Source organism: Flavobacterium sp. MEB061, assembly GCF_000834715.1.
GTDB lineage: Bacteria > Bacteroidota > Bacteroidia > Flavobacteriales > Flavobacteriaceae > Flavobacterium > Flavobacterium pectinovorum.
In genome coordinates, this window is the sequence record NZ_JXQR01000027.1 from 1 (window position 1) to 57,671 (window position 57,671).

A 57,671-nucleotide genomic window follows, 5' to 3' on the forward strand; every position below is an offset into this window, starting at 1 on the left:
TTTTTTTTTTCAAAGGTAGGATAAAAATAGATAGAGTTATCTATTTTTTTTTGCAGAAGCTGTAAATGTGCATTGAGCAGGATGCGAACAAGCTGTTGGAGAGGATAGTATCGCTGGATTAAAGAAGCGGATTAATCCCGGGATTCTATAAAAAAAGTTATTAATAACGGTTTTTTTATAGGCATCAATCCCGGTACATTAAAATTTTCGCTGAGAAGGTTTATGATTGCCCGGTGCACCACCCGTTTCATCCCTGGTGCTTTCGTCTTCTTTAAGCTCCTCACTTCCAAGCTGCCCAATTTCGAATTCCCTCTTGACTGGATTATCCTTTTCGGGCTCTATGGTCTCAAAGGTTGCATCTTCATCCTCATTGTTCTTTTTAGTATCAATATCAGTTTCAAACCCCTGGGAAGGGTCATTTTCTATAAGATCCTTTTCTATGTCCTTCTCGGTTATGTCTTTTGAATCGCTTTCCGATTCCCGGTCAAGGTTCTCCGAGTCATAAGGGTTGCCCTTTGGACCTGTGCTTTTTGGGACTTTGTTTGGGTTTTGAGAATTACGGTCGTCCTGATCGTAATTTTTCGTTGTATCTGAATTTTTCATTTTATTTTTTTAATTAAATTATTGCTGTGGTTTTTTTAAAGGAGAGTCGCGGGGCAGGTTGGGCGGTATTGGCGTGCTTTCTAGCTTGTCCATTGGCCTACTTGCTCTTTTTTCCTTTTCCTTTGTGCTTTGTCAAATTTAAAAAGGATAGTGATACTTTTTTTACAGAATAATGGTTTGCATTTATAAAATAGCGATCAGGTGATCAGGCAGGTAGGATTAATCGGGTATTAGGTACTGTTTTAATGTAATGACAATCTAAGTAATATTCAATCCAGAGTATATCTCCGACTTTGATTTTGGTATAATCTTTTTCCGTAATTGAAATGGTTTTATTTTTCCCTTCCAAATCAGAATAAATGCTTAGTTCACAAGAATAGGTGTCACTGTCATCGCCTTTAATTGTGATAGTTTCTTTATCGAGAATTTCTAAATTTCCCGTTACCTTTCTTTGTGAAAACAAATTTTTCTTTTATCGTTGCTTTAATTCCTTTTAATGTCACATAAGTCCAAAATCCAAAACATATTATTACCATGAAGAAAGCAAATATTTTGTCGGTCATATATAGTGGTAACGACAGATATCGCTTTATGGAAGATTTTGGCTTTTAATTTCGTAATATTAATGGGGTGAAGACTATTATGGAAATGTTCATTTCATAGTTTTCCATCTGCAGGAATAATTGTGTTTATTTGCAGGAGTGGGGTGATAAATAAGCTATCCTCCGTAGGACTGCCTCGTGATTACTCCGTTAAATTGTGTTGATCGAAAACAAATTTTAATTCATCATTTTGTTTTCCTTTTATAATTAACCAGGATGTAAAATAAAAATCCAATCAACCAAGCACCTATAACAACACTAAAAAAAATCCAAATGATTGACGGATGAAGATAATTTGGCTTGTAAAATAGTCGCTCTAAGGTCATGAATTTTTCCTTCAAAGCCTTCCTGTCATAATTATTTCTGATTTCATTCAGTATCTCACTGTGGTGATTTTTAAAATACACAATGTCTTTAGCGAGATCTTTAGGAACTATATGGGTCTCAATCTTATACTTTTTAAGCAAAGTATCCAGCTTCTGAAAATTAGATACTAGCGAATCGTGTCTGTAATTATAAATTAATTTATACCGCTTTACCTCATTATTATACTTCTGCCTTTGTAATGTAGTGCCTTTAACAGGTAGGAACAAGGTATTATTCATTAAAAATATACAAATATTTTCATCATAATCCGGATTCACTTCCATGCCTTTAAAGATAATCTGTGTGCTATCTTTTATAATATTCTTCTTGATTATCCTACTCAAAAATTCCTCTTTACCAAAATCAACACTATCGAGAATCATGCTCGTTACAGAAGCAACTTTATTTAAATCTGTTGTCAGCATTTTCAAAGTATCAATGCTGTAGTATTTATGTTCTACATGATAATAATCATCTGATATCAATGTACTATCCACAACTTCCATAACCGGGTAGGGTTTCGGGTATAAAATATTCACAGGATTGAATAATTTCTCCGAACTGTAGGAAGTGTAGTTACATAAAAATGGATTTAAAACATTTAACAACGTTTTTTCCTCGTTAAATTTCGCTTCAGATAATTCCGATTTCAGTTTTGCATTCAAACCAAAGCTATAACTTATAAAAAAAGAAAAGCTAAAAAAAGAAATCAGCAGCAACACACCACCAATTTTTGACAACGTCCCCAAAGCATAATTTTGTCTCGAATGATTTTTAAGCAAAAATATAAGGAAGAAAAGCAGAAATAGTCCACTTATAAAAAAGTGAGAAATAGATACGTCATCGTAGAACTTAAACCTATAAAACTCGGTATAGATGTAAATATTTGCAATTCCTTCAAACTTAAAATAGCCATATAAAAAATAGCCTAAATGAATCAATGATAAAATCACAAAAGACCTTATGAAAAACTGCTTTAAATTTTTATCCATGTTTTGTTTTTAAAGATTACTTTCAAATATAGACAATCCATCGTAGATAAGTTTGCGCCTATGCTCTTTATTAATTAATTATAGTCATTCATGATTTACATAGTATAAAATCTATGTTTATTGAAGAACTTTATATTTTGTTTATTATAAGTTTTATCCTATTTTTATTTGCCGATTTTTTCACATAAACAATCTTGATATTTATTGCTAGTAGCTCCAAAGGTGCTACACCAAAAACAATCTCATTGCCCCGAAATTTTGAAGTGAATTATGGTATTAAAACGGCGCGGCCTGTGCAAAAGAAGTGTCCTGAACGCATCAGGGCTGTAGCTAATCACTTGAGAAAAGAGTGAGATGTTTTTCTAAAAAAGTAATAATACTCACCCTACAAAAGGCAGGATTTCGTTGTAAGGCTTTCTCATAATAATACCATACAGCGTAGCTGCAGATTCGAACCTAAACTTCCTAAGCATTCATTTTGCTGAAATTCTATTTTTCTAAATTACGATGTGCCATGATTTTGCCACAAAACTTAGACTGGTGAAATATCACTAAAAACCGCCGTAGTTTTTTGTGGCAGAAAAGGTATCAACTCCAAATAGCTTGTGCCACGATTCTGCCACAAAACTTGGACTGATGAAATATCTTTAAAAAACGTCTTAACTTTTTGTGGCAGAAAAGGTATCCACTCCAAATATTTTGCGCCATGATTCTGCCACAAAACACAAAATGGAGAAAATATACTTAAATATTGCCTTAACTTTTTGTGGCAAAAAAGGTTTTCAACCCATAAATTTTTAATTATAATGTGCAATATAATTATCAATGTTTTGACTAAGCAAATAAATATCACACTAAATTAATTTCCTCTCTTGACGAATGTATTTATTAACTTCTTGACATTTCATCATGTCCTTAGGTTTAATAATTAATTTGTGTCGCTTCTTAAAATTTACTCCAATTTGTAAATGCTCAAATACTCATTAGGTCCTCAATACTGCATAATTGTGAAATATATTTTTATTATAAATTAATCATTTTATTTTCAAGAAGCGTTATTTAATAGCTAATTTTTTAAATATAGTTCTAATTATTAAGATTTATTTTAAATTTTAGCAGGACAGTACAGGATAGTGAGAAAATACTTTATTGTTAAATTTAACAAGTTAAGTTTTGGTAATTAAATCAAAAAATTAATTGGATTTTGTTATATCAATATTTTAGTATCTAATAATATCTATTAATTAAGGTTCTTATTTTTTTTAAGCTAACTACGTTCTCTGCATTTATTATTCACCTTCTAAATATACATACTTTAATATGTTTGAATTCATTTGTAAAAATTTTCGCAATCTAGGGTTTTTAAAGTTGGTTTTGACATCAGTTTTTTTACAGGCACAAGAAATGAAAAAAGACCTGATATTGAAAAAATATATCTTCACACAGATCGCTCATGTTATTTTGTTGGCGAAGATTTATGGTATAAAGCCTATAATGTAAATGCATCAAGTAATATACTTAATTGTGGATATAAAAAATAAAAACCTACTAGACTCAACCTCTAAAAATGAGGAAAAAGTTTCCTTTCTAAAAAATTTAGATTACACCAATACTATAGAAACAGCTATATCAATTAATTGGATTTTTCTTTTAATTGTCATTGCTTCAGGTCTTGTTAATAGTGAATATTTTTATAATCCTATTACTATCGCTTATTATGGATTGTATGTTTTCACATTCCTTTTTGCAGTGATTTATACTTGTTGTAACTTAACTAATAATAGTATCACATTTAAAACACCAGTTCTTTTATTTGGGTTATGGTGTTTCTATATTCTCGCTCATTATTTTACCAATACAGCTACACTCGCTATTAGCATTTACAGTATTGCTCTTTATTTTTTGCTTCTTAAAGCAAGCTCACTGTTTAGTAATCCAGGTTTTAATTTCAAACTTTTTTTTATTGGAATTGTAGGGATTACCACTTTAGAATCTCTATACTGCCTTTTTCAATTTTTTGGTTTATTGAAAAGCCATAACATGCTTTTTGCAGTTACAGGCAGTTGGAATAATCCGAATGTTACCGCTATATTTTTAGCACTTACAGTACCTGTGTTCTTGTTTTTATTTAAAAGTAAATACAAAAAGATAGTGTTGATTGGCTTCATTCTATTACTAATTACATTGTTATTACTTAAATGTAGAGCGGCTTTTATAGGGACTGTACTGTCTGTAATGGTTTTCTATGGTTTTGAATATCGAATAATCGACTGGATCAAAAACAAGAAAAACAGAACTTCTGCCAAAGCCTTATTGATTATAGGTTTATTGATTATCATTCCTGTAACTTCTCATTTGTATAACGCTAAAAAAGCTTCGGCTGACGGAAGAAAATTCATTTGGAAAGTGTCTGCTATTATGGCAACTGAAAAACCAATAACGGGTTATGGCTATGGCTATTTTGAAAAAGAATATAATTTATATCAGGCTAACTATATCCAAAAAGGAAAAGCTACACATGAGGAATTAGAGAATGCCGGTCCTGTAATAATGCCACATAATGAACTGCTTCATAATGCAGTTGAAGGAGGGAGTATTGGATTAGTACTAATTGTTCTGTTTTTTGGCTCACTTCTAATTACTGTAAAAGAGAAAAATAGAACATATCGGAATGAACTTATTCTTCAGGGCAATGTTGAAATTATTTCAAAAACAGAAAATAGTCATTTCAATTTAAGTTATGCCGGAATTGTAGCTTTTATAGGGATGTCTATGGTTAATTCTACCATTCAAATCGTTCCGGTAATGTGTATGATGATCATTTATGCATCTATTATTTGCAGTACACTAAAACCATTACAGCTTCCTGTAAAATTTTCTTTTATTGAAAAAAGTAAAGCTATTTCAGTAGTGTATAAAAGTTTAATTATTTCTAGCAGTTTTTATTTATTATACCTCCTTTTTGGAATTGCTGTAGCTGATAGACAAAACAAAAAAGCAAAACTTCTAAAAGAGGCTGGACATTTTGAACAAGCCTTGAAAATTATGCCTGATTTAAAACTGCACTTAAAAGAAAATAGTGATTATTGGAAAAACTATGGTCTTCTATATTTTAAAACACAAAATTTTCAGCAAGCTATGACTTGCTTCAAAAGAGCACAAACCTTAAGCTCTTTGCCAGAAGTATATCTGGGGGCTGGCAAAAGCTATGAAAAGCTACAACAATACCCACAAGCCATTCAAGAGTACGAAACACTTATTGCTTTATACCCTTCCAAATTCTCCTATCGAATGATGTTATTGGAAGCCTATTTGAAAAATAAAAATAATGTTACAGCGATTGCATTAGCCCAGGAAATAATACAAATCAAACCGAAAACACCTTCTGAAAAAGTTAATCAGTATAAAAAAATGTGTCGGGTTTTATTGAAAAAGTTAACAATCCAAGAAACAAGTAGAAAACAGTTCAATAGTAATGACAACATCAAATTCAAATCTTTTAATTAAAATGCGACACTATCTTAAAAATCTCTTCTTCATAATTCCTTTTTTAGCACAAGCACAATATCCTGTTCCTGTTGAAACAGTATTGAAAAAAGCAGGAAGCAATAGAATGGAATTAGAAAAAGCCATCGAATACTGCAAGAAAAGTAAAGATTCTTTAAAAGTTAAAGCCATTTATTTTTTGATTGCCAATATGGACATACATTCATCATCCGATTATTATTGGGAAGATGCTACTGGCAAAAAAATAGACTATAATGAATTGGACTATCCTGATTTTACGCAGGCGAAAACAGCTTTTGAAACTCTTAAAGAACAAAATTCGCGATTACACCCAACAGCGGTACTCTATCAAGACATCGAAACCATAAAAGGGGACTATTTGATAGAAAATCTTGAAAAAGCTTTTGTAGCCTGGCGGACTTCTGCAATAAAGAATATTTCATTTGATGATTTCTGCGAATATATCCTCCCGTATCGGATAAGTGAAGAACCTATACAGCAGTGGCGCACAACATACAACGAAAAATTCAAGTGGATTAAAGAGCAGATCCCTTCCAAAGGGTTCAAAACCGTTTTGTATTCGGTAAAAGACAATTATGAAACATGGTTTACCAACTGGGGAGAACCTCGCAAAGAACCACTGCCAAAACTTGGGAGTATGCAACTATTATTTAGAAAACTAGGTTCGTGTGCAGATATTGCCAATTTAGGAGTATTTACTATGCGTTCACAAGGAGTTCCAGCTACAGTAAATGTTATTCCTTTCTGGGCTACAGCTACAGGAGGACATTTTATGAATACCTTCTTTGATGATGCAATGCACCCTGTTAACTGTGATTTTGGACCTAAAGATTACATTACAAATATAATAAGAGAGCCAGCTAAAGTCCTGCGTTTGACCTATTCAAGGCAACCTGAAACATTAGCTAGTTTGGAAGATAAAAACAAAATTCCTAAAGGTATATTACAACAACAAAACTACATTGATGTAACCCCCGATTACTGGAAATCTACCGATGTAAAATGCTCATTATATCCAACAAGTAATACCGCTAAAGTTGTGTATGCCACGACATTTAACGGACTTGCCTGGAAGCCCTTTTGGTGGGGTAAAATCGAAAAAGGGCAAGCTTCTTTTAAAGCAATATGCAAAGAAACGGTTTTGATTCCGCAATATTATACGAATGGAAAATTGATTCCTGCTGGTGCTCCAGTTATCGTTGGCGATGAAGGATCTCAAGAATTACTTCCTAATCTGGCACAAACCCGGGATATAAGCATCGTCGAAGCCGATAAATACCTCAAATTTAAAATGGGCGTAACCTACAAACTATTCTATTGGAGTAACGGCTGGAAACTTGTCGACAGCCGAGAAGTAACAACTACTACAACATCAATGCTTTTTACCAAAGTTCCTAAAAATGCTTTGCTGCTTTTCTTGGCAAGTGATACCAAGGGACTCGAACGCCCCTTTGTAATGGATGACAGTGGAGTGAGGACGTATTATTAAAAAAATAGCAATGAAACAAATACTGATTACAATTTAAAATATACAAACATGAAAAAATTAGTCCTACTACTCTGCCTACCTTTTATAAGTCAGGCTCAACTGAGTTCAAACTTGAGCAAAAAATTTCCCGCACACATTATTTATGCAATCGGAGATGTTGCCTCAAAAGTAAAACTAACGGAAGACCAACAAATAAAAATAGGTCTAAAACTATTCACTAGTGATAGTTTGGCCAACATTAGTTTGAAAAAAGGGGAGGCTATTGAAAAACTAAAATCCTATTATACGGTTGATACTAATTTCTTAAAATCCATTTTATCCGCAACAGAACTGGACAGTTATGGCTATGAAATAAATAAAGACAATAGGTTTTTGGCCGCTTTGAATTTTGCGTCTGAATTGAAACTAGATCCTACTCAAATCAGCAAAATAAGGCATCAAAACGACTCCATTACTTCGACTAAGCAAATATCTTCGAAAGAAACTATTCGGATTTACAACCAAAAACTTAACAATATTTTGGCTAAAGACCAATATGTATCACTGTTGAAAATAATCTATAAAGAGAAATCGATAGAAGATGCCAATAAAGACTGGGTAAAAATAAAACAACTCCAACTCATAGCTGATGAGAATGACATAACCGACTACAATAAGATTATTAGTTATCATATAGCCAAAAATAGCTATTTAGATGAAAAAGCAGAAAGATATGACAAACCAACAAGGGAGCGTTTGATAAACAAAATTAGTGTTATGCAGCCATCAATTTTAATACATTCTTACATACTATCTGATGAAAGTTATTTAGACAATACTTACTCCTCGATTATAAAGTATGAAAAAGCGCTCCAACTCACAAAAACACAAACAGATACTGTCTTGAAAAAATATTCACAACTCGAAAAGATAAAATTAGAAAACAAAGAGAACGAATTAAGCCTTAATACACCTGTAACAGTACCGTCAGAATATGAGAGCATTGCCGAAATATTAACCCCCAACCAAGTAGATATTTGGCTAATACATAAAAACCAAAAAGCAGCTACTAAAAAAGCAATCGAAAGCTGGAACAAACTCAACAAAGAAGGACTTACTCAAAATCCAGACAAAGAAAACGATATTAAAACATTTATAAATTACCACTTAAGCTACCAAATTGCTATGGAGAAAATTAAAATATACAATACACAAGAATCCATTTTGTCAAAACGTGCTATTGATGAGAAAAAACCCGAATTATTGAAACAGCTTGATGCGTTAAATAGAAATAAAAATAAAAATGCAACTCTCAAAAATGCGCTTACGTGGTAATTTTTCCATTAACTCGCAAAAAAAAAATCAATTAACTACCAAATACAAATAAAATGAAAAAAACTACAAAAAAAGGAGTATTCTTATTGCTGCTTCTAGGCAGCATGTTGGGTCATTCGCAAGAGTCCCCAGATACGAATACAGAGTTATTTAAGGCCCGACTGCAACTTGTAAAAGGCAGTAAAACTTACAATCCCGAGGCAGGACTTACTACCTACAAGCAACTAGCGCAACAAGGCAATGCCGCAGCCATGAATGGACTCGGTTTATTGTACAGCAAAGGAATAGGAGTTGAAGTAAACGAAAAAGAAAGCATTCTTTGGTTCGAAAAAGCAGGTGAAAATGGCTATGCTAAAGCTTGGTACAATTTAGGGTTGTTATACAAGGAAGGTGTTGGCACTAATGTAAACCTTGAAAAAGCAGTAGCTTGTTTTGAGAAAGCAGCAAAAGGAGGTTATGACCGTGCCTGGAACACTTGGGGAGGTATGGTAATGCATGGCAAAGGTGCGCTACAAGATTATCCTTTGGCTATTAGTATTTTCCAGCAAGGAGCAGACAAAGGCAACGGATATTGCTTGTACTCTTTAGGTTATTTGCATTACAAAGGGTTCGGCTTCACGCAGGATTATGCCAAAGCCATGCAACTGTTTGAAACAGCCTCTCAAAAAGGAAGTAGTGCTGCTATGTATATGTTAGGCTTGTGTTACCGCAACGGTTATGGAACAGCTATAGATACCGAGAAAGCTAAATACTGGCTTAACAAATCAGCTGCATTGGGCTTTAAAAAATCTGAAATAGAATTGGCTGAACCAGAAGCAGAAAACGCTAACCCCAACCAAGTGAAAACGGTTTCAAAAGCCATTCCGGAAGTAATAAACATTACCGAAACAAATGCCCCCGAAACTTTCCAAAAGGTAAAACAAACTCCTATTACCAATAACATTTCAGGCAATTACACAGGACACTTATTGCGCTACGACTTTAGCGGACAAAATATCATTAGCAAAACAGCCATACAAGTCGAACTGAAACAAAATGAGAAAGAACTTATAGGCGAATGGCGTGAAACCGCAGGAGATACAGTAGCTTTCTCTGCTAAAATAGAGGATGATGCTATTGTCTTTCAGGACTCTAAAATAGAACGTTTTGATCATTATCATAAGGACAAACCATCCACTTATGAATTTAAAAAAGCACAATTACAAATCATAGAATCAGAAGAATCCTTGTTTGTCGTGGGAAACTTACAACTGTATAACACTAACATTAGAGAAAATGAAAAACCTATGTATATTATCATGGAGAAAAAACAAGAAAAAACTAGCGAAGTGTCAGAAGTAATTTCTTCGGTTGTTATATACCCCAACCCAGTTGTAACGGATCTTAACCTCAGTTTCAACCTCAGCAAAGACATTGACGTAACTTTGAGCATCTACTACATTACCGGTAGAGAACTCTACAGGGAGCAATGGACTAGTTTAACAGCGGGACAACAAACCAAAACCCTGGCACTAAACGCACCTCCAGGCTACTACATCTTGCGTCTAACCTATGGCTCCGAAGTAAAAACAACTCTTTTAATCAAAAAATAAGAACCGATGAAAAAATATTATATATTAGCCTTTACGTTCTTATGCTTATTAACGGGGCAGAATAGTTATTCGCAGGATTGGGCTGACTTCGATGATTTTTTACAAGAAGTTAATGATGCTGGAGGAGAAGTTAACTACCATACAACTATTGAAAGCTTCATAGGTTATTTAAACAACGACTCGAATCCATATAACGATTTAGAAATGTACACTTACGTAGATTCAGATCTTGTAGGGACAAACGTTACAGACTGGAGAACTGGAACAGTAGGGCCTTATGTATCAACAACGACTATTTTACAGGTATCTCCACCAATAGATTATCCTGAGTTATATAATATGTATGGACAAAACTCTGGTGATGAGTTTGCAAATTCTTGTAATTATTTTCCCGACTCTTGTGGTACCGTGGGCGGGTCAGGTGAAACAATAACCCCGGGAGTACTGCTTGATGATATAAACGCAACTTATTCTGAATACACTATAAACATTACTTCTTATAATTTTGAACCCGGTAAAAATAATATTTTTAACGAAAATGGAAGACCTTTACGTTCAGGAGATACGGGAAATTCAGTACTGATAGAGATTAACGGTGTTTTGTACAAACCCTCGCAATTAGCTAGAACACAAGGCTCAATTGCTGCTCTGAATAAAATAGCTGCTTTTTATGCCCAATCAAAAGGGTATTCAGGTGTGGTAACAACAATAAATCTCCTAGGAGATAAGGGAGGAGATGATGTGGCTTTTTATGGAAATGGAGTTTTGACCATTAGAAGTGCGGCTTTTGCTGCTGGAAAATTTGATAATGTACATGATTTTAAATCGGTCATAACCCACGAAGTTTTGCATTGGAAAGACCCCAGAAATGATGCGCCTAACTATACGTCTATGGATCATGCAAATATTTATTTAAAAGAAGCATCAGATCCTGAATTCAATAAAACTTCGATTAACTATAAACTTAATAATGCAAACCAATATATGGTTAGAGTTTTAAATGCTGCAAGAGCAAATGTGGTAGGCATGAATAACGCTGGTGTAATTGCTGCAATTAATAAATACAACAATGAAAATGTGGGAGGTATACAGATATATGATTTCCTTTTTTCATCGGCTGGATTTGACAAATTAACATTTTCAACAAGAATAAACGGTATACCGTATGATAATAAATATGAATATGAAGAACTTAACAGCCCTAGAGATTAAAAAATATGTAGTATTGATGATTTTTTGTTTGACATCATGTCATAATAAACAAAATGAAATTACCAAAATACTAACCAACGATAGTATTCAGTATTGGAATGTATCTGAACCTAAAGACAATCGACCAATTTATTACAATTCATATAGCTTTTCAAAGACAGGCATTTATGAAACATATAACATAAACATTGATGGTATTCGTAAAATAAGAGCTGTTGATACTATTCCAGATAAATATGGTATTTATAACAAATGGCATTTTATTAATGATAGTGTTATTAATATGGGAGGATTTGAAATGAAAATTGTTAATTATTCTCGAGACTCAGTCGTTTTAAAAGCTAAGAATGGTGATCGTTTTTCACTTTATCGTGTAATTGGACCTTTTAGAGTTGATCCTAAAAGTATAAAAAAACGAGATTCATTAATTACTGTATTTGCACAAGCAAGATTAATAGATAAAGGAGCCATATCTGTAACCGATACAATTAAATAGTGCGTTTATCACGTATGAATAGTCTTTCGTAATTTTCTATATACTTAACTAAAACCCTGTCGGCATGTATAAATGCTAACAGGGTTTTAACAATAAATCAATCGCTCGAAACTGATAAACATCCTCGTAACGGATAGCACAGAATTGCATTTGTGCTCATTACGAAAAACTAAGATAAACATTTTAAAAAAAGCTACATCCGTTAAAATGGTAAAGCTTTTACTTTAAACAAACATGATGAAAAATTTACGGTTTTTGTATATTTAATTGTGTGTGGCTTTGGTTACTCTACACAAACGTAAGAGATTCTTACTTGATGCTAGTCAATAATATGTATTAAAACTATAAGGGGAGTTAAGTCATAAAGAGATAATAATGAATATAAAAACAGATAAAATATTAAAGTAAATATGATAACAAGAATTCGCTTAATTATACCAGGTTTATTGCTTGTAACAGTGGTGCAAGCACAAAGCGTTGTTCAATCTAACGATACACGTATATCTCTCGATTCAATAGATATAAATGTAGAGTCAAAAGAAAGTTCACTTGTAGATAAAAATGCTGTGAAGACAGAAATGAGCAAAGTATTTTATGAAAATGCCAAACGTGCTGGCCTTTCGCAAGAGAAGACAAATGAACTGCTAAAAATAATGCAAGAGCGCAATGAAAGTTTAAAATACTTGGATATATGGAAGGAACAATATGATGATAGCTACACTTTAGAAGATAGAGGTACCCTATATAATTTCAAGGCTAATGCATATCGAAATCTATATGCTAAAAAAATTAACAACTTACTTACCTATCAGGAGTATTGTTATTTTATAGTTGATGAATATAGAGAGGTGGCAAATGAAAATTCAAAATTAGAATATCAACAATTGTTAAAAAGTAATCCAAGCCTGAGTAAAGAGCAAAAAATCGAATTGTATGACTTAATTTATAACTATCATCTAAATGAGCGTTTAACAAAGATTTATCTTAGTTTTGATAGAACACTACAAAACCCCAGATTAGGTGTATTAAGAGTGAATTTTGAAAAAGATTTTGCGAAAATGTGCAAGAAATTCAACATAAAAACGACAGATCCTAAAGAAACTAAAAATAATAATTTCAAACGTAATTAATCTGGTATAAGACATTAATAAGCAAAAACCTGTTAGTATTCCAGTAGTTTTTTTTATTAAATTTATATTAACGAATTATCAATGCTCTAAAAAAGTTTCTAAAAAGTTTCGAACCTAAATAGCTTAACCATTGTTTTTGTTGATTATCTGGTTTTCAAAAATACAATGTGCCACGATCCTGCCACAAAAATTAAACTACAAGATTTAAACATATTTAATTACTATTTTGTAGTGGGAAGTATTCAAATATCTAACCAGTTAATTGAAGATTATTATAGTACTATTCCAAGTGCATCTTAATATTTTTTAATAACTATCACATAAAGTTACCCAAAATTGATAGCTTTGTGTAGGTTGTCACACATATTAGCAAGTTGTACAGCATTTAAGAAATGACATTAACAGATAAAGAAATACAAACTGATTACAAAAATCGAATTAACCGAGTTTTTGAGTTTATTGACCAAAACTTGGAATCGGACTTATCGTTAAATGCAGTTTCGGAAATTGCTTTTTTCTCACCATTTCATTTTCATCGAGTTTTCAAATTTGTTACCCAAGAAACTCTGCATGAATACGTAAAACGAAGAAGAATAGAAAAATCAGCATCTGATTTGTTACATAAGAACATAACAGCAACTGAAATAGCACATAAATATGGATTTAGTGATAATTCTTCCTATTCCAGAGCATTTAAAAAGCATTTTGGAGTAAGCCCGACTGAATTTAAAAACCAAAATCCAAATAGATTTAGCAAGATTCGTCAACTTAAAAGCAAGAATGGACAAGAATATCCTGATTATGAAAAATACATTTGCGTCATTAATAATCTTAAAAATTGGATAAAAATGAACGCAAAAATTGAAATTAAAGAAATGTCAAAAATGGATTTGGCTTATGTATCAAGCATTGGTCCTCATAACCTTGAAAATGCCTATGGAAAATTAATGCAATGGGCAACACCAAAAGGATTAATAAAGGACCAAACAAAAATGATAACGGTTTATCACGACAGTTTTAAAGTTACTGAATCCGACAAAGTAAGGATGAGTGCTTCGATTTTACTTGACAAGGCAGTGGAAACAAATGGAGAGGTTGGAGTGACAACAATAGAAGCTGGAAAATTTATCGTTGGAAGTTTTGAAATTGGATTAAAGGAATTTGAAAAGTCGTGGACTGGATTATTCGTCTGGATGAACGAAAATGGATATAAGAAAGCTGACAGAGAGCCTTTTGAAATTTATCATAATAATTTTAATGAACATCCTGAAAAGAAATCTATTGTTGACCTTTGCATACCAATTGAATAAAAAACGCTGTACAACAATGGTCATAAGTAATTGATTGTTTTCGCACCGCTCCCGCACGAATCCTTTCGTGTGACACAAAGTTAATCTACAAAAAAAAATAAAACTATAACAAAAAAAGCTTCAGAGAAATCTGAAGCTTTTGTGCTAGTAGAGGGAACAGGATTCGAACCTGTTAACGAAAAAAACAACTAAAATAAAAATAGCGTAATACAGTTTCGAACCTAAACTCGCCAGGCCTTGGTTTTGCCCGGTTTGTGTTTTTCAATATACCCATGTGACACGATTCTGCCGCAAAACTTAAAGCGGTGAAATATCTTTAAAAAACACCTAAAATTTTTGCGACAAAAAAAATAGCTGCCCGTGAGATAAAGAATCCAGGTTTCTCATAAAAACAGCTCTGCTGTCTTTTACTGAGAATTTGAGTAAACTCTTAAAGGGTGAAATAAATGATGCTCTTCTGATTCTATTTCTCTTTGGAAGATAATTTATATAACCGTAATCATTCAGGTCTCCGGTACATCTATGATAGGTCACAGGGCCGCTTATTTTAGCTATCTTCATAATCTCATGCCCATAGGCTTTAATAGGATTCGTATAACATGCAGCAGTTCTGAACTGCAGCAGTGCGGCAAAAAATCCAATAGTGGTGATGCTGATACGCTGGTCTTTTTCTATTGCTTTGAAGAATCGCGTTAAAGGGTTCAGCTGGTCCATTACGCTTGTTGTTTACTTGTGTTTTTTTTCTGAAACGGCGCCAATAGGTTTTTTTTTTAGGAGCTATTCCCGCTATCCGTTCCAATCTTTTGTGCCAAACACCTGCACAAAAGGATTTCCACTGCTATCGGGGCTAGGGCTGCTGATCAGCCCTGTTTTGTGTTGGAGAACTGCACATTGCAACCCAATTGTTGTACTTGTAATCAATACTCAATTTTTGTTTTTAAAATACCATAAGCCACAATTCTGGTTCTGTCGCATCTAAAGCTAAGTTTTATCTTTGCCTTTTTGATTCTTAAACTCATCAATACTAAAGGTCATTGCTATCCGAAGTCAATTATACTGCAGGCCGTATATTTTAAGCTTAGGTTTACATTAAGCTATCGGGATGTTGAAGAGATCATGAAAATGCGAGGAGTTTCTGTTGATCATACTGCTATTCAGCGCTGGGTTTTTAAGTTTAGACCTTTGCTTGAGTCAGAGATGAAGAAGAGAAAAGGCAGAGTGGGGGCGAGTTGGAGATTAGATGAAACCTATATCAAAGTAAAAGGCATTTGGTGTTATTTATATCAAGCGACAGATAAATTGGGCAATACAGTAGACTTTCTTTTGACCAGAAAAAGACAGAGAATGAGTGCTTGGTCATTTCTAATTAAAGCAATTAATAATAACTACAAGCCAAGAGTAATAAATATTGATAAAAGCGGTTCAAATACTACCGCTATCAAAGTCTATAACAAGCGTTCATTCTCAAAGATTAAAATCCGACAGTGTAAATATGGCAACAATATTGTAGAACAGGACCATCTTTTTATCAAGTGGCGCATACAAAACGGATTAGGTTTTAAAAGTTTTGAATCGGCCAGACGAACCTTGAGCGGAATTCAAGTTGTAGATATGCTGAGAAAGAACCAGATGATTGGACCAGGGATAACTATGTTTAAATCATTCTGTAAAGTGGCGGGCTAACTTTTAAATGACTTAAATTTTTATATTTGATTCTGGCAGATGCGACAGAACCCATAGAGCAAAAGTGAAATTTTAGTTTAAAGAAAACATACGTTTATTAAAATGAAGTTTAAATTATGAAATATTTAAAAGGCATACTAAAGATGCTTCCAAATTAAATTTTAAATTTACTGGCTGAAACAAAATTAAGAAAGTTAATTACTTATCTCAATATGTTCACATGAAAGTTACTCGCCCATTTTAATGAAGAACTTAAACATATAAATGTACATACAATTAGAAGAATATTTTAAAACAAGAACTGAAATTGACGATAAGACACTTTCTCATATCTCTTCCTACTTTAAAATTAAAAAGACCAAAAGGAACGAATTTCTGTTGGAAGAAGGCGCAATTTGCAAACATTTCTTCTTTGTAAATAAGGGTTGTATACGACTTTTCAACATTAACAACAATGGAGAAGAAGGAACGAGATATTTTCATTTTGAGGATTCTTTTGGAACCGCGTTACCAAGTCTCATCAATCAAACAGCGTCGTACGAATTTATGCAGACTATTGAACCTTCGGAATTGTTGGTTATAGAACGTGACGACTACTTTCATTTGGTTGAAACTGTTCCACAGTTTGCTTTTATTTACAGAGAAATTCTGGAATCAGCATACCTAAAGTCTCAGGAACGTATTTATTGTTTTCAAAGTTTAGAAGCCATAGAAAAAGTTCGTTGGGTTTTGACAAATCAATCAAAATGGTTGACAAGAATATCAAATAAAATGGTTGCATCTTATTTAGGACTTACCCCTCAAACATTAAGCAGATTAAAATCAAAGCTGTAAAAATGTGAACATAGGACAATGTTTACAAAAAATACTCTGGTCATCTTTGTACTTCAACAAACAATAAAAAAGTTCAAATATGATTTTAGTAACTACGCCGACAGGCAACACAGGCTCAATGATTCTACGACAATTAATAGAGCAAGGACAACAGGTCAGAATTTTTGTCAGAGATCCCGAAAAAATATCAGCTGACATTTTAGAAAAAGTAGAAGTTTCAACCGGCTCTCTACTTAATGAATCTGAATTTACAGAAGCATTGCAAGGATGCGACACGCTCTATTTTTGTGTACCTCAGAGCAACACGCAAGAAGATGTAAATGCCTACTACGAAAGCTTTGCTAACGTAGCTTCAAACGCAATTAAAAATGCAGGCACAGAAAGAGTTGTTTATTTGTCAAGCGGTGGGAAGGAAAGCAATTTGCAGGCAGGTCTTATAACAGCACTCCATAAAGGTGAAGATATCATCAATCAGTCAGGTGCATCAGTCAGGGCATTGCGCTGCCCTGTATTTTACGAAAGCATTTTGTATCAAATTACATCATTAAAAAAAACGGGAATGTTCTTTTTGCCCATCGACGGAAATTACAAAATGCCACAAGTTGCGGTAAAAGACATTGCGTCGAAAGCTGTAGAACTTCTAATTGATAAAACCTGGGCAGGTGTAGAAGGATATGCGATTCAGGGTCCGAAAGATATCAGCTATAGCGACATTGCAATTCAACTGAGTGAATTGACAGGCAAACCGATCCGTTTTCAGCAGGTTTCAAATGAAGACTATATTAAAACACTATTAGGACAACACCATACATCGGAAGCATTTGCATTCTCTTTAACTGAAATGCTGACGGCAATTGGTAATGGCCTGTATGATGCTGAGCCGAGAACAGATGATACTACGACAACAATTAAGGACTGGATGATTGAAAATGTAGTTGATAAAATAAAATAAGGTTGAACAAAGAAGAAAACTGGAAATGGCATTGGTAACTTAACTTTACATTTATCCTCTTTTGAATATTTTATTTATTTTTGATACCTGCCAATCGACAGTTTTACATTATAATTATGGCAGAAATTCTGTTCTGCATCACTTATCAAGTTATTTAAGAAATCAAAAGAGGATAAATACAAACAAAACAAATAGATTATGATCAAAGTATGTATTGCAGGATGAGCAGGTTGGGCTGGTTCCGAACTGAGCAAAGAAGTTTTAAACCATACAAACATGCAACTTGTTGGAGCACTTTCGAGAAACAACAAGGGCGAAAATTTAGCTGAAATACTTAATTTAAGCTCCAGAAATATTCCAATTTTCGAAGATATGGAAACCACTTTGTCAACAGTAGATTTCGATGTTTTAGTGGATTAAAAAAACCAATAATGTAGACAATTGAGATAATAATTCATATGATTGCTAAATTTTTGGAGCAAAAAGTATCAAGTACATCAAATGTCTGATATGGTATGTGCTAATTTTTAAGTATTAATTTCTTTTTCTCAGTTTTCTTTTTTGTTAGTTTTTTCTTTTGAAAAAAATCGCTTAAAGCTTTTTCTTCAGCTAATGTTAGAGAACTTAGTCCACCAATACTGTCTATATCTAAATCTAATTTTTTAGTTTTCATAATTATTTATTTTGAAAATATTTATTGATTAATTTCAAAGCTGATTTTGTTTCAATTATCATAATTCTACCACCGAAATGGAATGCTCCAAGTGTTTTTTCATAATGATCAACTAATTGCGATTTTGAAAGAAAAGAAACATTTCCATCGTGACCGCGCTGAAAAGATAATTTACAAGCATAAGCAACTAGATTACCAGCTACACCAGCATAAACCTTTGTTTGTCCTTTATTGAATGGAGCACTTTCAACAAGATGCATATAGACATGATCTGACTTAACTTCTAAGCTTATAAGACCTTGAATTATTTTTGAATTTCCAAAAATTGTAAGTTTATAAACATCTCTAATTGGGTTTTTAAATTCTTCATTCCAATTAAAAAGCCAGCCATTTTTCTTTGTTAAAGACTTTAAATCAGAATTTTGGAGAATAGAAATTTCAGTCTGAAAACTATCTCCGGTAATCACGTTTTCTATCGAGTTTGTTAATTTGTCAATTATAAAATCGAGTCCTGATTCTGCTTCTTTATCCATAGTGCTAATTTAATGAATATAATCTAATTTTGAAAACATTTGAATATGGAAAATAAATTCTGCAGACTCTGTCGACAGAATTGTTGGACTGTACAAAAGTTTCGAACCTAAACTTGTAAGATGTTGATTTTTCTGATGTTGTACTTTTTTAAAATGCATTGTGCCACGATTCTGCCACAAAACTTAGAATGGTCAAATAACTTTAAAAACTATCTTAATTTTTTTTAGCAAAAAAGGTATCCACTCCAAAAAAAATTGCGGTCTTCAAAGACCGCAACTTTAAATAGTATTTTTTACAAATCTTTAAAGGGTCTCAGCTGTAATAGCTCTATCGAGCCACGCTCTCCAAAAAATTACAATAACAGCCAGTGCACCAAAACCCAGACCAATCCATGGCGTAATTGATATTCCGTAATGATTAATAAACCATCCACCAATAGCAGTACCTAGTGAAACACCAAGATTTCCAAACGAAGTCTGAAGACTGTTTGCGAATTCTTTTGCATCGGATGCGGCCGATACCATATGGCCGACGCCAATTAGGAAGCATGGTCCATACATAATTCCCCAAAATCCCACCACAATTGATATGCTGAGCAGTGAACTGCCGGTATATTGAAATGCAAATGGAAGCAGAAATGTACCTGCAAGGAAAAATAGGGTAGTCCAGAACATATATCTTCCCAGTAAACGACCTGCCAGAAAGTTAGATATCACACCCATTATTCCAAACAAAAACAGCATATAGCTAATCTGTTGTGCACTTAAACCTTTTTCCTTCGAAAGATAATCGGCAAAATAACTATAGGAACAAAACCAGGCAGTTATAAGAAGCAGGTTTAAAGAAGTCCCGGCAATAAACCTGGGTCTTTTGAGTATGCTCAATTGGTTTTTAAAAGACTTCACCTCCTTATTGGGCATAGAAGGCAGAAACTTATAAATGATGATCAGTGTTATCAAAATGAGCAGACCCTGAATAACATAACTCAACTGCCAGGTGTAAATACTTGCGATAAATGTGGTGAATGGGATAAGTGTTACCTGTGCAAGGGCTATGCCTCCAATTATGATACTGGTTAAGCGCATCTGCATTTGAGTCGATGTGTCTTTTGTGGCGGCAGCAATTACCATTGAAAAGAATGCTGGATGCAAAATCGTGGGCAGTATTCGAAGTATCATTAGAAGCCAGAAAGGAGGGCTGAAAATTGAAAAGAAATTAGAAATTAGGAAAAGCCCCAAGGCATACATCATAATTTTCTTTTTGTCAAATTTTGATACGTATAAAACCATGAAAGGCCCTGTAAGGGCAATAGTTAAAGCAAATATGCTCAAGAGGTACCCTGCGGTTCCAATATTTATTTTGTAGTAATCAGCTATCTGCGGCAAGATGCCAATTACGCCAAATTCTGTGCTTATAATTCCGATAACGCCCAGACATCCGATGTACGCTATTCTTTTATTTAAATTTGAGTTCATATTAAACTGTTCGGTTTAAAAAAGGTTAAAAAAAATTATTACTTATTAATTCTGTTCGAAAGTTCCTAGTTCATTTTAATCGTAGTGATTAAAGTTTTTAAAATGCCGTAGCTACACCTTCGATTTTTATATAATGTACAGTTTATCTTATAAGAGTAGCGAAATCTGTACTTATTATTTCGATAACGTCCATGCATCCCAAGTATGCAATTCTTTTGTTTAAATTTATTTCATATCAAACTGATCGGTTTAAAAAAGATTAAAAAAATATTTTATTATAATTAATTTCGTACCAAGGTCACCTATTTAGACTTTAACCATTACGATTAAAGTCTCTATCATATCGTAGATATATTTTCGATTTTTATTTAATGCATAATTCTTGAACATTGCACTAGACGAACTGGCAAAGAAATCAGCAGTCAATTTTGTGTCTAAATCAACTTTAATGCTTCCTTGGCTCTGCCCCAGCTTTAATGTTTCAAAATAGATGTGTTCTATCTTTTTCTCATTTGCAACAAGCAGACGTCTGACTTCCTGATCAGTTAATGCCAGTTCAAAAGCAATTTTAACAGCCAGACATATTCTGTCTTCCTGTATGCTTTGAGCTACTGCCAGCTTTAATAATGCTCTTAAAGTTTCAACTGCATCAGTCTGGCCAGGTTTTAAAATACCTTCATATTCTGATACTTTAGATTTCATATACTTGGTCAGGCATTTAATAAGCAGTGCTTTTTTATCTCCATAAGTTGGATAAATACTGCTTCGATTAATTCCTAAGTGCGTCTCCAAGTCAGTGATGGAAGTCACATGATATCCCTGCGTCCAGAAAAGTTCTAGCGCAATATCCAATTTCTGTTCATAATCAAATTCCTTTGTTCTTGCCATAATGATGCAAATATAATAATAAACTGGTCAGTTTATTATGAATTACAGATTATTTTTTAATTCTTGTTTTCTTGGAGTTAGTAATGAATTAGATCAATTTTGAAGTTCGGTGGAAAATCAAAAAAAGGAATAGCTGCAGATTCGAACCTTAATTCTATAGCACTTCTATTTACTGTGTTTTTAGTTTTATAAAATACTGGTGCGCCACGATTCTGCCACAAAACTAATAATGTTGAGAGTTGAGATAATAGCCAGCCATAGACTTCTGTAGAAAGAGAAGCAACTCTAATTTTGAAATTTTAAAAACACCGCTAAATAGCTAAAGCTAACTAATTTTTAAAGAGGGCGATTAATAACAAACTTTAACTATTTTTATTTATTTTTTGTAATTCAGTTGGTGAGTATCCAAATCGCTTTTTGAATGCGAAGGAAAAATGCGATAAATTTTCAAACCCTGTTTCATAATAAATATCGACAGGTTTTTTGTTTTTTTCTGTAAGTTGATAATATGCCAATTCTAATCTTTTTTTAGTTAACCAGCGTTGTGGCGTAACATTGAAAGCCTTATAGAAATCCCGCTTAAAAGTAGTCAAACTTCGACCAGTTAAATAGCCAAATTTTTCTAATGGCATATTAAACATAAAGTTCTTCTCCATAAAAGAAGCCAGATCAATCTTATACGGTTCTTCAAAGTTGGCTAATATAGAGTCGATTTCTTTGTCAATGGTTCTAAGAATTGAAATTGCTTCGGTAATTTTTAATGAAGCGATATTCTCGGGAAAATTTTCCTGCATTTCAAAATAAGGAATCAATGAAGTTAAGCAGCTTTCCAGCAAAGGATGTCTGTGGAAACTGAAAATTTTTGATGTGGAAGTTTTTAGCGTTGGATTTTCGTGGTTATAAAATCCCCGAAGTCTTTTAGCCGATAAATGCATGGCAACTGCTTTGTGCGGCAAATCATCTTTTGGAATATTAATAATTGTGGCTAATTGATTTCGGGGAATTAAAAAAGTACTGCCAGCTCCAAATACGAAACTTTCATCTGCCTGGATAATTTTCGTTTCACCAGAAATTAACCACACAAGCAGGTGATCGTTAAACGCAGCTTCTGTTTTAAACAGCTTACCGGAATAATTAGAAAGTTTAATGTCGGAGTTTATGTAATTTACCTGATAATCCATAATTGCTTGTGTGGTATAAAGATACAAATATTAAAGATCGAATTTTATTCCGGTCATCTTCTCACTCAATTTCCATAAACGTTTTGCATTTTTTTCATCTAATGAATAAGCTTTAATACCGCCAATAATTTCTTCATTTGCATTCAAGGAAGCTATATCTGCATTTTCACAATAAACCCCTCCAATATCATTGAGCAATTTGCTGGTGGCTGCCCAAATTGTTGTGGCTGCGCCTTGTGGAATCGTTTTTAGTGAAGCTGCAACTTCGGGAAGTATATTTCCTTCAGCATCAGTGTAACCGAGTTTTTGAAGCAAGTCAATTGGAGCCTCTCTTCCTAATTCTGTTTCACCAACAGCCCCGGGACATAAGGAATAGCTGCGCACATTATAGGCTTTTGCTAATGTATCTAGTTCCAATGAAAAAAGATTTACGGCTGTTTTTGACTGCCCGTATCCTTGTAAGGTTTCATACTCCCTATGTAGAAAATTAGGATCTTCAAAATCAAAATCTGAAAATTGATGTCCTCCCGAAGAAACATTTACCACTTTGGCGCCATCTGCTTTTTTTAGTGCTGGCCACAATCTTGCTGTGAGCTGAAACAGCGCCAGATAATTTGTTGCTAATTGTGATTCGTATCCTCGATTATCTCTGCGTAATGGCACCCACATAATTCCGGCATTGTTAATAAGTATATGAAGCGGTCTGTCTGAATGCAAAAACTTTTCTGCAAAATTATCAATAGATTCAGGATTCATTAAATCCATTTTTTCAATTATTACATTTGAAATACTTTTCAGGTTTCTTTTTGCTTTTTCGACATCCCTGGCTGGTACAATGACGGTGGCACCTGCTCCTGCAAGTGTTTTAACCGTTTCTAAACCAATTCCTGTATTTCCGCCCGTTACAATGGCAATTTTTCCTGTAAGATCAATTCCATTTATAACTTCCTTGGATGTAGATTTAGCATTAAATCCTGAACCTGTAGCTTTCTGTAATTTCCCCTGATAATTATTCTGTTCCATTTTTTTTAATTTAAGTTATTTTATACAGCAAAATTATGGGATACATGAAGCAGCCACTTTGTTTAAACGTCTGAATATACTTTGCTTAAACGTCCGAATCAAAAAATTGCTGGTCGGTGTATTTAATATTACTACATTTATACCATTAACTTATTTAAACCTGATTCTGTATCAGTTTTATGATGTTTTAGACAATGAAAAAAGCAAAATCAATCGAATATACAGGTTCTGATGCAGAGACTTCTCAAAGGCTTTTGCATAATGAAGGAGCTATTTTGTTAGAGTTAGGAAAAGACATTACAAGAGTTAGAGAAAAAAAAGATTTGATTTTTCTATTGTCTAAAAGAATAAAGAGTCTCTATTATTTTACACATACAGTAGTAACATTAATTGATCATAAAGACAAAACTTACAAAGGATTTTTGTTGGATACTGCTGCTGATGAAATATTAGAAAAAGAATCGTATGCGAAATTGCAGAAAACACATTTCACACTCAACGAACCGTTTATAAAAGAAGTTTTAGATGCTGAAAATCCAATTTCGTTTTTATTGGAAGAAGTTAAAGACAAACCCAAAAGTCCTTCCTTTTTACGAGTGAGCTATGAAGGCGGTATTCGGGAGATCTTAATGGCGACATTATGGATTGAAGATAAACCACTCGGCTTTATTCATGTTTATTCAGACAGAACAGACAGTTTTACTACAGAATTTCGAAATATTATAAAAGGAATTACTCCTCAGCTTTCTATTGCAGTCTCTAACATTATTAAAAATGAAGAGATACAGAAAAAAGAACACGAAAAGTCATTTCTGCTTGATTTTAGCAATGATATTTCAGAAGTCAGAAACAAAGAAGATCTTGCCATTGCAGTTCGCACGGCATTAAAGGGAATAAATCCGCTACAGGGATATGTGATTAGAAAATTGAATGATGACGGCAATTCTTTAAGCACTTATATCTATGACGAAAGTATAACAACAGATAACAATCCTGTTTTGCATGAATTGCTGGAACAAAAATTCCCTATTAATGATGGTTTGCAAAATAGAGTTTTAGAGAGTTATATACCTCTATTATTCAATGTGGATATTGAAATCGACCGCGGTATAACGGCTCCTTATCTTTTCTTTTGGAAGAAATTAGGTTTTAAGAGAATGGTGGGTATTGCACTTCGAAATGGAGATAGTGTTTTGGGAATGTTGTGGCTTGCGATTGAGGAAATTAATATTTCGTTACTGCAGGGGATCTGTTCTCAAATTTCTACTGCGATGTCAAATATTATAGCCAATGAATTATTAGAAAGCAAAAATAATGAGCAATCAGTTTTATTGCAGTTTAGTAACGAAATAGCCGGAGTTCGAACCAAAGAAGATTTACAGCTTGCAATCATAAACGTACTTAGGGATCTTTTGAGTACCAAATTGGCAATGCTAAATGTTTTTGATGATGACAAAATAGGGCTTAGTCCGTATATGTTTGACAGAACATTGTTTGAAAAAGCCGAAATTAACTTTGATGAAATGGCAGCCGTAAAACTTGATATTTATGAACCGTATACAGCTCAGGTAATTAAAAGTGGAAACGCCATTGTTTTTAATGTGGAAGAAGAACTTCGGATTACCAATTCTGGTTTTGCACAATTGTGGAAAAAAGTAGGTTTTCAAAACGCTTACGGAGCATTACTAAAAGTAGGAAACTCAAATGTTGCTACAATGTGGCTGCTGGCAGACAAACTCGATGCTTCGATATTAAAAGGAATATGTTCGCAAATTTCAGTTGCAATTGCCAATATACAGGCAAACGAAAAACTTTTATTGTACAAACAGCAGTTGGAACACGAAAATGTGTATCTGAAAGAACAAATCAAAAACATATATAATTTCACAGAGATTATCGGAAGTGGTAAACAAATGCAGAAAGTGTATCATTTAATGTCTTTGGTGGCTGAGTCAAATTCGACTGTTTTAATTCTTGGTGAAACAGGAACAGGTAAAGAATTGATTGCCAGAGCTATTCACAATGCATCTCACAGAAAAGACAAGTTGATGATTAAAGTGAACTGCGCCGCAATGCCGGCGAATTTAATTGAAAGTGAATTGTTCGGACATGAAAAAGGAGCTTTTACAGGAGCAACCGAAAGACGAATAGGAAAGTTTGAATTGGCCAACAACAGCACATTATTTCTGGATGAGATAGGAGAGATGCCGCTGGAAGCACAAGTAAAATTATTAAGAGTTATTCAGGAACGAGAATTGGAACGTGTAGGGGGAAAAGACACCATAAAAGTTGATGTCAGAATTATTGCGGCAACCAATCGTAATCTTGAAGAAGAGGTAGATGCCGGGCGTTTCCGTTCGGATCTGTTTTACAGATTAAATGTTTTTCCTATTTATCTGCCTTCACTCCGCGAAAGAATGGAAGATGTAGAAGCGCTCGCTAATTTTTTTGTAGCCAAGTACAATAAAAACAATGGCAAAAATATAAAACGTATTGCACCAAAAGCAATGCAGCAATTGCATAGTTATTTGTGGCCGGGAAATGTACGGGAACTGGAACATCTTTTAGAGAGGAGCGTTCTTATGACTACCGATTCTGTTTTGCGAGAAGTATATCTTCCCAAAAAAACAGATAAAAACGATGCCGAAGAAAATATCTTCAATAAATCATTAGAAGAAATGGAACGTTTATTTATTATTAATGCATTAAAGAGGTGCAACGGTAAAATTTCCGGAGCCGGTGGTGCAGCTGAAGTTTTAAATATACCAGGGAATACGCTTCACTCTAAAATGAAAAAACTCCTCATTACTAAATCAGAATACTTTTAAAGACTTCTTTATTTAAATACCAATGCCCATTGCAAATTATAGTAATGGGCATTTTTATTTTTATGTCCAACATTAATTCGATCTAAAATTTAAGTATTCACTCTATAAAGTGAAAGTTAAAATGATTTCCCTTTGTAAAGGGAAGTTTTAAATCTGAATATGCATGTAAGTATTTGATTTCTAGTGTTTTAATTGGATGGCACGTAAATTGGCTATTACTAAATGAAAATGAAAATCATTTATAACAATTTAAAACACACATCATGAAAATTTTAGTAATTGGCGGAACAGGATTAATTGGATCAAAAGTAGTAAACAAACTTCGTGATCAGGGGCACAATGTAATATCGGCGGCACCATCAACAGGAATTAATACGATAACAGGAGAGGGGCTTGCAGAAGCGGTTACCAATACAGATATCGTAATTGATCTGGCAAATTCTCCATCATTTGCAGATAAAGAAGTTTTGGAATTTTTTGAAACTTCGGGCAGAAATCTTTTAGCAGCCGAAATTAATGCAGGAGTAAAACATCATATTGCACTTTCGGTAGTAGGTACAGATCGTTTGCAGGAAAGCGGTTATTTTAGAGCAAAACAGGCTCAGGAAAATTTAATAAAAAAAGCAGGCGTTCCTTTTACGATTATTCACTCGACACAATTTATGGAATTTCTGGGCGGAATTGTTGCTTCTGCACATGAAGGAGGAAGTGTGACTATTTCTCCGGCAAAAATTCAGCCAATAGCTTCAGAAGACGTTGCTTCAATGGTAGTTGATCTTGCACTTGGAAATCCATCAAACGGAATTGTAGAAATTGGAGGTCCGGAACGTTTTAAACTTTCAGAACTTTTACAGACTTACTTAACAAAAACTAACGACCCTCTTCAGGTTATTTCAGATGAGAAAGCTTTGTATTTTGGAGCCCCTCTTGAAGAACTAACACTTGTTCCGGCATCTACAGCAAAACTGGGCAGCATCACTTTTGAGGAATGGTTTCCTAATCGTCCTCAAAGAGCATAATCAAATTAAATTATAAATGGCTTCGATGCCCGTTGAAACGAAGATGACGGGTAGGCAGTTTGTCGAGGCGGTTGTAATGGGCGTGCACTTTCCACCCGTTCGTGCATATAAAAAATCCTACGTCAGCGCAATTAATTGCGAAATCTGATCAACAACACGACAACTCAATGGGCAACGGCGCAATTTTAACTTCTTAAATTAAATATTATGAACAAGTTAGTACTATCAACAGTAATTACACCCGAAGTACAGGGAGATGAACAATTTTTTGCCAGAAAAGCAAGATCAAAAGATTTTGACGGATTGATGGATCCAATTATTGGTTTTGATCATTTTGAATTGAAACATGATATTTTCGGACCACATCCACACGCAGGAATGTCGGCCATAAGTTATGTTTTTGAAGATTCTGCGCCTTATCACAGTATCGATTCTCTTGGCAATAATGTTCTTATAACTGCGGGCAGTTTACTTTGGACATATGCTGGAAAAGGTGTTGTGCATTCTGAATTTCCTGTTCCTGACGGCGCTACTGTTGAAGGCTTACAATTGTTCGTAAATATTCCGGCAGCAAAAAAACAGCAAGCTCCTAAAAGTGTTTTTATAGACCAGTCTCAAATACCTGAAATAACAGAAGAGGGTGTTCGTATAAGAGTTATTTGTGGTAAAAGCGGAGATGTAATTAATAAAATTGAGACTCCAGAAGTACTTACCATGCTGCATGTTTTTTTAGAAGCGGGAAAAGAGTTTGCCCACACTCTTCCTGCACAGTGGTCAGGAACTATAATTGTTATTGAAGGTTATTTTGATTTTATAACCAATCAGGCTACCACAGAACTTGAGGAAGGTATGGTCATCTCAGGAGCACATTCTGACAATGATGAACTTTTGAAATTTATCGCCATAACTAATTGTCAGTTTATCCTCATTTCCGGAAAGCCTTTAAACGAAACCTTATTCTCAAAAGGAGCAATGGTTATGGACTCAGAACAAGCATTATCAGATGCAATTGAAAATTATAAAAATGGCAAAATGGGGTTTATTGAAATGGAAGGTGAATCCAGAAATGTAATTCAGCCAATCGAATAAAAGAACTTTGGATAATGATCTTTTCAGAAAACGAAATTTATTAATATAAAAATGTGAATTATGAGACTTGTTAATATTTTACAGTTACTAGGCTTATCAAAACAAGCCGGTTATAGCAGTGAATCGGGAAGTGAATTTGATTTACATCACCATGATTTAACCGATGGCAGCGAGCTGCTCGACGAAACTTTACATATGCGGGAACAGCCTTTTGAAGACGACGACGAAGAAGACTATACTTCAATATTTTAAACAATAATCAATTTTTTTACAAATCCTTAAATACAATTATTATGCAAGAATTTTTAGTAGTGATCCACAGAGATCTAACAAGCGAAAAACCAGTACCAACTCCTGAACAAATGAAAGAAGCGATCAAACCTTACCAGGATTGGATTGCAGGAATTGCAGCTCAGAATAAATTAGTGGCCCCGCCAAAGCGCTGGGATTTAGACGGAAGAGTGATTAAACATACCAAAATGGGAAATCATATTACCGAAGGACCTTATGGTCATGGAAAAGAATCGATAGGAGGTTTATTCCTGATTAGATCAAATGATTATGACGAAGCGGTAAAAATCGCCGAAGCCTGCCCAATTATTCAATACGGAGCTATTGTTGAAGTTCGTATGTCAATTCCGGTAGCGTAAATCTGAGTAATAAGCATGCCTCAATTCACGGCATGCTTATAATTTGTCAAATAAAAATCTAACCATTAAAAACAAAAAATCATGAGTTCAAGATTATTTATAGGGAAAACATATCCTGCAGGTTTTAAAGCATTAAGTGAATTGGATAAAACAATAAAAGAGTCAGGTCTGGACAAATGGTATCAGGAGCTTATTAAAATTAGTGCTTCTCATTTAAACGGATGTGCTTTTTGTCTGCATCAACATACACAGGATGCGCTTTCTCTGGGAATTGATGCCAGAAAAATTACTTTAGTTGGAGTCTGGAGAGAAGCAGAAAATCATTTCTCTGAAGAAGAACAGCTTATTTTACTGGTTACAGAAGCCATTACATTCATACATGAAGAAGGACTTTCAGACGAATTGTACTCAAAATGTATTGCGTTATTTGGTGATAATGATACCGTAAAAATTATCATGGCTGCAACTGTGATCAATACCTGGAACCGAATTGGCGTTGGCTTTAAAATGCAGCCTAAATTCTAATAGTAAATTCCTTTTGTTTTCAATTTAAAATTAAAAAAAAATGTACACGGGAAAATCATATAAATTGTTAGAATTTATTGTCTGGACAAGAAAAAGCATTTACCTATTAATTATAATGAGCATAATACCAACTGTATTATATCAAATTTTTGAATTAAAATGGCTTGGTATTTCCTGGACAGTTGTAGCATTGTTAGGAACTGCAACAGCTTTTATTGTTGGTTTTAAAAACACGCAAACCTATAATAGAACGCTTGAAGCACAACAAACGTGGACCTCAATTTTAAATACAAGTCGATCATGGGGAATTATGAGCAGGGATTTTTTGAATGCTCCTGATAAAACCAGATTGCTCGTTTACAGACATATTGCCTGGCTAACCGCTTTGCGTTATGAGATGCGTTCATTTCGTGTTTGGGAAACAACCCGAAGAAAACACAATACAGAATATCAACAATATTATATAATTCCCGAGAATGAAAGCAGTCTTGATCAGGAATTGTCCAAATTTCTTTCTTCAGCTGAATTAGAATACATTTTGAAAACAAAAAATAAAGCGACTCAAATAATGGCGTTACAGAGTAAAACTTTGAAAGAGTTATATGATGCTCAGGAAATCGTAGTACTTCAGTTTGTTGATTTTCAAAGAACAATAAAGGATTTTTTTACTCAGCAGGGAAGAAGCGAGCAGCTAAAAGATTCTCCTTATCCCAGACAGTATGCCATTATTAATACGCTCTTGGTTCATTTATTTTGTTTGCTTCTCCCATTCGGATTATTAAAGGAATTTGATAAGCTAAATGAAAGTATTGGTGGAATAATGCACGGAAATATGGTTTGGTTTGTAATTCCGTTTAGTGTTATTATTTCCTGGATGTATACCTCATTAGGTCAGGTAGGCGAGAGTACAGAAAATCCTTATGAAGGAAATGCTAATGACGTTCCCATCTCTAAAATATGCAAACTGATAGAGATTGATCTTAAAGAAATTTTGGGCGAAATTAATTTGCCTGAAATTCCTCAGCCACAGCATAATATTATTTTATAAAGAATTTTCAATTTCAGCATAAAATTAATGCTGTCATTATTGTCGAAAACAGCAATAATGTTATAATTATCTACATCATGGAAAAGTACAACCACTCTTTGCAGGAGATTCAATTTCCTGCCAGCAATTTTTATGGCAAATTTTTAACGCAGGAACAGCTTGATGCTGAGTACGATGTTGAAAAAGCAGTTTCCAATTTCCCGGACTATATCACGAAATATGTTACTGAAAGTCAGGAAGCACGCAAGATTCTAAAAGACAGATTTGTAATTGCTTATGGCCCGACAGTAATGGAAAGACTTACGGTTTATCCTGCTAAAGATGCCGGAGCGCCTGTTTTAATTTTTATTCATGGAGGTTATTGGAAAATTGGACTTGGTGATGATTATGATTTTGTTGCAGTGGGTGCAGCGCAAGCTAATTTTACAGTTGTAATTGTCAATTATGACCTTGCGCCAAAAGTAACGATTCCAGAAATGGTAAGACAGATACGATCTTCTATTGCCTGGACAAGCCAGAATATTATACAATTTAATGGTGATCCCGAGCAAATTTTTGTCGCAGGGCATTCCGCCGGAGGACACCTTGCAGCAATGACGGCTTTAACAAAATGGTCAGATTACGGACTACCAAAAAATACCATTAAAGGTATCCTGGTAGTAAGCGGACTTTTTGATTTAGAACCCGTTTCTCACACTTTTGTTCAGCCTGCAATTCGCATTACGGCAGATCAAATTCTTTATTGGAGTCCCATCCGGCTAATTGTGCCGAGTAAAATCCCGTTGATTGTTGCCTGGGGAGATCAGGAAACAGAAGCTTTTAAAGCCCAATCATCGAATTATCTGCAAGCCTGGAAAAATGTGGGAAATAATGGAACCGCACTCATTTTGCCTGAAAATCATTTTAGTATTCTAAAGGAGTTTACCGCGGCAGATGGTTTACTGATAAAGGCAATAATTACGCTTGCTCAAAATCACAAAGCAGTAAGCCAATAAATAGATAAATTAAATCTTAAAAAAAATATATTATGACAAAATCATGGCCTGTACTTTCTTATGAAAAAGGCAAACCCACGTATGAAACGCTTCAATTATGGACTCAGATTTTAGGGAAAATTAAACTGGCAACATTGCCATGGACCAATCATTCCTGGAATTGCACGCTTCACATTACCCCAACAGGATTAAGTACTCAAAATATTCCTTACATTAATAAATATTTTCAGATTGATCTTGATTTTGTTTCACATCAATTATGCATTTTAACCAGCTTAGGAGAAAATGTGAATTTTGATTTGCGCAATTTAAATGTTGCTGATTTTTATAAACTTATTTTTGAAAAGTTAAATGAGCTTGATATAAAAATTGAGATACTGACAATGCCTTCAGAAATTGAAAATCCAATTCATTTTGAGTTCGATACCGTTCATAAAACGTATGGAGTTGTACAGGCGACCAATTTTCATAGTGCCTTGTGTAATATACAGGATGTATTTATGATCTTTAGAAAAGATTTTATTGGTAAAAGCAGTCCTATACATTTTTTCTGGGGAGGATTTGACCTTTCTCTTGCTTTTTTCTCCGGAGAAAAAGCACCAAAACACCCAGGTAAAATACCTGGAATGCCAGACTGGGTTTTACAGGATGCTTTTAGCCATGAAGTGAGTGATTTTGGTTTTATAACCGGTAATGAAGCATATCCTGAAGCCGCTTTTTATTGTTATCTCTATCCTGAAGCAAAGGGGTATAAAGAAGGAAAAGTAATGCCGGCTGAAGCATTTTATAATGAAGTTTTAGGACAGTTTATTTTACCATATTCTGCAGTTCAAAGTTCTGATAATCCTGAAAAAAAATTGCTTGAATTTTTAAGAAGTACTTATGCTATTGGCGCAAAATTAGCCAATTGGAAATCTGATTTATGGGAACAAGACCGAAGTTTTAAAAATGAAATTTCTATCACAATATAATTCATAAGTGCCTATGAAAGGCTCTTATTGTTTAAATTAAAATTGTAAATTTTATATCTTAAGTATTTACCCTTGGAATCAAATCGGATTTAAAAATTATTTTGTCTTCCACATACATAAAAAATTTCAGAAATGGATGCACTAAAAAAATTGCTGAATCTAAAAACCTTCAAAAGTTAAAATTTCTATCAACAACAAAGAAGCAGCTACTGGAGACATTCTTGCTACAATTCCAGGTAGGTTTGGCTTAGATACTTTTGGAATAGGAGAAGATACTGGGTCGCCTGTCACTAGAAATTATCAAGTTCCTTTTAAATTTCAAGGAAAAATTGAAGAAGTAAATATTAATCTTTTATAGTCTTAGAAGAGTAAAAAAACTCTAGGTATCGTACCTAGAGTTTTTTGGTAAAAGATCAATTGTGTAGTTTTTATTTTTAGAAACTAAAAAATAGATAATTAGTACTTAATTAAGTTAGCCATACCTCACATGCGTTTTACAACAGTTAATACTATAATTCTAATTTATGCATGAGAGATTAACTATTACTTTTTTCCATCTTTTTATATTAGACTATTTTTATAACGAAAAGAATATAATAGTTTCGAACCTAATTTGTTAACGCTCATTTTTGCTGAGTTTGGAGTTTTCGAATACACGATGTGCCATGATTATGCCACAAAACTAAAAATGGCGATAATTTATTATCGCAAATATGCTTACTACCATAAATTTTGGGATAAAGAGAAACTAATTTAAAAATCAAGAGTATTGTTTTATTCCGATTTTTGACATTATTATTAAGTCTGCAGTGCGGAATAATTCATAATATGTTTTAAAAAATGTTTGTGTTAATACTATAATAAAGTTTGATAGATATATTTTTAACTATGTCAACTTACTTTTAGTATTTTTGTTTTTGTAAGATACATTCTACGATACTTATTATTAATAATCATACGATGGCGGATAGAGAAAATAATATAGCATCTAATGAAACTGATTTACTCAACGAATTATCACTACTTGTTGAGCAAACTCAACAACAAGTTATTGTTCAAAACAATAGTTCTTTAACATTGCTATTTTGGGAGATTGGTTTTAGAATTAACGATACTATACTTCAAAACAAACGAGCAGAATACGGAAGACAAATTGTTTCGTTATTGTCTTTACAATTGGAAAATAAATACGGAAGAAATTTCGAAGAAAAAAATCTTCGCAGAATGATGCAGTTCGCTGATCAATTTACTGACAAAGAAATTGTCGTGACACTGTCACGACAATTAAGCTGGTCACACTTTTTAGCAATAATACCTATCAAAAATCCGGAAGCTAAACTGTTCTATGCAAATCAGGTGAGCGACCAGTTAATGAGTGTTAGGGATTTACGCAAGCAAATAGCAGCAAAAACTTTCGAACGTACCGCAATAGCCAATATTCAAACAACATCATCCCCATATAATTTACAATACTCATTTAAAGATCCGTATTTATTGGATTTTCTAAATTTAGGAAATGCCTATTTAGAAAAGGATTTAGAGCAGGCAATATTGTATGAGTTAGAAAAATTCATTCTTGAGCTTGGAAAAGGATTTACATTTGTGGAACGACAAAAAAGAATGATTATAGATGGTGAAGATTTTAATTTAGATTTACTATTCTATCATCGTAAATTAAAACGACTAGTAGCAATTGAATTAAAATTAGGGAAATTCCAAGCAAAACATAAGGGGCAAATGGAGTTATATTTACGCTGGTTAGACAAGTATGAAAAGCAAGAAGGTGAAAAAGCACCAATTGGATTAATACTCTGTGCAGAAAGCAGTCGTGAACAAATAGAATTACTTGAAATGCACAAAGACGGGATAATAGTTGCTGAATACTGGACTGATTTACCACCTAAAAAGCAGTTTGAAGAAAAAATTCATTCATTATTGACTGAAGCAAAAGAAAAAATAGAAAGAAAATACCTTTCGGAATAAATTTCAAATCCAATTATGTCCACACTATAGACACAATTGAAATTAAAGGGCAATTAATTTTTTAAATGACCTTTTAAACAAGCAGTAAATTATTATAAGATCAATACTCCTTTAGTGGTGATCTGCAGATTCGAACCCAAATACTGAAGGTCTTGATTTTGATGGAATTCTAATTTTGTAAATTGCTTTGTGCCACGATTCTGCCACAAAACGAAGAATAAAATAATTTTAAAGTATTATGAATAAAATTGCATTGATTCTAGGGATGTAATTTTACGTTTGCAATTTGTAATTTGGTTGTACATCAAATCATTTTACTCTACCTCATAACCAAAACTTAATTTCTGGAGTTGTAATTAATTGGAAAAAGAGGTTCCCGAACCTTGATTTCGAGCCCAGTAATAATGAGCTTTCACAGACTACCTCAAGAACAGGGTCACATAAAGATGCACTGACAAAATTCAAAGTATAAAGATAGTTAAATTTATTATAATTTAAAAAATCCCATTGCTCCAAGGAATAATGGGATTTTATATTTAGATCCATTTTAAAGTTTCAAAATATTACAATAACGATCAGAGGTTCTGTCGCATTTAATAAAGTAAAAAAGAAATAAAGCACAGATTTGAAAGTTATAATGCCAATTTACAAAATGATTTGAATATACTTATTCATGGATTAATCATCTGATTATTCCTAAGCATATGACAACTTTAATTCAACTCAATGTTCGTTTCGCAGATTCAAAACTTTTGTCCTAATCAGTTTTGTATCCTCCACTTTATAAATCGATTATCCCGTTCATCTAAATTTATTCAAATACTAACATTGTCGAATCTTAATCGCAGAAAATGAGTGTTTATTATAAAGTTTTAAAGCTCAAATGTTTGATCCGCTTTTATCAATATTTATTAATTTGGGTCTGCCATTATCATTATTTGCCTTAATTAAAAAGGACAGTGCAATCATTAACTGCCTGCGTCTGGTTAGAAGAAAATCAACTCTATAACTAAACTTTTCAACCGACTGTTCAATGATCAACCTGAATTCCCCCGCATTTTCATGATTTCTTCCACATCTCGATAACTCAATGTAGATCTAATTTTAAAATAAACAGCTTGAAGTTAGACAGATTCGGATAACATTGACCTTTGGTATTCATAAACGGTATACTTTAAAATCCAAAGATAAATCTTAATATATGCGACAGAACCTGTTTATGTATCCGATTTTTTATTTGCAATTATATTCCTGTAATGGGTTCTACAAATGCCGGATCCCACTTTGCTATTTTTGCTCCTAAGGCATAAGTGCTGTTTAGAAAAGCCAATAGCTTCTGCTCAGGATCTTCAGACATCTGTACATCAGCATAAGATAAAATAAATTCACCCCGTTGTTTAAGGTAATATGCCTCTTTGGGTTGTATTGCTGTGATACTATATTCTTCGGGTTCAGGATAGAGGTAACAATAGAAAGCCGCTTCATTTAAATCCTCATTTCCAGGAAAGAATCCAACGGTCAGAAGCTCCTGCGAAAAAGCATCCTGAAGCACCCAGTTGGGCATTCCTGGCATCTTACCTGGATGAGTTGGCGCTTTTTTTCCGGAAAAGAAAGACAATGATAAATCGAATCCTCCCCAAAAGAAATGAATCGGACTAGTTTTACCCTTAAAGCCGCTGCGATAAGTCAGAAATACTTCATTAATCCTCAATAAGGCAATATGAAAGGCGCTGGCGTGCTCTTTATCGTAAGTATTGTGAGATTCATCTTGTTCAAAAGGGATTGGATCTACAATCTCCGAAGGAACTGTAAAAATTGGCACCTCAATATCAATCTCTTTTAATTTCTTTTGAATAGACTGATAAAAGCCTGCTACAGAGATATTTTCCAGACTGAACTGCTTTGATTCCCCTAAACTTGTCGTTATCTCCAATTGATGATTGTTTAAATCAAAATCTATCTGGAAATATTTACTGTTATAAGGTATCGTTTGTGTCGTCAGACCAGCAGGTGTAAGGTGAAGTGTAACTCCCCAGGAATGGTTAATCCAAGGCATTGTAGCAAGTTTTATCTTTCCAACGATTTGTGTAAATAGTTGCAGCGTTTCGTATGTTGGTTTTCCTACAGCATAGGAAAGTACCGGCCAATGTTTTTTCATAATTATTGCGCGGTATTTATTTTAAACCATTTGATATAAGATTCCACTGCCTTTTTCAAAAATTCCTTCGTGTTTCCTTCTTTTAAATTTCCAGTTTCGTCAAAAAGTTCATGCACCTTGGAAATGTAAACTTCCGGCTGTTGCATTATAGGCACATTCAAGAATACCAGGCTTTGCCTTAAATGGTGGTTAGCTCCAAAAGCAGCTAGGTTTCCAGGCGAATTGCTAAAAATGGCTCCTGGTTTCGAATTCCATATGCTTTTACCATGAGGTGTTGATCCTACATCCAAAGCGTTCTTCAAAACCGCTGGGACAGACCTGTTATATTCTGGTGTTATAAATAAAACGCCGTCAACTGCTGCCATCTCATCCCTGAACGACATGATGGCTGGAGGAACCTTATTATGATCATCAAAATCCTGATTGTACATTGGAAGATCGGCCAATGAAATTAGTTTAAATTCAAAGCCTTCGGGTGCCATAGCCCATACCGCTTCACTTATCTTTTTTGAATATGATTCCTTTCGCAGACTACCTGCAATAATGCCTATTACTTTGTTCATGATTTCTGTATTTTATGTTCTTTAAGGATTGAATTCTAGTGGAACTCTTTTGTAAATTAAAAAGAGGCCGCCTCATTTTATGACAGCCTCAGGGAGATGTTTTACCAACGGTAATACTATACTTTTTTTAGAAGCAGCTGCTCGGACAACCGTGGGAATAGAACCAATGCGTTATTATGGCTGATTTCGCTCTCCTGTAATTTATCCTTAAACTGGTATTTATCCAGATGTCTAGTGAAGTCTGTTACTACATCGGAAGGCGCAAAAGGATAATCGGATCCGAATAAAATATGTTCTCTTTTAGCAAAGGCAGTCAGACTTGGAAGTGAAGTAGGACTAGAAGCCAATGCGGTATCATAATAAAATTTACGGAAGCTGTTGAGTATTTCTTCATGATTTGGAGCATCGGTCCTAAATACATGGGCCAATTCGACAAACCTGTGCACTGCATAAGGAACAAATCCACCCGCATGCGATAATATAATATTGACGTCCGGAAAGCGGCTTACAATTCCATTCAACACAAGTTGAACAGCTACCCTTGTAGTTGCAAAGGGATAATCTACCAATGGTCCTGCTACGCCTTTCATCGGCATAATTGGGAGCCCCGGATGTATAAATACTACGGCTTTTCTACGATTCAATTCTTGCCACAAAGGCAAGAATTGAGCGTCCCCAAGATAATTATCTCCATAATTACTAAACAGTATTATCCCGTCAGCATGCAATATGTCTAATGCATATTCAATCTCTGCAAGCGATTCATCAATGTGCGGCATTGGAAGTGTGGCAAAATTGCCAAAACGCAATGGTTTTTTGACTACTAAACCCGCAGTATATTCATTAATTCTTCTAGCCATTCCCGCCTGTAATTGTGAAGCCCATCCAACAATTCCAGGTGAAGTAAGTGATAATATACCTGTTGATATTTCCAAACTATCCATAAGGGCAATAGCTCCCTCAGGTGACCACTTTGGGACTACTGAATTATTTGAATCTCCTGATCTGGGACCTGAAGGATCGCCGCCGTTTGCGTTTAATGCTTCGGACCAGAAGGGAGGTAATACGTGCTGATGTACGTCGATTCTATGATTATTATTCATTTTAAAAAGATTAAGTTGTCTCTGATTTAATTGTTAATTTAGAAAGAGTAATTTGGAATTGCTGCATGGGTAGTGATCCACTGCCATTCTGAAAATGTATCTGCATTACTCACTGTGCCATGGCCAAAGCCATTTCCAGATTTACCAACACCAGCGATAGGTCCATAAATTCCATGGACAACAGTTTGATCGTTAATGTGGACAACACCTGTTCTGATATTATCGGCTATATGCTGTGCTCTCACCAGATTATTGGATACTACGGCAGATACCAGCCCATAGTCGGTCATATTCGCTAATTCTATCGCTTCTTCATCGTTTTTGAAGGTTGTAATTGTGGCAATAGGACCAAAAATTTCTTCGTCAAAGAGAGGCATCCCGGGCAATACATTGGTCACTACAGTTGGCTCAATAAAAAGATTGTTTCTTTTTCCCCCAGTAAGTATTCTGGCTCCCTGTGCAGCACTATCATCAAGAATCCGAAGTACATTCAATACTTGTCTCTCATTGATTACCGGACCTACCTGTACTTTCTCATCCAATGGATTTCCAACGATAAGTGCCTGTGCTTTCCTAACCAGCGCCTCAGTGTAAGCTTCGGCTATACTTTCATGTACTAGATGTCTTCCTATGGATAGACAAATCTGGCCTTGATGGAAAAAGCTTCCCCAAGTTCCTGCGGCAGCGGCAGCTTCGATATCTACGTCCTCAAGAACTATATATGGATTGTCTCCTCCAAGCTCTAAAGCTACACGCTTAAGTAATCCGCTTGCATTTGCACCAACAAGTTTTCCTGCTCTTGTTGAACCTGTAAAACTGACCATATCTACTGTTGGCTCTTTTACCAGTGCTTCTCCAGTTTCAGGACCTCCTGGCAGAACATGAAACAGTCCTTGAGGAAGATTGGCAAGTTCCAGCAGTTTTGCAAATATGAAACCACCAGATATGGGCGACTGAACATCTGGTTTTAAGAGAACAGCATTTCCCATTGCCAGAGCTGGTGCAATTGCACGTGCCGCTAAAATGATCGGAGAATTCCAGGGTGTGATAATTCCGATGACACCCATCGGAATTCTTCGGGCGATACTTTGAAAGCCGGGCTCTAATGTTGAGGTAAGAAAGCCTGTAGGCTGAGTTGCCAAGGCAGCAGCTTCACTAAACTCTCTAGAGGCCATTTGTACCTCCCATTTAGCTTTTAACATGATAGAGCCAGTTTCTTTAACAAGATAAGCTGCTATTTCATCTGAATATTCATGAATTACGCGTGCAAATTCTCTTAAAACGTCGCTCCTTTGAGCACCAGATTTCTTTGCCCAGCTTTTTTGAGCGAAACGTGCAAGTGCGCCTGCATTTGAGATATCTTCTGGTGAAGCGATACCGGTTTGTCCAATGTTGATCCCGGTAGCCTTTTCCAAAATTTCTTCCGTTCCTCGTCCAGGTTTAACCCAGCCGTTAATGTAAATTTTACCATTCCATTCATTGTTTAGTAATGGTGTTTGTAAGTTGTTTTTCATTTTTTTCATTTTAATTTATGATGGTTAATTGAGAATTATATCTCCGGATTTAATAGGTGAAAATTACAGGGGTATTGAATCAAGAAATGGGACGGATGATAAAAAAATTAAACACATCCAAACAGTGTACAGGAAGGGCCGAATTGTCCTCTCATATTCCTAACCTAGTCTTCAAATAAAACTCGAATTTTGGAGTAAATTCTTGTCTTTATGTTTTTCTCTTTTCATCTCACTATCCTTTTATAGTACAGCAAAGTTGCTGCAATTAGCGCCTGAAAAAATGGTTAAATAAAGTGAACAAATGGTAAGTTGAAGATGCTTGCAATTTTAGAAAAAGCATGTCGCAGCCATTAAGTATTATAGTTCTTTAACTTGTGAAAATGAATACTGCATATAGAGCAATATAAAGTTTAAGGCAATTAATGGGAGCTCGCTGGCAAATCCACTTAAATCTTTAGCTTTCAGTTGGACGCAAATTGTAATCAAATCCACTGAAAACATTAAAAAATCAAGTGCATCAAATGTTTCTGGCAGCATGAATAGCAATCCGTTTACAAGTGTGATAATTCCAGGTACGATCATTTTAGGTTTATCTAATGCGTATTTGCTGTTCATTTCTAAATGCCCTTGTTGTGAATTCTGCTTAATCAAGCTTTGTTCTTTATTCATATATGCTGCTTCTGCCATGAGCGTAGTATTTAATATGTGAGTCGTCATTATCATGTTTATTAACAAAGACAAAGTTGCAGCTAAATACATACCTGAAAAAGGTCAAAATCTGGGAGAAACAGGTCAAAAACGATGACTTATAAATGTTTGAACTTGAAAGTAAAAAATGAAAAAATAATTTTATAATTGAAATTTGTTTAGGCCTCTAGATATTAAATTCTAATTGATATACTGATCAAGGAAATATTAATCAGATTCAAAAATAAAATATTTAAGCTTGGCGGCAGATTGTATTCTTTCCGATCAAATGCAGTTACTGGTCAATGCAGATCTTAAGTCAAATTTGCAGAATAAGGCTGCATATTTTATAATATGCCATTATTGCCTGAAAAGAAAATTTTGATTCTATTGCCGGCCGGCTGGGACCCCTGCCTATGGTTATTTGAAATAGGCATATTAGAAATACCGTAAAATAGAGAAAACAGCTTTTATACTGTTTGAATTACCTATATATAATCTTAGCTTTTACAACGCTGATTTAAAACACCGTCAATTCAAATTAGTAAGGAAAATAAGTATAATTAAGTTCACCTACATCATATTTTTCGGATTGCTGAATACCGAGCAATGCTGTATCCGCATTTTTCGATGAAGTTCCTAAATACTGTTCCGTAATTAATGAATAAGTATCTCTATTAATAGAGTTTTTCAGGAGCCTATGTGCCTCAATTAAAGGCTTGCCGTAAAGCTTCTCAAAGCGGCCTATAGTAAATTCAGATATTTCGCCGTAATGTACAATAGACTTAAGGGATAAAGATGTAACGTTGTTACTATATACTTTTAGTCTGGTAACCATTTTGTTAAATGCTAAAAGTATAGCTTCGAACTGCTGTAGGATTACATCGACAGGATATGGTTCTCCATAACGGTAAAAAAGAATTGCATCCCCCTCTATTTCCGAGATATTAAAGAATGGATTATTGACTGTAATAATCTTTTGTAAAAGTTTGGAAACGCTTAGAAGCCCTACGGTACTTTGTGTCTCATTCACAAAGGTTGTGTACCCGCTGATGTCGACAATACATATTGTGCCTCGTTGATCAAAGGTGCTTTTTGATATTTTTGTAGTCTCTTTTTTAATTGAAGTTCTTATGATTCTCTTTTTAGGGAGAAATGTTGAGTTTTGTGATTTCATAATTATTTAGTTTTATAACTATGACAAATTTGCGGATATCCAAGGCCTCAAAAAAGGTTAATTGGGGGGTACAAATGGTGATTTAAGGAATGTAGAAATTTGATTTGTATTAAATTAGGGATTCTTTCCGCTTAGTCAGTGACATTAAAAAAGCCAAATAAACAGATTTTACAACTTGTTTATTTGGCGATAATAATGATTTGTCCTTCGAATAATAACCAAGAAAGATATCTATTGACCTCGGTATTGTTTTGGTGAAAAACCTGTGTTTTTCTTAAAATACTTAGTGAAATTAGTAGGATCTGAAAAAGTTAGTGTATAGGATATTTCTGAAATCGATAATGACGAATTTTTAAGAAGACATTGTGCCTCCATAATTGTTCTATCCGTGATCCACTTAGTTATGGTTCTTCCAGTTTCCTTTTTTACTTGACTTCCCAAATGGTCTGCGCTTACAGAAAGGGCATTTGCAATTTGATTGCCATTGAAAATTTCTGGTATTCTGCCGCTTATTACATTTCTAAAATGATCATCAAGATATTTTCTAAATTTGATAACCAATAGAGAATATCCAAACTGCTGTCCTTCTAATATTGGTGCTTCAGACAGCGTTTCTTTTACCTTGTAAAGGAAAGCGATTAATATATTAGTGATCATTTGATATTTAAATTTACTCTCCGTATTATAATGTTCAAGCAGAGTACCAAGTCTTTTTGACAGGTCTGCTTCCAAATCTTTATTTAAATATATTGGCGGAGTAGTTTCTGCGACTAAAAATGGAAATTCTTTAAATAAATCACCCATATAGTATTCTTTGATAAACTTTTCTGTAAACGAGAGGATGAAGCCTTTCCATGGTTTTTCAATTACGAAGGATTTCAAATGACCAGGGGTTGTAAAATAAAAACTTGCAGGAACTAATTTAAATTCAACATTATCAATTGTATAGCTGCCCTGGCCATCAACAATCATTAGAAAGTTGAAAAAATTGGTACGAAAAGAATCAGACTTCATCGGTTCGTCACTAAGATAACCGTCAAGACTGCTAATGGAGAAGTCGTTGTCCTGCACTTCAAACTTACCCAAAGAGAGTAAAAAATCAGAGATAGAATTGTAAGTTGTTATTTGATCTAAATTTATTCTTTTCATAGTACGTACGATTAGTGGAATTGAAGATAGAACCTTTAGGAAAGCATCACGCTTGCTATTTTCTCTGCTGCCATAATAACCGTCAGATTAGTAGCTGTTGAAGGGACATCAGGGAAAATCGAAGCATCAACCACCCTTAAATTTTTAACACCATAAACCAATCCTGCCTCATTAACAACTGCCTTTGGATCATCAGCAATACCCATTGGAATAGTAGAAGTGGGATGGTGATAAGTATCTAGTGTAGACATTATTGCCTGCATCAATTCAGCATCCTGATCTGTTTCTATTCCAGGCATAATTTCTCCAGTGAAAAAACTGCTCATGGGGGAAGTCTTTCCAATCTTTCTTGCAGCTTTAACACCCGCCAACAGCCTTTCTTTGTCTGAAATTGAATCCAGAAAATTAAGATCTATGATCGGCGCATCTTCTGGGTTTCTACTTGCTAGTTTGACATTACCAACTGAAGAGGGTCTGGTTAGTCCTACAGCCAATACAAAACCAACGCCGGTGGGGCTGTATTTTGGATCCAGCAGATGTGTTGCGGTAATGTGTATGTCGAGTTCATTTCCTATACTTTCATCTGATCTTGTCCATAAAAAAGCACCAATCACTGGTGTTTGTTCACCAACCAATGACGGATCTACTGCATAGGCATTGTAATAAAAGGGATGATCAAATAGTTGGCTGCCAACAGGCAGATCTTTGACTAAAGGAATATTCAACTTTTTTAAGTCTTCAGAAGGACCAATTCCTGAGCGCAGAAGCGTTGCAGCACTGCCATAGGTACCTGAAGAAAGAATGATATGGTTTCCTTTTATTATTGTTTCATTCGCAAGCAAGACGCCTGTAGCTTCATCATTCTCGATCACCACCTTGTCTACCAGCGTGTCTGCAATGATAATTAAATTTGATCTTTTTCTTACTTCTTCGTTAAGGTAAGTCATACCCGTATTCATTCGCTCGCCATTTAACACATTCATTGGATACGGACCTACTCCGTGTTGTTTATCAGCATTAAAGTCATCAATTCTTTCAAATCCGTTACTTTCTGAAGCCTTAATAAAAGCACGCTGCAGGGGACTCACTTCATCAAAACTGAGCTGATGAACAGGAAAGGGACCACTACGTCCATGCCACTCATCTGTACCTGCTGTAGTATTCTCTAATTTTTTATAAAATGGAAGAACGTCAGCCTGTGTCCAACCCTTAAGTCCATAGGCCGTCCATCGCTCAAAATCTGCCGCCGTTGCACGGCTGCTTACCGCTCCATTCATAGTTGAACTTCCGCCAAGAACCTTTCCTCTTATGGCATGAATTGGATGACCAATGTTACCGGATACAGATTGGTATCCCCATTCAAGCCCCCGATTTCCATTCGCACCAATTATACTGCTGCTGATTAATTCTTCTGGATAGGAGTCTGGGGGAAAAATCGGACCTGCCTCGATCAACAACACTTTATGTGAGGGATTTTCACTTAGTCTCGCTGCAAGCACTGCGCCTGCCGAACCGGCACCTGAAATTATAAAATCATAATGCTGGTCTACTAAAGAATTTGAGGGTTTTGTTTCCATTTCGTCTTGATTTTAAATACTGATTTAACTATTACAAATTTGCAGGTATTTGAAATCTTAAAAAAGGTTAAAATAATTGATGAAATGGTAAATCCAAGTATGGATTACTGGCTTCGATATTCTTTTGGCGAGAAGCCTGTATTTTTTTTGAAGTATTTAGTGAAGTTAGTAGGGTCTTGAAACGTTAACATATAGGAGATCTCTGAGATTGAAAGAGAAGTGTTTTTAATCAGGCTCTGCGCTTCTGATATGGTACGCTCTGTAATCCAGCTTGTTACAGTTTTACCTGTTTCTTTTTTCACTACTGTACCCATGTAATCAGCACTTACAGAAAGTGCTTTTGCAATCTGGTTACTATTGGAAATTGCTGTGGCCTGACCTTTAAGTACCTCTCTAAAGTGATCATCAAGGTGTTTCCTGAATTTAATTACCAGCGAGGAATAACCAAATTGCTTACCTTCGAGGCTGGGTGCAGTTATGAGAATTTCCTTTACCTTATATAGGAACGTAATAATTAGATTGGTAAGCATTTGATCTTTAAACTGGCTTTCTGTGTTATAATGCTCCAACAATGTCTCAAATCTCTTGAGAAGGTCTTCCTTCAATAATTGATTTAAATAAACTGGCGGAGTCGTTTCCGCAACCAAAAATGGAAATTCTGTGAAAAGGTTTCCACTGTAATAATTTTTAATGAAAGTATCTGTAAAAGAAAGTATGAAGCCTTTCCATGGCTTTTCTATCACAAATGATTTTAAATGACCAGGAGTGGTAAAATAGAAAGTAGAGGGTTTCAACTCAAAAAAAATGTTGTCAATAGTGTAACTTCCTGAACCATCAACGATCATAAGAAAATTCAAATAATTGGTTCGAAAGGATTCTGACTCCATTGGCTCATCACTTAAATATCCCTCTAACCTGCTAATCGAAAAGTCACTGTCTTGCTCGGCAGGTTTACCTATTGATATTAAAAATTCCGAAATAGAATTGTAAGTGATAACTTTATCCAAGTTCATTTTTTTCATCGAAATTTTAATTTTAGTAAAAGGAAAAATTGCCTTTTCATTATTGTTGAAAGGTAGATATAATAATTGATAGGTCAAAAAACATTATTTAACATTAATCATGAAGCCTAACAGTTGGCTGTGGATGCTGCTTATTTAGGCTCATTGGTTAAAAAAGTAATAAAACCGTTGCTGGAAGGATTAATGAAATAATAATTTTTCCAGAGCAAATATGGTGTGCAGTTCTGACCTGCCAGCCGCTGAGACTGCCTGACCCTGATGAGCTTATAATTTTTACCCAATACTTCAAAAAAGGGAGGGGCTTGACCCTAAAAGAATACAGAGAAATTAGTTTCTAGGTTTTTTACCATTTTACCCCGCCATCTCACCTTTTATTAAGGTATACTCTACAGCATCTTTGCATTGTCATTTTAACTAAACAAAAAATTTAAAGACAATGGAAAAAAATCAAAAAGTATGGCTAGTTACAGGAGTGTCAACTGGTCTTGGTCGTGAAATCGCTAAAGTAGCCGCGGAACAAGGCAATATCGTTGTAGGTACATTAAGAAATGAAAATCAGTTTGATGATTTTTACAATCTAGTACCAGGTAATACACATCCCATAATAATGGATGTTACAAAAAAAGAGGATATTACGGCAGGGATTGCGAAGGTAATCAGTGATTACGGACAAATAGATGTGCTGGTAAATAATGCAGGCTTTGGGCTGATTGGTGCCGGCGAGGAATTTTCCGAAGAAGAAGCGCGTCAGCAGTTTGAAACTAATTTCTGGGGTGCATTCAATACCACTTTAAGTATACTGCCGCAAATGCGTAAGCAGGCGTCAGGCAACATTATACAAATCTCTGCTATTGGCGGGTTTGCAGCTTATCCGGGAATGAGTGTTTATGGTGCAAGTAAAATTGCCTTAGAAGGTTTTTCTGAATCATTAGCTGCTGAAGTAGCTGGTTTTGGAATTAAAATTATGAATGTACTGCCTGGTCCAATGCGTACAAACTGGGCTGGAGGTTCTTTGAAAAGTCCTAAAAAAGAAATGCCGGAATATGCCGAAAGTGCCGGCAAATTTAAAGGTTTTCTCGCCTCAATAAACGGCCAGCAGCCGTGGAGTCCTTACAAAACGGCGCAGGTAATTTATGAAGCCAGCCAAAGTGATAAAACGCCATCACGTCTTTTTGTGGGCGATATGTCTGTTGAAAGCGCAGATAAAGTAATTGCCAAATTAACAACTGACCTTAACAACTGGAGAGAACAGGCGCTTTCTACAAAGTTTGATGATGCTGTTATTGCGGCACATTAATAAATATCTAAACAAGCAGGTTATCTTAATTATAGCCTGCTCTTATTCCAAAATCATTTAAAATATAAAAATATGAAATCATTACAAAATAAAGTTGCTCTTGTTACAGGTGGCAGCAAAGGCATTGGTAAAGCATTAGTTTTAAAATTAGCTTCCCAAGGTGCAAATATTGTGTTTAATTATGCTAAAGACGAGGCAGCAGCAAATCAAACCGTCAAAGAGATTGAGGAATTGGGAACCAAAGCGCTTGCAATAAAAGCTGACTCTTCTAACATTAAAGAAATCGAACGCTTATTTTCAGAGGCAAAAGAAAATTTCGGTAAAATTGATATTGTAATTGCGAATGCTGGTTTTGAATTAATTCAGATAGCTTTTACTGATTATACCGAGGAGCAGTTTGATAAAGTATTCAATATCAATACCAAAGGCACTTTTTTTACTATGCAGCAAGCTGCTAAGCACATTGAGAACAATGGAAGGATCGTACTTATTTCTTCAAGTACTACAGTGTATGTAAATCCAGGCTTTGCAGTCTACGGCGGAAGTAAGATAGCACCGAAATATTTCGTGGAAGTACTTGCAAAAGAATTGGGGCATAAAGGTATTACGGTAAACAGTGTTATTCCCGGCGCCACTGATGAGGCTGGAATATTTCTGGACATGCCAGCGGACAGCCCTTACAAAAAGGAAATTATCGATGTGACACCATTGGGACGAATGGGTCTGCCGAAAGACATTGCCGATGTTGTGTCCTTCGCAGTAAGCGATGAAGCTTCTTTTATAACCGGTCATCACTTTATGGCAAACGGAGGAGCAAGTATTTAATTCAAAATGAAAATACTATTAATTATACTGGCAGTTGCAACCGCAGCTGCCATTTATTTCAAACTTACAAATAAAAAAGGTATGGCACCATCAACTGTAAATTTGAGTCTCCTGGCAAAAGTTCCCTTCTTTCAAAAATTCACAAAAGAGGAATTACTATGGGTGAAAGAAAGCGCAAACGAATTTCACTTTTCTAAAGGGGAAATTTTAAAACCTTACGATAGTAAAGTAGATGCATATTGGATTTTGTTGGACGGAGGTTGGGAAATATCTTCCGACAAAAATGATAAAAAGGAATTGATAGAACACGCTGTTACTTCATTTGTAAGTCCAGATATTTCCGAAAACGCGAATTCATCTTTGCAGATTGTGATTTCTGAAAGTAGTTATATTTTAAAAATTTCACCTGAAAAAATGATCCAATTGAAGAAAATGCAACCTTTAGTTACAACATACATTCAGGAAGGAGAGATAAAATTAAATAACTTTTAGAACATTACAAAGCGGTACAGAATAATGGAGAGCCGGAAAAGTATTTACTCAGTTTTCTGGAATCTACATTTCAGGCAGCCTCTGAAACAGGAAATTGGGATAAAGGTTTGCGATGCGATCTAACATCATTTGAAAAATTTTAGTGATCATTTTAACTCAATCATTAATAAAAAATTATTAAAATAAAGTACTTATGGAAATCGGAATAGATAGTTTTGCCATGTATAATAATTATTCTTCAGGCGCAGAACTTACGGCAACTGAAGCAATGGAGCAGCTACTAGAACGTATAGTATGTGCGGATGATTCTGGCCTGAGTGTTTTTGGCATTGGCGAACATCATAAAAAAGGATATTTAGATTCTGCACCACACATGATTTTAGCAGCTGCAGCAGCACAGACGAAAAATATCAGGCTGAGCAGCGCTGTTTCCGTTTTGAGTGCTGCAGATCCTGTTCGGGTTTTTCAAAATTATGCCACATTGGATCTTATCTCAAACGGGCGTGCAGAGTTAGTAGTTGGTCGTGGCTCATCTATAGAAGCGTATCCCCTTTTTGGTTTTGACCTCGACGATTACGATGAACTTTTTAAAGAAAAATTAAATCTGCTTTTGAATATCAGGGATAATGAATTTTTATCGTGGTCCGGCAAATTTAGACCCTCTCTCAATAATCAACCCATTTACCCAAGACCGCTTCAAAAATCATTACCCATTTGGCTGGGGGTAGGTGGCACGCCAGAATCATTCGTGAGGGCGGGAACATTAGGTTTACCGTTGATGGTGGCCATTATTGGAGGCGAAACCAGGCGGTTTGCACCTTTGGTAGATTTGTATAGGCAAGCTGGTAAAGCTGCTGGACATTCGCCGGACAAATTATCTGTTGGTCTGCATTCGCTTGGGTATGTAGCAGAAACTACAGAAAAAGCAATTGCTGAATTTTATTCAGGTTATGCAGCAAATTTTACCGCAATAGGAAAAGAACGGGGTTGGCCGGCAGTAACCAGAGAAAGTTTTGATTCTCAGTCTGGTAAATATGGTGCTTTGATCGTTGGAAGCCCTGAAGATGTAGCTGAAAAGATTTTGCGGCATTCTGAAGCTCTGGGTGGTATTTCCAGAGTTACTTTTCAGATGGACAGTGCTGGTTTATCACATGAACATTTGAAAAACTCTATTATTTTGCTTGGAACTAAGGTAATGGATTTAATTTCCTGACAGCAACATTCGATGACATAACTTATTACTAATACTACTACCACAAAACTTGCAATGGAATGTTTGGTTTTACAAAAAATTAATTGAAACAAAATATTAAAACAAATTATTAACAAAAAAAAAATAAAAAAATCATGAGCAGTTTACCAATCCGTGATCAAAAAAAGGATCACTTACTAACCCCAGAAAATTCAGTATTGATAATTATTGATTATCAAAAAGTACAAGTCAATTCCATTGCTTCAATGGATAGACAATTACTTGTTAACAACATTGCTGCCTTAGCTAAAATGGCAAAAGTTTATAACTTACCAATTATACTTTCAACGGTCAATGTAAAAACTGGTTTCAATTCAGAAACAATTCCTCAATTAAAAAAAGAGTTAGATGGTGTGCCTTCTTATGACAGAACAACCATAAATTCATGGGAAGATAAAGAATTTGTGGAAGCCATTAAAGCAACAGGAAGAAAAAAATTAATTATGACAGCTCTATGGACCGAAGCATGTCTTTCTTTCCCGGCATTAGATGCGTTAAAGGAAGGTTATGAGGTGTATCCTGTTGTGGATGCTGTTGGTGGAACTTCCTTGGCGGGACACGATGCGGCGTTGCGCAGAATAGAGCAAGCAGGTGGCCAACCAGTAAGTTTGACACAGTTGTTTTGTGAACTCCAGCGAGATTGGAATCGTTCCGAAACATCGCAAGAATTTATGAAACTTTTCATAAAGGCTGGAGGTACCGCCGGTATTCAATTTGGTTATGATGCTACCGAATAGCGTAGGTATTTAAAAATGTTTACAGTGTCAGTAAAATTGACTTTGCCCAGCTATTTTATATTTTAATGGATGAGGGTCTCCTGTTTTTTGATACAGTAGATGAAAAAGTAATAGAAGTAAGTTCAAACTTTTTTTCGAAAATAATTTCACATATGCCGGTAATGAGGCTGGGCAGTCGAATATTAAGTAGATCAGCAGACAGTTTTCTGAATGTAAGGGATATACATATAAAGATAAGCAGATTACATTTTTAGAAGAACTGATTATAAAAATGCACGAGAGAAAAAGAAGACTTGAGAGCTAGTAATGCCTAGTAAAAAATGTTTAGTGTCAAAATTTAAATTTTTCGTGATGGCAAAAAATGAAAGAAAGTTCTTTTATGTTATGAGAGTAAAACAGTTAATAGAGCCTGTACTTGTAAAGCTCGAAACAATTGATTCAAAAATCAGCGGGCAGCAGGGTAAAGGAGTGAGGCCTGTGTATTACAGAATAAAGATTTAAAAAAGATATTTGTATTGTCTATCAATACAATCATAAAATATAAAATAGATGAAATTCTTCATGAAAATAATGGCTAATACAAGTGTTTATTCACAGCAATGTGAAAGAAAAAGGCTCCAATTTGGAGCCCTTTTGTGTTATTCTTACTTGTATTTTAATTTTAGCCTCTCCATATCTTCCATAATATTCACATCTAAAATTTTAGCATAATGCTGAGTTTGCTTTATATTGGTGTGCCCCATCATAGCAGAAACATGCTCCATACGAATCCCATTACCTAGGGTTACTGTTGTGCCAAAAGTATGTCTTGAAATATACTATGGCAGATGTTTATTGATTTCGCAGATGTCTGCAATTTCTTTATATAAGCATTCATTTTTTGATTTGACATCTGTGGAAGAAGCTTCATTTGTTTCTTTATATACTTGTTGATAATATCCAGAGCAGAAGGCAAGACAGGAACATTTTCCTGATTGCCGTTTTTGCACGCGTGGCCATAATCCAAAGGTTGCAATCGTTATCTTCTAGATTTAATGCGTCAACAGGAGCGTAGCCAGTGTACCAGCAAAACAGAAAATATCCCTAACTTTCTGTAAGCGATCATTAAAAATAGGTTTCTCTTCAATAGGGTTTAGTTCTGTCTTGGTTAGAAATATTGCATCTTTAACGCTTAGTTTTCCATCATAAGCATCGAATGGATTTTTTAGAATCAAATCCATTCTAACAATGATTACAGGCAATTTTAAACATTCTTATATACTTTACAACCGAATTGTTTTTTATACCGACCTTTCCTTTAAATGAGCTTTCGTATTTAAGATATTCTTCAAGTGTAAACACAAAACCATTTTATATCAGATACCGGCATATCATCAATACCATAATGTTTTTTAATAAAGTTTCGCAGAAGATCACAAGACCTTTAATACTTTTGAAAAGCGGCTTTGGATCTCTCGCCAGCTTCTACTTTTCTTTCGAAGAATTTATTGTGCTTCTCCATTATTTCAAGAATTGTAACCTCTCTGGTTTTTGTTTTTCTTTTTCCTGACAGTTCTACTTTTAATTGTTCCTATGAAAGATTAGGATCAATTTTGTAAAGTTCCAGAAATTTTTTTTCTGCGTGAAGCGGAAAAAGATCAAGCGAACTTTTTATAACCTTTTCTTTTTCGAGTTTCAGGACATTTCTAAGGTTGTGTGTAAAAACCCATCGTTGTTTGCTGATTGAAATGGTTTTGGTCTTGTACGAAATTCGCGCGAATATAAAGCATGTGTCTTTTTGAAGGTTTTCCAAAAAGAAAAAGCCTTTAAACAGTGATGTTTAAAGTCTTTTGACTTTTAAAGTTTCTTTTGAAACTTCTATTGGCGGAGTCTAAAAGTTTCGAACTGAAATCTGTTAAGTACTGATTTTGCTGAGTTTTGACTTTTGTAAAACATGACTTGCCACGATTCTGCCACAAAACTTAGACGAGTGAATATCTTTAAAACGGCCTTAACTTTTTGCGGCAAAAAGGTATCAACTCCATTATTTTGAATGTCGTTATTTTCACTAAAGTTGCTGACAATTCCATTTTACCACTTTTGGCTACTTAAATTATGGTTTTGGCTAAATTATCTTTCCTGTATATGCGCAAATTTGCAACATAATAATACTAAAATAATCATTATGTCATCGCAAAGTAAAATTGCAGTAGTAACAGGAGGGAGCCGCGGTCTTGGAAAAGATATGGCTATAAATCTTGCCAAAAACGGATTGGATATAGTTTTAACCTATAAAACTCAAAAAGAAGTAGCAGAAAATGTTGTGAAACAAATTCATTATGTAGGACAAAAGGCTGTCGCTATAAAATTAGACGTCTCAGATTCTTCCAGTTTTGATTTGTTTGAAAAAAATCTTAGAGGCCAAATAACCAATTATTTCAACTCAGATGGTATTGATTATCTGATCAATAATGCAGGTTTTATTCACTATGCAAATTTTGATGATCTCACTGAAACTCAATTTACAGAAATGGAAAATGTACATCTGAGAGGTCCATTTTTCCTTACTCAAAAATTATTGCCACTGCTAAGAGCTTACGGAGGAATTGTAAATGTTTCTTCAGGATTAACCCGTTTTGCCACGCCGGGATTTGCAGCTTATGCAGCACTAAAAGGAGCAATGGAGACATTGACAAAATATCAGGCAAAAGAACTTGGTGCAAGAAACATAAGAGTAAATGTTATTGCTCCGGGTGCTATCGAAACAGATATTATGGGTGGTGCGGTACGTGACAATTTAGAAATGAACCAATACCTGGCCTCGCAAACGGCTCTTGGAAGAGTTGGACTACCCGAGGATATTGGGGGAGTGGTAGCCTTTTTATGCAGTGATGCCGGCGGGTGGATCAATGCGCAACGTATCGAAATTTCGGGAGGTTCAAATTTATAATCAAGCTTAAAAATAGTTAACGCATAGTTGATAAGCTGAATTTTACAAGACAATTAGAAGAATATAAAATGGAAAAAGAAGATAATGGAGTTGTAAAAGCTCTGACGAAACAGGAAATAGATACCATTGAAAGGTTTTATGCAGCATGGAAACTTAAAAAGCCAGAAGTACTGGATGAAATTTGCATTCCCGACTGGAAAGATATTCCGCTTGCACCACAACAAGAAGATAACCCAAAAGGACTCCAGGCAATTATGAAATTTTTGTTCGAATTATGTCCTGATATAGAAATTGTAATTCATGAGATATTTGGCAGCCATGAGCGTGCAGCTGTAAGAGCTTCAATGCAATTTACGCATGTAAATGAAATTATGGGAATTGCTCCAACTAATAAGAAAGTAACAATAGCACTGCATGAATTTCATTATTTGAAAAATGGTAAACTTACCCATACCTGGCATTTAGAAGACTGGTTTGGTCTTTTTATACAGAGCAAACAATAAAAAATCTAATCGCATATTCGTATAATAATTTTTTGAATATACATTTAAAAGAATTCATGAGAATTGAGAGTGTCAAAAAACTGTAAATTTGTATCTATGGAAGTAATTAGAATAAAAAGCATCACAGAGTATCATCGGTTTAGAGGGCTTCCTAAGCCGGAACATCCTTTAATAAGCCTGGTCGATTATTCACAGGTAAAATTCCCTGATGATGAAAAAACGACAAACATTGTGATGGATTTTTATTCTATTGCTTTAAAACGGGATATTGGAGCCAAGCTTTACTATGGCCAGCAGGTTTACGATTTTGACGAAGGTATAATGTCATTTATAGCACCCGGGCAGGTTTTGCGACTGGAGCAGGATCCTGATTCATTACATAAAGGCACAGGATATTTATTGCAAATTCACCCAGACTTTTTATGGAATTCAGCATTAGTAAAAAGCATAAAAAGCTACACGTTTTTTGATTATTCAATTAATGAAGCACTATTTCTTTCTGAAAAAGAGGAAAATATCATTGTAAATATTTTTGAAAATATAAGAGAAGAATATCACATCAATATTGATAGATTTACTCAGGATTTAATAATTGCGCAGATAGAATTGCTGCTTAAATATTGCGACAGATATTACAATCGTCAATTTCTTACAAGAAAAATCAGCAGCCATCAAATGCTATCAAGAGTTGAAGAATTTTTGAATAATTATTTTGATGATAAAAACCGTGACGAAAGAAATCTTCTTTCTGTCCATACTGTTGCTGATAATATGAATGTTTCTTCAGACTATTTAAGCAATTTACTTAAGCTTCATACTGGTCAGAATACACAGCAACATATTCACAATAAACTCATAGAAAAAGCGAAAGAAAAACTTTCTACTACTAGTTTGTCAATTAGTGAAATTGCTTATGAGCTGGGATTCGAACATCTTCAGAGTTTTAGCAAATTGTTCAAAAATAAAACAAACGAAACACCTTTAAAATTCAGAGCTAAGTTTAATTAATTTATTTAAGTTTTTAAATTTCTCTTTTTACTAAGAGAAAATAAATGTAAAAAATCAAAGTTACTTTATCTGATAGTGTAATTGAAAAAGGCTCCAATTGTCTTCAATTGCCGCCTTTTGGCGTTGTGAAGCTTAATGAATATGTTTCTAAACGGAGCAGGAGGATTGACAAATACTTGTCTTAGTAGCGGGTACAGGACTCGAATACTCCTAATTGGACAGCTTCCACTTTGAAATTCTGATCGTGAAATCTAGGTTTTTCATTTATGAAAGTTCAGATTCTGTGTATGTGAATTTAAGAAATATAATGAAATAGGGCATATTTCGTTAATACCACCATAACAGTACCTGTTACGTCTTTCTCTAAAACTCCATTAGCGTATCCAACCCTCGTTTCAAGCCCTTAAATGTGCTAACCTTTTCAATAGCAAGCAAAGCCCCTTGCACATAAGGTTGGGCTCCGGCACCTGCATCGTGTCGAATTGTAAGTTTTTCATCTTTTAGGCCAAATATGGTTTCAATAGAAATAACATATCCTGGAAGCCGCACGGAATGTACCTGAACACTATCCAGGTTAGCACCGCGACTTGCTGCATCTCCAAACAATTCATCATTTGAAACATGAACAGCTGCTTTTTGAATTTGGGAAAGACGATGTGCCAGTTCCCTTGCTGTGCCACTTGGACTGTCTATCTTATCTTGGTGGGCATAATCTATTATTTCATAGTTCGGAATATACTTCGCAGCCATCTCGGCAAATTTTTGGAGCAGAACAACCGTTATGGCAAAATTCCCTACAGCTAAAACGGATGTATCATTATCTACTGCTATTTTTTCTATTTCAGCATAATCCTCATTGGTTAATCCGGAGGTTCCCACCACAACACTTTTCCCCTTTTTAAGCGTCGCGATAATGTTCTTTTTCCCCACTTCTGGACGCGTATAGTCAACTAAGACGTCAAAATCAACTTTCGAAAGGGCCTGTTCAATATCATCAAAAATTGGAATTTCTATATCGTCCAGCTGTAATATATCGGCCAAATTTTGACCTTTGTGTTTACGGGACAATGCTCCAACCAGCTGCATTTTATTATTATGAAAAATACCTTTGCTAAGTTCTGAACCAGCCCAGCCTGTGGCTCCTGCTATGAATACTTTTATCATTTTACTATTATTTTTTGTTTACTTCTTGAAACTCAATTCCGAGAATTTTACCCAATCATAAAATATAAAAACTTTTTTGAGTAATAAATACAATGATGCTTTTTTCTATACTTAATAATCTTACAATTTCAAATGAGAGAAGAAATCAATTAGATCTTTTGAAAGTAATTCCGGCTGTTCAGCGGCAGCAAAATGTCCACCAGCTTTCATGTTTGTCCAGTGAGTAATATTAAAACTTTTTTCGATATAAGCACGAGGTGGGGTTGGTAATTCTTTCGGGAAATGTGCAAAGCCAACAGGGACACCAATAAATTCATTCTTTTTAAAAGCCAATGGCTTTTTACTATTTTCATTGTAGATTCGCATGGATGAATGTATAGTTTGAGTAACCCAATATAGCGTGACATTAGCAAGCAATTCATCTTTGGTAAAAGGTTTTTCAATATTTCCATTATTGTCGCTCCACCCATTAAATTTCTCAATTATCCAGGCGCAGAGTCCCGCGGGAGAATCATTAAGTCCATAGGCAGCAGTCAATGGTTTTGTGGAATGGAGGTAAGCATATGCACCATTTTTACTAGACCATTCTGAACTGGTTTTTTTAAACTCTACCATCTCATCGGAGAGTATTTCATCATCTTTTAAATAGGGCTTGTAAGAACCTGAAATGTAGTTGAGGTGAAGTCCAATAATATTTGAAGGGTACTTTAGTGACAGCCATGAACTTATGCCAGAACCTATATCGCCACCTTGAACACCAAATTTTTCATATCCAAGATTAATCATCAATTTTTGCCAAATGTCAGCAACAAACTCGCTGTTACATCCTTCCTTATTTACCTTAGATGAAAAACCGAATCCTGGGATCGAGGGAATCACAAGATCAAACGAGAAGTCAGGATTCTCCGTCAGCATCGGAATTATCTTCATCATTTCAAGGAAAGATCCTGGCCAGCCATGAGTCATAATAAGTGGTATGGAGTTTTTACTTTTGCCCTTAACATGAATAAAGTGTATCTGCATTCCATCGATATCCGCAATAAAATTAGGATAAGAATTAATTTCATTTTCTATTTTACGCCAGTCAAATTTATGCTGCCAGTAATTTGTTAGTTCTTTCATATAAGAAAGATCAGTACCGTAATTCCAGTGGGATTCTTTAATTTCATCTGGCCATCTGGTCATGCCTAATCTTGCATTAAGATCATCTAACGTGCCTTGCGGGATATTTACTTTGAAAGGTTTTATTCTGATATCATCTTCTTTTTTCTCTTTCATAATTAGTTTATTTGCTTTTGTAAAAAAAGGGATTGCAATAGTTATTAAGGCTAAACCTCCTGTTTAATTACTTGTCTTCTGGTAAAATAGTCCATTTATATTTTTATGAATTACTACAAAGATAAAGTATTGAATAATTCATAAAAATGCTTATTTTGCATTTATTAATGAATAAAATGCATTAAATAGATTTACAACAAATTAGAAACTTTCTCAAATTGGCCGAAGAATTACACTTTTGGAAGTCAGCG

At 34.7% G+C, this 57,671-nt stretch carries 52 protein-coding genes and 2 pseudogenes (1 of these 54 running past the window's edge); 33 read left to right on the plus strand and 21 right to left on the minus strand.

Going from position 1 to position 57,671, the window contains the following annotated elements:
- Positions 1-198: 198 nt before the first annotated feature.
- The 3 genes from RT99_RS13475 to RT99_RS13485 form a co-directional block, all read right to left on the minus strand.
- Positions 199-603 (minus strand): hypothetical protein, encoded by a 405-nt coding sequence (locus tag RT99_RS13475; RefSeq protein ID WP_042565281.1) that lies wholly within the window; start codon positions 601-603, stop codon positions 199-201.
- A gap of 205 nt (positions 604-808) precedes the next feature.
- Positions 809-1,066: a hypothetical protein gene (locus RT99_RS13480; protein WP_042565282.1), complete on the minus strand. Its 258-nt coding sequence runs from the start codon at positions 1,064-1,066 to the stop codon at positions 809-811.
- A gap of 324 nt (positions 1,067-1,390) precedes the next feature.
- The gene (locus RT99_RS13485; protein ID WP_042565283.1) at positions 1,391-2,563 is read right to left on the minus strand and encodes a hypothetical protein; all 1,173 of its coding nucleotides are present in this window, start codon (positions 2,561-2,563) and stop codon (positions 1,391-1,393) included.
- A gap of 1,500 nt (positions 2,564-4,063) precedes the next feature.
- Here RT99_RS13485 and RT99_RS13500 point away from each other — a divergent pair.
- The 8 genes from RT99_RS13500 (at position 4,064) to RT99_RS13535 (ending at position 14,634) form a co-directional block, all read left to right on the plus strand.
- Positions 4,064-6,070, plus strand: a complete 2,007-nt coding sequence (locus tag RT99_RS13500; protein WP_042565286.1) for an O-antigen ligase family protein — start codon at positions 4,064-4,066, stop codon at positions 6,068-6,070.
- A gap of 1 nt (position 6,071) precedes the next feature.
- On the plus strand, positions 6,072-7,580 hold the full coding sequence (locus RT99_RS13505) for a transglutaminase-like domain-containing protein (protein WP_042565449.1): 1,509 nt from the start codon (positions 6,072-6,074) through the stop codon (positions 7,578-7,580).
- A gap of 48 nt (positions 7,581-7,628) precedes the next feature.
- Positions 7,629-8,894 carry a hypothetical protein gene (locus RT99_RS13510; protein ID WP_042565287.1) on the plus strand — a complete coding sequence of 422 codons (1,266 nt, stop codon included), beginning with the start codon at positions 7,629-7,631 and terminating at the stop codon, positions 8,892-8,894.
- 53 nt (positions 8,895-8,947) lie between these two features.
- Complete coding sequence (locus RT99_RS24720; RefSeq protein ID WP_052483673.1) at positions 8,948-10,486, plus strand: T9SS type A sorting domain-containing protein; 1,539 nt, start codon at positions 8,948-8,950, stop codon at positions 10,484-10,486.
- Between the two features lie 204 nt (positions 10,487-10,690).
- The gene (locus RT99_RS13520; protein WP_165587202.1) at positions 10,691-11,698 is read left to right on the plus strand and encodes a hypothetical protein; all 1,008 of its coding nucleotides are present in this window, start codon (positions 10,691-10,693) and stop codon (positions 11,696-11,698) included.
- Entirely contained in the window at positions 11,670-12,194 is a 525-nt protein-coding gene (locus tag RT99_RS13525) for a hypothetical protein (RefSeq protein ID WP_131494917.1), read from the plus strand. The genes RT99_RS13520 and RT99_RS13525 overlap by 29 nt, the downstream gene beginning before the upstream one ends.
- A gap of 410 nt (positions 12,195-12,604) precedes the next feature.
- Positions 12,605-13,324, plus strand: a complete 720-nt coding sequence (locus tag RT99_RS13530) for a hypothetical protein (protein WP_042565290.1) — start codon at positions 12,605-12,607, stop codon at positions 13,322-13,324.
- Between the two features lie 392 nt (positions 13,325-13,716).
- Complete coding sequence (locus RT99_RS13535; RefSeq protein ID WP_042565291.1) at positions 13,717-14,634, plus strand: GyrI-like domain-containing protein; 918 nt, start codon at positions 13,717-13,719, stop codon at positions 14,632-14,634.
- 327 nt (positions 14,635-14,961) lie between these two features.
- Here the strand turns inward: RT99_RS13535 and RT99_RS13540 are convergent, their stop codons facing one another.
- Positions 14,962-15,348 (minus strand): hypothetical protein, encoded by a 387-nt coding sequence (locus RT99_RS13540; RefSeq protein ID WP_371198030.1) that lies wholly within the window; start codon positions 15,346-15,348, stop codon positions 14,962-14,964.
- A 288-nt stretch (positions 15,349-15,636) separates the two neighbouring features.
- On the opposite strand from RT99_RS13540, the gene RT99_RS13545 reads away from it, so the two are divergent.
- The 4 genes and pseudogenes from RT99_RS13545 to RT99_RS25705 all read left to right on the plus strand — a co-directional run.
- Positions 15,637-16,317 carry an IS6 family transposase gene (locus RT99_RS13545; protein ID WP_207384893.1) on the plus strand — a complete coding sequence of 227 codons (681 nt, stop codon included), beginning with the start codon at positions 15,637-15,639 and terminating at the stop codon, positions 16,315-16,317.
- 264 nt (positions 16,318-16,581) lie between these two features.
- Positions 16,582-17,151: a Crp/Fnr family transcriptional regulator gene (locus RT99_RS13550; RefSeq protein WP_052483674.1), complete on the plus strand. Its 570-nt coding sequence runs from the start codon at positions 16,582-16,584 to the stop codon at positions 17,149-17,151.
- Positions 17,152-17,230: 79 nt separating this feature from the next.
- Complete coding sequence (locus tag RT99_RS13555) at positions 17,231-18,103, plus strand: NAD(P)H-binding protein (protein ID WP_042565293.1); 873 nt, start codon at positions 17,231-17,233, stop codon at positions 18,101-18,103.
- A 240-nt stretch (positions 18,104-18,343) separates the two neighbouring features.
- Positions 18,344-18,523 (plus strand): annotated as a pseudogene (locus tag RT99_RS25705) (4-hydroxy-tetrahydrodipicolinate reductase); the annotation flags it as partial.
- Positions 18,524-18,623: 100 nt separating this feature from the next.
- On the opposite strand, the gene RT99_RS25345 reads toward RT99_RS25705, so the two are convergent.
- The 6 genes from RT99_RS25345 to RT99_RS13580 form a co-directional block, all read right to left on the minus strand.
- The gene (locus RT99_RS25345; RefSeq protein WP_165571361.1) at positions 18,624-18,776 is read right to left on the minus strand and encodes a hypothetical protein; all 153 of its coding nucleotides are present in this window, start codon (positions 18,774-18,776) and stop codon (positions 18,624-18,626) included.
- Between the two features lie 2 nt (positions 18,777-18,778).
- Positions 18,779-19,309, minus strand: a complete 531-nt coding sequence (locus RT99_RS13560; RefSeq protein ID WP_042565294.1) for a hypothetical protein — start codon at positions 19,307-19,309, stop codon at positions 18,779-18,781.
- 303 nt (positions 19,310-19,612) lie between these two features.
- A complete protein-coding gene (locus RT99_RS13565; protein WP_042565295.1) occupies positions 19,613-20,785 on the minus strand; it encodes an MFS transporter in 1,173 nt (390 codons plus the stop codon).
- Positions 20,786-21,091: 306 nt separating this feature from the next.
- Positions 21,092-21,673, minus strand: coding sequence for a TetR/AcrR family transcriptional regulator (locus tag RT99_RS13570; protein ID WP_052483675.1), 582 nt, complete (start codon positions 21,671-21,673; stop codon positions 21,092-21,094).
- A gap of 362 nt (positions 21,674-22,035) precedes the next feature.
- Positions 22,036-22,854, minus strand: a complete 819-nt coding sequence (locus tag RT99_RS13575) for an AraC family transcriptional regulator (protein ID WP_042565296.1) — start codon at positions 22,852-22,854, stop codon at positions 22,036-22,038.
- Between the two features lie 30 nt (positions 22,855-22,884).
- Positions 22,885-23,877, minus strand: a complete 993-nt coding sequence (locus RT99_RS13580; RefSeq protein WP_042565297.1) for an SDR family NAD(P)-dependent oxidoreductase — start codon at positions 23,875-23,877, stop codon at positions 22,885-22,887.
- Between the two features lie 194 nt (positions 23,878-24,071).
- On the opposite strand from RT99_RS13580, the gene RT99_RS25710 reads away from it, so the two are divergent.
- From RT99_RS25710 to RT99_RS13630, 10 genes are all read left to right on the plus strand, one after another.
- A complete protein-coding gene (locus RT99_RS25710; RefSeq protein ID WP_242607206.1) occupies positions 24,072-26,705 on the plus strand; it encodes a sigma 54-interacting transcriptional regulator in 2,634 nt (877 codons plus the stop codon).
- A gap of 263 nt (positions 26,706-26,968) precedes the next feature.
- Positions 26,969-27,724 carry an SDR family oxidoreductase gene (locus RT99_RS13590; RefSeq protein ID WP_042565298.1) on the plus strand — a complete coding sequence of 252 codons (756 nt, stop codon included), beginning with the start codon at positions 26,969-26,971 and terminating at the stop codon, positions 27,722-27,724.
- A gap of 207 nt (positions 27,725-27,931) precedes the next feature.
- Positions 27,932-28,813 carry a pirin family protein gene (locus RT99_RS13595; RefSeq protein WP_042565299.1) on the plus strand — a complete coding sequence of 294 codons (882 nt, stop codon included), beginning with the start codon at positions 27,932-27,934 and terminating at the stop codon, positions 28,811-28,813.
- Between the two features lie 60 nt (positions 28,814-28,873).
- Positions 28,874-29,065 (plus strand): hypothetical protein, encoded by a 192-nt coding sequence (locus RT99_RS13600; RefSeq protein ID WP_042565300.1) that lies wholly within the window; start codon positions 28,874-28,876, stop codon positions 29,063-29,065.
- Between the two features lie 41 nt (positions 29,066-29,106).
- Positions 29,107-29,463, plus strand: a complete 357-nt coding sequence (locus tag RT99_RS13605; RefSeq protein WP_042565301.1) for a YciI family protein — start codon at positions 29,107-29,109, stop codon at positions 29,461-29,463.
- Between the two features lie 81 nt (positions 29,464-29,544).
- Positions 29,545-29,988 carry a carboxymuconolactone decarboxylase family protein gene (locus tag RT99_RS13610; RefSeq protein ID WP_042565302.1) on the plus strand — a complete coding sequence of 148 codons (444 nt, stop codon included), beginning with the start codon at positions 29,545-29,547 and terminating at the stop codon, positions 29,986-29,988.
- Between the two features lie 40 nt (positions 29,989-30,028).
- Positions 30,029-31,036, plus strand: a complete 1,008-nt coding sequence (locus tag RT99_RS13615) for a bestrophin family protein (RefSeq protein WP_042565303.1) — start codon at positions 30,029-30,031, stop codon at positions 31,034-31,036.
- Positions 31,037-31,113: 77 nt separating this feature from the next.
- Positions 31,114-32,031, plus strand: coding sequence for an alpha/beta hydrolase (locus tag RT99_RS13620; RefSeq protein WP_042565304.1), 918 nt, complete (start codon positions 31,114-31,116; stop codon positions 32,029-32,031).
- Between the two features lie 32 nt (positions 32,032-32,063).
- Positions 32,064-33,002, plus strand: coding sequence for a DUF5996 family protein (locus RT99_RS13625; protein WP_042565305.1), 939 nt, complete (start codon positions 32,064-32,066; stop codon positions 33,000-33,002).
- A 960-nt stretch (positions 33,003-33,962) separates the two neighbouring features.
- Positions 33,963-34,985: a YhcG family protein gene (locus RT99_RS13630; RefSeq protein WP_042565306.1), complete on the plus strand. Its 1,023-nt coding sequence runs from the start codon at positions 33,963-33,965 to the stop codon at positions 34,983-34,985.
- 1,243 nt (positions 34,986-36,228) lie between these two features.
- On the opposite strand, the gene RT99_RS13635 is transcribed toward RT99_RS13630, so the two are convergent.
- The 9 genes from RT99_RS13635 to RT99_RS13675 form a co-directional block, all read right to left on the minus strand.
- The gene (locus RT99_RS13635) at positions 36,229-37,143 is read right to left on the minus strand and encodes a DUF5996 family protein (protein WP_042565307.1); all 915 of its coding nucleotides are present in this window, start codon (positions 37,141-37,143) and stop codon (positions 36,229-36,231) included.
- Between the two features lie 2 nt (positions 37,144-37,145).
- Positions 37,146-37,706, minus strand: a complete 561-nt coding sequence (locus RT99_RS13640; RefSeq protein WP_042565308.1) for an NADPH-dependent FMN reductase — start codon at positions 37,704-37,706, stop codon at positions 37,146-37,148.
- A 116-nt stretch (positions 37,707-37,822) separates the two neighbouring features.
- Positions 37,823-38,809: an amidohydrolase family protein gene (locus RT99_RS13645; protein WP_042565309.1), complete on the minus strand. Its 987-nt coding sequence runs from the start codon at positions 38,807-38,809 to the stop codon at positions 37,823-37,825.
- A 38-nt stretch (positions 38,810-38,847) separates the two neighbouring features.
- Complete coding sequence (locus RT99_RS13650; protein WP_042565455.1) at positions 38,848-40,323, minus strand: aldehyde dehydrogenase family protein; 1,476 nt, start codon at positions 40,321-40,323, stop codon at positions 38,848-38,850.
- Between the two features lie 357 nt (positions 40,324-40,680).
- Entirely contained in the window at positions 40,681-41,010 is a 330-nt protein-coding gene (locus RT99_RS13655; RefSeq protein ID WP_131494918.1) for a hypothetical protein, read from the minus strand.
- A 541-nt stretch (positions 41,011-41,551) separates the two neighbouring features.
- Positions 41,552-42,187, minus strand: a complete 636-nt coding sequence (locus RT99_RS13660; protein ID WP_052483676.1) for a DUF2652 domain-containing protein — start codon at positions 42,185-42,187, stop codon at positions 41,552-41,554.
- A 231-nt stretch (positions 42,188-42,418) separates the two neighbouring features.
- Positions 42,419-43,336: a helix-turn-helix transcriptional regulator gene (locus RT99_RS13665; protein WP_042565311.1), complete on the minus strand. Its 918-nt coding sequence runs from the start codon at positions 43,334-43,336 to the stop codon at positions 42,419-42,421.
- 35 nt (positions 43,337-43,371) lie between these two features.
- Positions 43,372-44,913, minus strand: a complete 1,542-nt coding sequence (locus tag RT99_RS13670) for a GMC family oxidoreductase (protein ID WP_042565312.1) — start codon at positions 44,911-44,913, stop codon at positions 43,372-43,374.
- Positions 44,914-45,017: 104 nt separating this feature from the next.
- Positions 45,018-46,013, minus strand: coding sequence for an AraC family transcriptional regulator (locus RT99_RS13675; RefSeq protein ID WP_131494919.1), 996 nt, complete (start codon positions 46,011-46,013; stop codon positions 45,018-45,020).
- Positions 46,014-46,371: 358 nt separating this feature from the next.
- Between RT99_RS13675 and RT99_RS13680 the strand changes: the two genes are divergently transcribed.
- The 10 genes and pseudogenes from RT99_RS13680 to RT99_RS13735 all read left to right on the plus strand — a co-directional run bounded on the left by RT99_RS13680 (position 46,372) and on the right by RT99_RS13735 (position 54,978).
- Positions 46,372-47,232, plus strand: coding sequence for an SDR family NAD(P)-dependent oxidoreductase (locus RT99_RS13680; RefSeq protein ID WP_042565314.1), 861 nt, complete (start codon positions 46,372-46,374; stop codon positions 47,230-47,232).
- Between the two features lie 72 nt (positions 47,233-47,304).
- Positions 47,305-48,057, plus strand: a complete 753-nt coding sequence (locus RT99_RS13685) for an SDR family oxidoreductase (protein ID WP_042565315.1) — start codon at positions 47,305-47,307, stop codon at positions 48,055-48,057.
- A gap of 6 nt (positions 48,058-48,063) precedes the next feature.
- Positions 48,064-48,549, plus strand: coding sequence for a hypothetical protein (locus RT99_RS13690; protein ID WP_042565316.1), 486 nt, complete (start codon positions 48,064-48,066; stop codon positions 48,547-48,549).
- Positions 48,550-48,563: 14 nt separating this feature from the next.
- Positions 48,564-48,692, plus strand: a pseudogene (locus tag RT99_RS25935) (DUF5996 family protein); the annotation flags it as partial.
- A 50-nt stretch (positions 48,693-48,742) separates the two neighbouring features.
- Positions 48,743-49,762 (plus strand): LLM class flavin-dependent oxidoreductase, encoded by a 1,020-nt coding sequence (locus RT99_RS13695; protein WP_042565317.1) that lies wholly within the window; start codon positions 48,743-48,745, stop codon positions 49,760-49,762.
- A gap of 134 nt (positions 49,763-49,896) precedes the next feature.
- On the plus strand, positions 49,897-50,538 hold the full coding sequence (locus RT99_RS13700; RefSeq protein WP_042565318.1) for a hydrolase: 642 nt from the start codon (positions 49,897-49,899) through the stop codon (positions 50,536-50,538).
- 351 nt (positions 50,539-50,889) lie between these two features.
- The gene (locus RT99_RS25350) at positions 50,890-51,039 is read left to right on the plus strand and encodes a hypothetical protein (protein ID WP_165587205.1); all 150 of its coding nucleotides are present in this window, start codon (positions 50,890-50,892) and stop codon (positions 51,037-51,039) included.
- A gap of 1,663 nt (positions 51,040-52,702) precedes the next feature.
- Positions 52,703-53,467, plus strand: a complete 765-nt coding sequence (locus RT99_RS13725; protein WP_042565322.1) for an SDR family NAD(P)-dependent oxidoreductase — start codon at positions 52,703-52,705, stop codon at positions 53,465-53,467.
- A gap of 68 nt (positions 53,468-53,535) precedes the next feature.
- Entirely contained in the window at positions 53,536-53,970 is a 435-nt protein-coding gene (locus RT99_RS13730) for an ester cyclase (protein ID WP_042565323.1), read from the plus strand.
- Between the two features lie 96 nt (positions 53,971-54,066).
- Positions 54,067-54,978, plus strand: coding sequence for an AraC family transcriptional regulator (locus tag RT99_RS13735; RefSeq protein WP_042565324.1), 912 nt, complete (start codon positions 54,067-54,069; stop codon positions 54,976-54,978).
- Between the two features lie 363 nt (positions 54,979-55,341).
- Here RT99_RS13735 and dapB read toward each other — a convergent pair whose 3' ends face one another.
- Both dapB and RT99_RS13745 read right to left on the minus strand, forming a co-directional pair.
- Entirely contained in the window at positions 55,342-56,142 is an 801-nt protein-coding gene (dapB, locus tag RT99_RS13740; protein ID WP_042565325.1) for a 4-hydroxy-tetrahydrodipicolinate reductase, read from the minus strand.
- 120 nt (positions 56,143-56,262) lie between these two features.
- Complete coding sequence (locus RT99_RS13745; RefSeq protein ID WP_207384894.1) at positions 56,263-57,420, minus strand: epoxide hydrolase family protein; 1,158 nt, start codon at positions 57,418-57,420, stop codon at positions 56,263-56,265.
- Between the two features lie 200 nt (positions 57,421-57,620).
- Between RT99_RS13745 and RT99_RS13750 the strand changes: the two genes are divergently transcribed.
- Positions 57,621-57,671: the 5' end (the start) of a LysR substrate-binding domain-containing protein gene (locus RT99_RS13750; RefSeq protein WP_256365472.1), read on the plus strand. It continues 810 nt past the right edge of the window; 51 of the gene's 861 nt are visible here — the first part of the coding sequence; it begins with the start codon at positions 57,621-57,623; its stop codon lies off the right edge, out of view.

Coding starts and splice junctions, on each gene's coding strand:
- RT99_RS13525 (WP_131494917.1), top strand. CDS start 11,670: ATGAAGAACTTAACAGCCCTAGAGATTAAAAAATATGTAGTATTGATG.
- RT99_RS13680 (WP_042565314.1), top strand. CDS start 46,372: ATGGAAAAAAATCAAAAAGTATGGCTAGTTACAGGAGTGTCAACTGGT.
- RT99_RS13510 (WP_042565287.1), top strand. CDS start 7,629: ATGAAAAAATTAGTCCTACTACTCTGCCTACCTTTTATAAGTCAGGCT.
- RT99_RS25350 (WP_165587205.1), top strand. CDS start 50,890: ATGGCAAAAAATGAAAGAAAGTTCTTTTATGTTATGAGAGTAAAACAG.
- RT99_RS25345 (WP_165571361.1), bottom strand. CDS start 18,776: ATGAAAACTAAAAAATTAGATTTAGATATAGACAGTATTGGTGGACTA.
- RT99_RS13625 (WP_042565305.1), top strand. CDS start 32,064: ATGACAAAATCATGGCCTGTACTTTCTTATGAAAAAGGCAAACCCACG.
- RT99_RS13685 (WP_042565315.1), top strand. CDS start 47,305: ATGAAATCATTACAAAATAAAGTTGCTCTTGTTACAGGTGGCAGCAAA.
- RT99_RS13530 (WP_042565290.1), top strand. CDS start 12,605: ATGATAACAAGAATTCGCTTAATTATACCAGGTTTATTGCTTGTAACA.
- RT99_RS13505 (WP_042565449.1), top strand. CDS start 6,072: ATGCGACACTATCTTAAAAATCTCTTCTTCATAATTCCTTTTTTAGCA.
- RT99_RS13600 (WP_042565300.1), top strand. CDS start 28,874: ATGAGACTTGTTAATATTTTACAGTTACTAGGCTTATCAAAACAAGCC.
- RT99_RS13660 (WP_052483676.1), bottom strand. CDS start 42,187: ATGAAATCACAAAACTCAACATTTCTCCCTAAAAAGAGAATCATAAGA.
- RT99_RS13475 (WP_042565281.1), bottom strand. CDS start 603: ATGAAAAATTCAGATACAACGAAAAATTACGATCAGGACGACCGTAAT.
- RT99_RS13615 (WP_042565303.1), top strand. CDS start 30,029: ATGTACACGGGAAAATCATATAAATTGTTAGAATTTATTGTCTGGACA.
- RT99_RS13695 (WP_042565317.1), top strand. CDS start 48,743: ATGGAAATCGGAATAGATAGTTTTGCCATGTATAATAATTATTCTTCA.
- RT99_RS13745 (WP_207384894.1), bottom strand. CDS start 57,420: ATGAAAGAGAAAAAAGAAGATGATATCAGAATAAAACCTTTCAAAGTA.
- RT99_RS13610 (WP_042565302.1), top strand. CDS start 29,545: ATGAGTTCAAGATTATTTATAGGGAAAACATATCCTGCAGGTTTTAAA.
- RT99_RS13700 (WP_042565318.1), top strand. CDS start 49,897: ATGAGCAGTTTACCAATCCGTGATCAAAAAAAGGATCACTTACTAACC.
- RT99_RS13650 (WP_042565455.1), bottom strand. CDS start 40,323: ATGAAAAACAACTTACAAACACCATTACTAAACAATGAATGGAATGGT.
- RT99_RS13735 (WP_042565324.1), top strand. CDS start 54,067: ATGGAAGTAATTAGAATAAAAAGCATCACAGAGTATCATCGGTTTAGA.
- RT99_RS13630 (WP_042565306.1), top strand. CDS start 33,963: ATGGCGGATAGAGAAAATAATATAGCATCTAATGAAACTGATTTACTC.
- RT99_RS13620 (WP_042565304.1), top strand. CDS start 31,114: ATGGAAAAGTACAACCACTCTTTGCAGGAGATTCAATTTCCTGCCAGC.
- RT99_RS13520 (WP_165587202.1), top strand. CDS start 10,691: ATGTACACTTACGTAGATTCAGATCTTGTAGGGACAAACGTTACAGAC.
- dapB (WP_042565325.1), bottom strand. CDS start 56,142: ATGATAAAAGTATTCATAGCAGGAGCCACAGGCTGGGCTGGTTCAGAA.
- RT99_RS13595 (WP_042565299.1), top strand. CDS start 27,932: ATGAACAAGTTAGTACTATCAACAGTAATTACACCCGAAGTACAGGGA.
- RT99_RS13570 (WP_052483675.1), bottom strand. CDS start 21,673: ATGGCAAGAACAAAGGAATTTGATTATGAACAGAAATTGGATATTGCG.
- RT99_RS25710 (WP_242607206.1), top strand. CDS start 24,072: ATGAAAAAAGCAAAATCAATCGAATATACAGGTTCTGATGCAGAGACT.
- RT99_RS13730 (WP_042565323.1), top strand. CDS start 53,536: ATGGAAAAAGAAGATAATGGAGTTGTAAAAGCTCTGACGAAACAGGAA.
- RT99_RS13550 (WP_052483674.1), top strand. CDS start 16,582: ATGTACATACAATTAGAAGAATATTTTAAAACAAGAACTGAAATTGAC.
- RT99_RS13535 (WP_042565291.1), top strand. CDS start 13,717: ATGACATTAACAGATAAAGAAATACAAACTGATTACAAAAATCGAATT.
- RT99_RS13540 (WP_371198030.1), bottom strand. CDS start 15,348: ATGGACCAGCTGAACCCTTTAACGCGATTCTTCAAAGCAATAGAAAAA.
- RT99_RS13640 (WP_042565308.1), bottom strand. CDS start 37,706: ATGAACAAAGTAATAGGCATTATTGCAGGTAGTCTGCGAAAGGAATCA.
- RT99_RS13670 (WP_042565312.1), bottom strand. CDS start 44,913: ATGGAAACAAAACCCTCAAATTCTTTAGTAGACCAGCATTATGATTTT.
- RT99_RS13565 (WP_042565295.1), bottom strand. CDS start 20,785: ATGAACTCAAATTTAAATAAAAGAATAGCGTACATCGGATGTCTGGGC.
- RT99_RS13690 (WP_042565316.1), top strand. CDS start 48,064: ATGAAAATACTATTAATTATACTGGCAGTTGCAACCGCAGCTGCCATT.
- RT99_RS13575 (WP_042565296.1), bottom strand. CDS start 22,854: ATGGATTATCAGGTAAATTACATAAACTCCGACATTAAACTTTCTAAT.
- RT99_RS13500 (WP_042565286.1), top strand. CDS start 4,064: ATGCATCAAGTAATATACTTAATTGTGGATATAAAAAATAAAAACCTA.
- RT99_RS13665 (WP_042565311.1), bottom strand. CDS start 43,336: ATGAAAAGAATAAATTTAGATCAAATAACAACTTACAATTCTATCTCT.
- RT99_RS13485 (WP_042565283.1), bottom strand. CDS start 2,563: ATGGATAAAAATTTAAAGCAGTTTTTCATAAGGTCTTTTGTGATTTTA.
- RT99_RS13645 (WP_042565309.1), bottom strand. CDS start 38,809: ATGAATAATAATCATAGAATCGACGTACATCAGCACGTATTACCTCCC.
- RT99_RS24720 (WP_052483673.1), top strand. CDS start 8,948: ATGAAAAAAACTACAAAAAAAGGAGTATTCTTATTGCTGCTTCTAGGC.
- RT99_RS13635 (WP_042565307.1), bottom strand. CDS start 37,143: ATGAAAAAACATTGGCCGGTACTTTCCTATGCTGTAGGAAAACCAACA.
- RT99_RS13605 (WP_042565301.1), top strand. CDS start 29,107: ATGCAAGAATTTTTAGTAGTGATCCACAGAGATCTAACAAGCGAAAAA.
- RT99_RS13560 (WP_042565294.1), bottom strand. CDS start 19,309: ATGGATAAAGAAGCAGAATCAGGACTCGATTTTATAATTGACAAATTA.
- RT99_RS13590 (WP_042565298.1), top strand. CDS start 26,969: ATGAAAATTTTAGTAATTGGCGGAACAGGATTAATTGGATCAAAAGTA.
- RT99_RS13555 (WP_042565293.1), top strand. CDS start 17,231: ATGATTTTAGTAACTACGCCGACAGGCAACACAGGCTCAATGATTCTA.
- RT99_RS13580 (WP_042565297.1), bottom strand. CDS start 23,877: ATGGAACAGAATAATTATCAGGGGAAATTACAGAAAGCTACAGGTTCA.
- RT99_RS13655 (WP_131494918.1), bottom strand. CDS start 41,010: ATGGCAGAAGCAGCATATATGAATAAAGAACAAAGCTTGATTAAGCAG.
- RT99_RS13725 (WP_042565322.1), top strand. CDS start 52,703: ATGTCATCGCAAAGTAAAATTGCAGTAGTAACAGGAGGGAGCCGCGGT.